Source organism: Prevotella sp. MA2016, assembly GCF_000619825.1.
Taxonomy (GTDB): domain Bacteria; phylum Bacteroidota; class Bacteroidia; order Bacteroidales; family Bacteroidaceae; genus Prevotella.
The window spans coordinates 519,044-576,714 of record NZ_JHUW01000006.1 but is presented as its reverse complement, the minus strand read 5'-3'; the positions used below and the strand labels follow the sequence as shown (position 1 = coordinate 576,714).

The 57,671-nt window shown below is 47.9% G+C and carries 48 protein-coding genes (2 of these 48 running past the window's edge); 25 read left to right on the top strand and 23 right to left on the bottom strand.

The window, feature by feature from the left end:
* The 4 genes from T360_RS0102155 to hpt all read right to left on the bottom strand — a co-directional run.
* Positions 1–2,341 carry the 5' portion of a carboxypeptidase regulatory-like domain-containing protein gene (locus T360_RS0102155; RefSeq protein ID WP_028911335.1) on the bottom strand. Its footprint begins 944 nt before the window's first position, so the window shows 2,341 of its 3,285 coding nt (coding positions 1–2,341); the start codon lies at positions 2,339–2,341; its stop codon lies beyond the left edge, outside the window.
* A gap of 142 nt (positions 2,342–2,483) precedes the next feature.
* On the bottom strand, positions 2,484–3,653 hold the full coding sequence (obgE, locus tag T360_RS0102150; protein ID WP_028911334.1) for a GTPase ObgE: 1,170 nt from the start codon (positions 3,651–3,653) through the stop codon (positions 2,484–2,486).
* Complete coding sequence (locus tag T360_RS0102145; protein ID WP_028911333.1) at positions 3,654–4,226, bottom strand: adenylate kinase; 573 nt, start codon at positions 4,224–4,226, stop codon at positions 3,654–3,656.
* 37 nt (positions 4,227–4,263) lie between these two features.
* A complete protein-coding gene (gene hpt, locus T360_RS0102140) occupies positions 4,264–4,800 on the bottom strand; it encodes a hypoxanthine phosphoribosyltransferase (RefSeq protein ID WP_028911332.1) in 537 nt (178 codons plus the stop codon).
* Positions 4,801–4,891: 91 nt separating this feature from the next.
* Here hpt and T360_RS0102135 point away from each other — a divergent pair, with 91 nt between their 5' ends.
* A complete protein-coding gene (locus T360_RS0102135; protein WP_028911331.1) occupies positions 4,892–6,403 on the top strand; it encodes a bifunctional ADP-dependent NAD(P)H-hydrate dehydratase/NAD(P)H-hydrate epimerase in 1,512 nt (503 codons plus the stop codon).
* Positions 6,400–7,479: a DUF4831 family protein gene (locus T360_RS0102130; protein WP_028911330.1), complete on the top strand. Its 1,080-nt coding sequence runs from the start codon at positions 6,400–6,402 to the stop codon at positions 7,477–7,479. The genes T360_RS0102135 and T360_RS0102130 overlap by 4 nt, the downstream gene beginning before the upstream one ends.
* 8 nt (positions 7,480–7,487) lie before the next feature.
* On the opposite strand, the gene T360_RS0102125 is transcribed toward T360_RS0102130, so the two are convergent.
* The 6 genes from T360_RS0102125 to T360_RS0102100 all read right to left on the bottom strand — a co-directional run bounded on the left by T360_RS0102125 (position 7,488) and on the right by T360_RS0102100 (position 13,262).
* Positions 7,488–8,501, bottom strand: coding sequence for a M28 family peptidase (locus tag T360_RS0102125; RefSeq protein WP_051523289.1), 1,014 nt, complete (start codon positions 8,499–8,501; stop codon positions 7,488–7,490).
* Positions 8,480–10,195: a membrane dipeptidase gene (locus T360_RS0102120; protein WP_028911328.1), complete on the bottom strand. Its 1,716-nt coding sequence runs from the start codon at positions 10,193–10,195 to the stop codon at positions 8,480–8,482. Before T360_RS0102120 ends, T360_RS0102125 begins: the two co-directional genes overlap by 22 nt.
* On the bottom strand, positions 10,192–10,671 hold the full coding sequence (locus T360_RS0102115; protein ID WP_028911327.1) for an Lrp/AsnC family transcriptional regulator: 480 nt from the start codon (positions 10,669–10,671) through the stop codon (positions 10,192–10,194). Before T360_RS0102115 ends, T360_RS0102120 begins: the two co-directional genes overlap by 4 nt.
* A gap of 124 nt (positions 10,672–10,795) precedes the next feature.
* Positions 10,796–11,758, bottom strand: a complete 963-nt coding sequence (locus T360_RS14415) for an FKBP-type peptidyl-prolyl cis-trans isomerase (protein WP_036928483.1) — start codon at positions 11,756–11,758, stop codon at positions 10,796–10,798.
* 3 nt (positions 11,759–11,761) lie between these two features.
* Positions 11,762–12,640, bottom strand: coding sequence for an FKBP-type peptidyl-prolyl cis-trans isomerase N-terminal domain-containing protein (locus T360_RS0102105; RefSeq protein WP_028911326.1), 879 nt, complete (start codon positions 12,638–12,640; stop codon positions 11,762–11,764).
* Positions 12,641–12,656: 16 nt separating this feature from the next.
* Complete coding sequence (locus T360_RS0102100) at positions 12,657–13,262, bottom strand: FKBP-type peptidyl-prolyl cis-trans isomerase (protein ID WP_028911325.1); 606 nt, start codon at positions 13,260–13,262, stop codon at positions 12,657–12,659.
* A gap of 179 nt (positions 13,263–13,441) precedes the next feature.
* On the opposite strand from T360_RS0102100, the gene T360_RS0102095 reads away from it, so the two are divergent.
* Entirely contained in the window at positions 13,442–14,134 is a 693-nt protein-coding gene (locus T360_RS0102095) for a Sir2 family NAD-dependent protein deacetylase (RefSeq protein WP_028911324.1), read from the top strand.
* 117 nt (positions 14,135–14,251) lie between these two features.
* Here the strand turns inward: T360_RS0102095 and ispG are convergent, their stop codons facing one another.
* From ispG to T360_RS0102070, 5 genes are read right to left on the bottom strand one after another with little or no spacing between them, the layout of a single operon-like run.
* Complete coding sequence (gene ispG, locus T360_RS0102090; RefSeq protein ID WP_028911323.1) at positions 14,252–15,634, bottom strand: (E)-4-hydroxy-3-methylbut-2-enyl-diphosphate synthase; 1,383 nt, start codon at positions 15,632–15,634, stop codon at positions 14,252–14,254.
* A 26-nt stretch (positions 15,635–15,660) separates the two neighbouring features.
* Positions 15,661–16,167, bottom strand: a complete 507-nt coding sequence (purE, locus tag T360_RS0102085) for a 5-(carboxyamino)imidazole ribonucleotide mutase (protein ID WP_028911322.1) — start codon at positions 16,165–16,167, stop codon at positions 15,661–15,663.
* A gap of 3 nt (positions 16,168–16,170) precedes the next feature.
* Positions 16,171–16,791 carry a phosphatase PAP2 family protein gene (locus tag T360_RS0102080; RefSeq protein WP_036928474.1) on the bottom strand — a complete coding sequence of 207 codons (621 nt, stop codon included), beginning with the start codon at positions 16,789–16,791 and terminating at the stop codon, positions 16,171–16,173.
* A complete protein-coding gene (gene rpoN / locus T360_RS0102075; RefSeq protein ID WP_028911320.1) occupies positions 16,788–18,299 on the bottom strand; it encodes an RNA polymerase factor sigma-54 in 1,512 nt (503 codons plus the stop codon). Before rpoN ends, T360_RS0102080 begins: the two co-directional genes overlap by 4 nt.
* Positions 18,296–18,943, bottom strand: a complete 648-nt coding sequence (locus T360_RS0102070; protein ID WP_028911319.1) for a hypothetical protein — start codon at positions 18,941–18,943, stop codon at positions 18,296–18,298. The genes rpoN and T360_RS0102070 overlap by 4 nt, the downstream gene beginning before the upstream one ends.
* Before the next feature lie 68 nt (positions 18,944–19,011).
* On the opposite strand from T360_RS0102070, the gene T360_RS0102065 reads away from it, so the two are divergent.
* Positions 19,012–20,298 (top strand): histidine-type phosphatase, encoded by a 1,287-nt coding sequence (locus T360_RS0102065; RefSeq protein WP_028911318.1) that lies wholly within the window; start codon positions 19,012–19,014, stop codon positions 20,296–20,298.
* Positions 20,299–20,301: 3 nt separating this feature from the next.
* Here T360_RS0102065 and nrdG read toward each other — a convergent pair whose 3' ends face one another.
* From nrdG to T360_RS0102030, 7 genes are all read right to left on the bottom strand, one after another.
* Positions 20,302–20,799, bottom strand: a complete 498-nt coding sequence (nrdG, locus tag T360_RS0102060) for an anaerobic ribonucleoside-triphosphate reductase activating protein (RefSeq protein ID WP_028911317.1) — start codon at positions 20,797–20,799, stop codon at positions 20,302–20,304.
* A 31-nt stretch (positions 20,800–20,830) separates the two neighbouring features.
* On the bottom strand, positions 20,831–23,074 hold the full coding sequence (locus T360_RS0102055) for an anaerobic ribonucleoside triphosphate reductase (RefSeq protein ID WP_028911316.1): 2,244 nt from the start codon (positions 23,072–23,074) through the stop codon (positions 20,831–20,833).
* 22 nt (positions 23,075–23,096) lie between these two features.
* Positions 23,097–23,522 carry a SufE family protein gene (locus T360_RS0102050; protein ID WP_028911315.1) on the bottom strand — a complete coding sequence of 142 codons (426 nt, stop codon included), beginning with the start codon at positions 23,520–23,522 and terminating at the stop codon, positions 23,097–23,099.
* A gap of 438 nt (positions 23,523–23,960) precedes the next feature.
* The gene (locus T360_RS0102045) at positions 23,961–25,616 is read right to left on the bottom strand and encodes a BACON domain-containing protein (protein ID WP_028911314.1); all 1,656 of its coding nucleotides are present in this window, start codon (positions 25,614–25,616) and stop codon (positions 23,961–23,963) included.
* Between the two features lie 177 nt (positions 25,617–25,793).
* On the bottom strand, positions 25,794–27,041 hold the full coding sequence (locus tag T360_RS0102040; protein WP_028911313.1) for a peptidase U32 family protein: 1,248 nt from the start codon (positions 27,039–27,041) through the stop codon (positions 25,794–25,796).
* Between the two features lie 30 nt (positions 27,042–27,071).
* Complete coding sequence (locus T360_RS0102035) at positions 27,072–27,692, bottom strand: deoxynucleoside kinase (protein ID WP_028911312.1); 621 nt, start codon at positions 27,690–27,692, stop codon at positions 27,072–27,074.
* Positions 27,693–27,728: 36 nt separating this feature from the next.
* Positions 27,729–28,346: a deoxynucleoside kinase gene (locus T360_RS0102030; RefSeq protein ID WP_028911311.1), complete on the bottom strand. Its 618-nt coding sequence runs from the start codon at positions 28,344–28,346 to the stop codon at positions 27,729–27,731.
* Between the two features lie 90 nt (positions 28,347–28,436).
* Between T360_RS0102030 and T360_RS0102025 the strand changes: the two genes are divergently transcribed.
* Positions 28,437–29,225: a C1 family peptidase gene (locus T360_RS0102025; protein WP_197019249.1), complete on the top strand. Its 789-nt coding sequence runs from the start codon at positions 28,437–28,439 to the stop codon at positions 29,223–29,225.
* A gap of 4 nt (positions 29,226–29,229) precedes the next feature.
* Here T360_RS0102025 and T360_RS0102020 read toward each other — a convergent pair whose 3' ends face one another.
* Positions 29,230–30,087, bottom strand: coding sequence for an AraC family transcriptional regulator (locus T360_RS0102020; protein ID WP_028911309.1), 858 nt, complete (start codon positions 30,085–30,087; stop codon positions 29,230–29,232).
* A gap of 287 nt (positions 30,088–30,374) precedes the next feature.
* On the opposite strand from T360_RS0102020, the gene T360_RS0102015 reads away from it, so the two are divergent.
* The 20 genes from T360_RS0102015 to T360_RS0101920 all read left to right on the top strand — a co-directional run.
* Positions 30,375–33,437: a TonB-dependent receptor gene (locus T360_RS0102015; protein WP_051523288.1), complete on the top strand. Its 3,063-nt coding sequence runs from the start codon at positions 30,375–30,377 to the stop codon at positions 33,435–33,437.
* 34 nt (positions 33,438–33,471) lie between these two features.
* A complete protein-coding gene (locus T360_RS0102010) occupies positions 33,472–35,151 on the top strand; it encodes a RagB/SusD family nutrient uptake outer membrane protein (protein WP_036928468.1) in 1,680 nt (559 codons plus the stop codon).
* Position 35,152: 1 nt separating this feature from the next.
* Entirely contained in the window at positions 35,153–35,551 is a 399-nt protein-coding gene (locus T360_RS0102005) for an L-rhamnose mutarotase (protein WP_028911306.1), read from the top strand.
* Between the two features lie 123 nt (positions 35,552–35,674).
* Entirely contained in the window at positions 35,675–37,294 is a 1,620-nt protein-coding gene (locus T360_RS0102000; RefSeq protein ID WP_051523287.1) for an alpha-L-fucosidase, read from the top strand.
* 41 nt (positions 37,295–37,335) lie between these two features.
* A complete protein-coding gene (locus tag T360_RS0101995; protein ID WP_028911304.1) occupies positions 37,336–38,286 on the top strand; it encodes an aldo/keto reductase in 951 nt (316 codons plus the stop codon).
* Positions 38,271–39,182, top strand: a complete 912-nt coding sequence (locus T360_RS0101990; RefSeq protein ID WP_028911303.1) for an amidohydrolase — start codon at positions 38,271–38,273, stop codon at positions 39,180–39,182. The genes T360_RS0101995 and T360_RS0101990 overlap by 16 nt, the downstream gene beginning before the upstream one ends.
* A 7-nt stretch (positions 39,183–39,189) precedes the next feature.
* Entirely contained in the window at positions 39,190–40,212 is a 1,023-nt protein-coding gene (locus tag T360_RS0101985; protein ID WP_028911302.1) for a zinc-binding alcohol dehydrogenase family protein, read from the top strand.
* Positions 40,213–40,245: 33 nt separating this feature from the next.
* Entirely contained in the window at positions 40,246–41,559 is a 1,314-nt protein-coding gene (fucP, locus tag T360_RS0101980) for an L-fucose:H+ symporter permease (protein WP_036928465.1), read from the top strand.
* A gap of 2 nt (positions 41,560–41,561) precedes the next feature.
* A complete protein-coding gene (locus T360_RS0101975; RefSeq protein ID WP_028911300.1) occupies positions 41,562–43,421 on the top strand; it encodes a glycoside hydrolase family 97 protein in 1,860 nt (619 codons plus the stop codon).
* A 164-nt stretch (positions 43,422–43,585) separates the two neighbouring features.
* Positions 43,586–44,770, top strand: a complete 1,185-nt coding sequence (locus T360_RS0101970) for an iron-containing alcohol dehydrogenase (protein WP_028911299.1) — start codon at positions 43,586–43,588, stop codon at positions 44,768–44,770.
* Positions 44,767–45,783 carry an SDR family oxidoreductase gene (locus T360_RS0101965; protein ID WP_028911298.1) on the top strand — a complete coding sequence of 339 codons (1,017 nt, stop codon included), beginning with the start codon at positions 44,767–44,769 and terminating at the stop codon, positions 45,781–45,783. Before T360_RS0101970 ends, T360_RS0101965 begins: the two co-directional genes overlap by 4 nt.
* Positions 45,784–45,854: 71 nt before the next feature.
* The gene (gene cysS, locus T360_RS0101960; protein WP_028911297.1) at positions 45,855–47,345 is read left to right on the top strand and encodes a cysteine--tRNA ligase; all 1,491 of its coding nucleotides are present in this window, start codon (positions 45,855–45,857) and stop codon (positions 47,343–47,345) included.
* A gap of 174 nt (positions 47,346–47,519) precedes the next feature.
* A complete protein-coding gene (locus T360_RS0101955) occupies positions 47,520–48,446 on the top strand; it encodes a hypothetical protein (protein ID WP_155949353.1) in 927 nt (308 codons plus the stop codon).
* A 28-nt stretch (positions 48,447–48,474) separates the two neighbouring features.
* Positions 48,475–51,543 (top strand): TonB-dependent receptor, encoded by a 3,069-nt coding sequence (locus T360_RS0101950; protein WP_028911295.1) that lies wholly within the window; start codon positions 48,475–48,477, stop codon positions 51,541–51,543.
* A gap of 20 nt (positions 51,544–51,563) precedes the next feature.
* The gene (locus T360_RS0101945; protein ID WP_028911294.1) at positions 51,564–53,195 is read left to right on the top strand and encodes a RagB/SusD family nutrient uptake outer membrane protein; all 1,632 of its coding nucleotides are present in this window, start codon (positions 51,564–51,566) and stop codon (positions 53,193–53,195) included.
* Between the two features lie 21 nt (positions 53,196–53,216).
* Positions 53,217–54,485: an OsmC family protein gene (locus T360_RS15620; RefSeq protein WP_081772651.1), complete on the top strand. Its 1,269-nt coding sequence runs from the start codon at positions 53,217–53,219 to the stop codon at positions 54,483–54,485.
* A gap of 25 nt (positions 54,486–54,510) precedes the next feature.
* Positions 54,511–55,740: an OsmC family protein gene (locus T360_RS15615; RefSeq protein ID WP_051523285.1), complete on the top strand. Its 1,230-nt coding sequence runs from the start codon at positions 54,511–54,513 to the stop codon at positions 55,738–55,740.
* A gap of 9 nt (positions 55,741–55,749) precedes the next feature.
* On the top strand, positions 55,750–56,358 hold the full coding sequence (locus tag T360_RS15610; protein WP_051523284.1) for a C-GCAxxG-C-C family protein: 609 nt from the start codon (positions 55,750–55,752) through the stop codon (positions 56,356–56,358).
* Positions 56,355–57,314, top strand: a complete 960-nt coding sequence (locus T360_RS0101925; protein ID WP_028911293.1) for a FixH family protein — start codon at positions 56,355–56,357, stop codon at positions 57,312–57,314. Before T360_RS15610 ends, T360_RS0101925 begins: the two co-directional genes overlap by 4 nt.
* A gap of 17 nt (positions 57,315–57,331) precedes the next feature.
* On the top strand, positions 57,332–57,671 hold the start of the coding sequence (locus tag T360_RS0101920) for a TonB-dependent receptor (protein WP_155949352.1). The gene runs 1,691 nt beyond the window's last position; only the first 340 of its 2,031 coding nucleotides appear in the window; its start codon is at positions 57,332–57,334; its stop codon lies beyond the right edge, outside the window.

Genomic DNA, 57,671 nt, shown 5'->3' with positions numbered 1-57,671 from the left:
CATTGATAGTCTTATTGTAGATACCCTCAACAGTTACTGTGAATGGGAAATCAACAGGCAGCTGATAGTCAACAGCGATAGAAGACTTCCATACCTGTGGCATCTTGAACTTAGGATCCACACCGTTTACAGCAGAAGGAACAGTTCCGTCCTCAGGCTTAACAGTAGTAGGATAGCCCAGACTCTGCAGCTTAGTAATCATATCGCTCACCTTAGTCATTGGACCGTTAGCGAATGTATCCATAGAGAAGCCCTTTTTTGCAGCTTCCTTAGCATTGATCTGTGCCTGATACTGCACCATACCACCGTTGGTAGGCATGTTGGTGAAGAATACCAGAGGCAGACGACCAGAGAAGAGACCCGTACCACCACGTACCTTCAGGCTCTTGTCACCGAATACGTCGTAGGTGAAGCCGAAACGTGGAGAGAAGGTAATGCTGTTCTTAGGCCACTTACCGGTATCGATATGACGACCGTTATAGTCGAGATCGTAGATAGCCTTGTTGGTCATCAGATCGTCGTTATTGAAGAACAGACCATCAACACGCAGACCGTAAGTGATCTTCAGCTTATCGTTAATGTTCCACTCATCCTGAGCGTAGATACCAGGACGGTTGAACTGTACACGTGCAGCAGGAGCACTCTCACCATCGTAACCATAGGTCAAGCAGAATACCTCAGGTGTGCTGTTGAACAGCATATCTGGCTGAAGCACGCCACCTACGTACATGTCGTCGGTGAGGTTGTAACGATAGTAACCAGAACCGTTACGCATATACATGTTGTCGGCCATCTGATGCTCGAAGCTGATACCAGCCATAATCTTGTGAGCGCCAGCATAGTAAGTTACATCGTCCTTAATGTTCCAGATAGTGTTGTGAACGGCGTTGTTCCATGTGAACAGCTCATAACCCAGAGCCATGTAGTTATCGCCGTCGCGAGTGATATCGATATGTGGGAACTCAGCAGAGTTAGTGCCACGAACGTCGTCGAGCTTAGAGATAGTAGCCAGCAACTGGTTAGACAGGTTGTCTGTCAGGCGGCTATTGAAGTCGAGTGACCAAGAGTGAACCTTGTTCTCCATAGAGTACATGGTGTTGGCAAACGACATTGAAGTCTGTGAGATACGGGCACTGGCCATACGTGTACCACCGTCCATAGAGGTAGCGTTAGGCGAGTTCCATACATTGTTCTTTGTGAAGTTATAGCGCAAAGCCAAGTGATGACGATCGGTGATGTTCCAGTCCAAGCGAGCCAACAGTTTGTAGTTGCTCTCATCGGCAGGGAAGCTGGTCCATGAACCGGTGTCATAGCCATACTTGCTGGCCATATATTTAGAAACAGCCTCAAGATCCTTGTTGGTAGTACGAGAGACGTAGTTGTCGGCATCAGCCTTACCATTCTCAGAACCACGCCAGCGGTTAACCACTGTAGGAATCTTAATCATTTCACCGTTTACGAAGAAGAACAGCTTGTTCTTAATGATTGGGCCACCCAAGGTGAAACCATAAGTAGTGGTCTGACTCTTCTCACGAGCACCCTGAATCTGCTGACGCTTTACAGCATCTCCCTGCATATTCTCGTTCTTGTGATAAACATAAGCGCTACCCTTGAAGGTGTTTGTACCCGACTTGGTAATAGCGTTAACACCACCACCAATGAAGTTAGTCTGACGAACATCGAATGGAGAGATAACCACCTGCAACTCCTCGATAGCATCGATAGAGATTGGGTTACCACCACCAGGCAGATTTGCGCTCAAACCAAAGTTGTTGTTAAAGTTAGCACCATCCACAGTGAAGTTGGCTGTACGGCCATCAGCACCTGCGAAGCTCATGCCATTACCACCGTAAGGCGACAGACGAGTAACATCTGTGATAGAGCGGCTAACAGTTGGCAAGTTAGTAATCTGTGTGCTGTTGATGTTGGTAGCAGCACCTGTCTTCTCGGCAGCAAACTTAGAAGCTTTACCGCTTACTACAACCTCGGCAAGCTCAGTAGCATCCTCAGTAAGGAAGACATTCAAGTTGTAAGTTTCAGCCAACTGAAGGGTAATACCCTTAATTGTTCGAGGCTGGAAACCAATGTAAGAGATGGTCACAGCGTAAGGACCACCAGTACGCATACCATTGATCGAGAAACGACCTGTGGTATTAGTCACCGCTGTGTAACGAGTACCTGAAGGCTCGTGTACAGCCACAACTGTAGCACCAATGACTTCCTCTCCATTCGCATTGTCGAGGGTCACCTTTCCAGCCATACTTGAAGTTGTGATTTGTGCCATCAATGTTAGCGAAAACGTTAACATCATAGCAACCAGAAAGAGCAATCTTTTCTGCATAAATCTAGAACTGTTTTAATTAAATAAATAGCGGATAAAAATCCGGATTGTTTAAATTTCGGTGCAAAGATATAAAAAAAATCCGATTTAAAAATATAAATCGGTAATTTTTTAAAAAAATGATAAAATTAGTTGAGGAATGTTATGCCTCGTCATCAAAATCCTCGTACTCGAAGTCCTCGATATCTTCGATATCATCCTCGTCGAGATACTCAATTTCCTCGTCTTCGCCCTCGTCGGCAAGCTCCTGAGCAAATCGGCTCATATCCTTGTCGCGATGTACCAGCGAATCCTCTGAGGTGATGACGCTGAGCTTGTTGCTCTCGGCATTCAACTCATTCCAAAGCACATCTTTCAGTTCATCAAGACCATAACCAGTTACAGCCGAGATAAACACTACCGGGAGATCCTGAGGCAGGGTCTCCTTCAGCATCTCAATCAACTCATCATCAAGCAGGTCGCACTTGGTAACAGCCAGCACACGATGCTTGTCGAGCATCTCTGGATTGAACTGCTGCAGCTCGTTGAGCAGAATCTCATACTCACGCTTGATATCATCGGTATCGCCAGGTACCATAAACAGCAAGAGCGAGTTGCGCTCGATATGGCGTAAGAATCTAAGTCCCAAGCCCTTACCTTCAGAAGCACCCTCGATAATACCAGGGATATCGGCCATCACAAACGACTTGTTATCGCGATAGCCTACGATACCCAGCGAAGGTTCCATCGTAGTAAAGGGGTAGTTGGCAATCTTAGGCTTAGCATTCGACAACGATGAGACCAAGGTAGATTTTCCTGCATTAGGAAAACCTACCAAGCCTACATCAGCTAAGAGTTTCAATTCTAAGATGATGGTCATCTCCTGCATGGGCTCACCAGGCTGCGCATAGCGGGGCGCCTGATTAGTAGCTGTGCGGAACTGGAAATTACCCAGTCCACCACGACCACCCTTCAGCAGCATCACTTCCTGACCATCGTATGTAACATCGCAGACGTACTTACCAGTCTCGGCATTATACACCACAGTACCACAAGGCACATCGATGTAAACATCTTTACCATCGGTACCATGACACTTGTCGCGACCACCATTTCCGCCATGTTCGGCAAAGATATGGCGCTCGTATTTCAAGTGAAGCAGCGTCCAGTAATTATGGTTGCCACGCAGAATAATGCTTCCGCCCTTGCCACCATCGCCACCGTCGGGACCACCATTGGGATTATACTTCACATGGCGCAGATGCATACTACCCTTACCACCCTTACCAGAGCGGCACATAATCTTTACGTAGTCTACGAAGTTACTCTCCATTTAGATATTGTCAATTACATTGCAAATGTCTGCAAAGATGCGGTCGAGCTCACCCAGACCGTCAATGTGATAGTGAACACCCTCGTTCTTATACCACTCGATGAGAGGCATTGTCTGAGAGTGGTAAACCACGAGGCGTTTCTTGATGGTCTCCTCATTATCATCAGCACGGCCACTCTGCTGACCACGCAGGATGAGACGCTTCATCAGCTCGTCCTCTGGAACGTCGAGCTCAATCATAGCAGCAACCTTGTCGCCACGCTCGTCGAGCATCTTTTTCAGAGCCTCAGCCTGTGGGATAGTACGGGGAAAGCCATCAAAGATAACGCCCTTGCTATCACGACCGAAGCTATCGTAAACAGATGCAAGAATATTTACCATCAGCTCGTCAGGAATCAGCTGACCCTTCTCAATGTAAGCGGCAGCTGTCTTACCAAGCTCGGTACCATTCTTGATTTCACCACGAAGCACGTCACCAGTTGAGATATGGTTCAAACCGTACTTCTCAATCATCTTATCACTCTGTGTTCCCTTGCCTGAGCCAGGAGCACCAAAAATAACGATATTCTTCATTATCCTGATTTAGTTTGATTAAGTATTTAAATTTATTTTACTCTACAATGGTATAAACATCCTTCAAGCCTCTACCCTGCTGATCGTAATCGAGACCATAGCCAACGATAAAATCGTCAGGAATACTGAAAGCCACATACTCCGGATGAATATCTTCCTTCAGCTTGCAAGGTTTGAAGAAAAGCGTACAGATATGAATAGAGGCTGGATTACGAGTGCCCAGCGATTCAATCATCTGCTTCATGGTGAGACCGCTCTCCACAATATCCTCAACAATCACAATCGTACGGTTAGTTAAGTCTTCATTGATACCAAAAACCTCCTTAATCTTTCCTGTAGAAGTGGTTCCCTGATAAGAAGCCAACTTAACAAACGAAATCTCACAAGGGATGGTCATTTCACGCATCAGATCGGCAGCAAAAATAAACGAGCCATTGAGTACACCCAACAAAAGCGGATTCTTACCCTCAAGATCCTTGCTCATCTGCTGAGCCACAGCCTTAATTCGCTCTTTTATCTCGGCTTCTGTAATGGAGATTTTAAATGTCTTATCCTTTAACTTAACGATGCTCATATGCTGAAAGAATTAAAAATTTGTGCAAAATTACAAAAAATCTGCCAAACTCCGTCATTCATTAGCTTTTTTTTCGTATTTTTGCACCATTATGAAGATATTTACGAGCGCACAAGTCCATGAATTGGACAAATTCACCATAGAGAACGAACCCATTAAGTCTATCGACCTGATGGAACGAGCAGCAAAAGCCCTGACCCAAGCTATCTCCAATAGCTGGGGCTATACTACGCCCGTTATCGTATTTGCCGGACCAGGCAATAACGGTGGCGACGCACTGGCTGTAGCCCGCATGCTGATAGACATGAACTACGAGGTGGTGGTTTACCTTTTTAATATTACCGGGCATCTCTCAGAAGACTGTTTGATAAACAAAAGGCGCCTGATTGAGAAACGCTCAAGAGCTCTCATAGAGGTCACTCAGGAATTTGAACCTCCACATCTGGAAGAAGGCATGCTCGTGGTAGATGGTCTGTTTGGCTCAGGACTCAACAAGCCATTAGCTGGTGGTTTTTCGTCGCTCGTAAAATACATCAATGCCTCGCCAGCCCAGGTTGTCAGCTTAGATGTACCATCTGGATTGATGACGGAGGACAACACCTATAATGTGAGAGCCAACATCATCCGTGCCAACATGACGCTCACGCTACAGCTGCCTAAGTTGTCATTCCTTTTCCCTGAAAACCAGATATTCATCGGCAAGTTAAAGGTGCTCGACATCCGCCTAAGCAAAGAAGGCATGAACAAGATTGATGCCAACTACACACTGCTAGAGGAGAGTGATATCCGCCAGCGAATGCTAAAGCGCGACCCGTTTGTACACAAAGGAACCATGGGCAGTGCGCTCATCATTGCTGGCAGCTATGGCATGTGCGGCGCATCGGTCTTAGCCACCAAAGCCTGTCTAAGAGCAGGAGCCGGCAAAGTATATGCTCACACACCAAAGCGAAACAGCAGCATCCTGCAGATCAGCGTACCAGAAGCCATCATCCAGTTTGACAGGGAGGAGACTTCGTTCTCTGAAGCTGTGGACACAGAGGAATTCAAGGCGCTTGGTATCGGTCCTGGCTTAGGCACCAGCGAACAGACGGCTATCGCCATCATCGCTCAACTTCGACGCACCCAATGCCCCATAGTGGCCGATGCTGATGCGATAAACATTCTGGCCAATCATCGTGCATGGCTGCAACAACTGCCCAAGGGCATCATCATGACACCACACATCAAGGAGTTCGACCGCTTGGAAGGACACTCAAACGACAGTTTTGAACGACTGATGAAAGCACGCGACCTGGCAGAGCGCATCCAGGGCTACGTGCTACTAAAAGGGCATCACAGTTCACTCTGTCTGCCTGATGGACATATCATCTTTAACTCTACTGGCAATGCCGGCATGGCTACTGCTGGTAGTGGCGACGTGCTGACAGGCATCATCACAGGCTTGCTGGCTCGTGGCTATAATCAAGAAAACGCATGTATCGTGGGAATGTACTTGCACGGACTGGCTGGCGACATTGCTGCTCGCGAACTTGGCGAGGAGAGCGTTATCGCCAGCGATCTGATTCAGTACTTACCATATGCTTTTAAACGACTTACTGAATGAAAAGATTTAGCACTTTTATCATAGCCTTAGTATTAGGCACTGCCAGCTCGCTGGCTCAGACTGTTATCAGTACATACAAACCAGGCGTCACCAGTGAGGGCGCAGTTTATTATCTGCCCAAAACAGCTATCCGCATCACGCTGCAGATAGAGAAGACAAGTTATACACCTGGAGAGTTCTGCAAGTATTCCGAGAAATACTTGCGTATCAAGGATGTATCAGCCAAGCCATCTGTCAAGTATCGCATCATATCAGTAAAGCAAGAGCCATTTGCTATGGCTGACACTTCGAAATGCTATGCAGTAAAGTTCGATGCTAAGACATCGGCCTGCAATGTCCGTATTTCGGACGAAGGCATACTGCTGGCCATCAATACCGACGTAAAGCCGCAAACAGCTAACAAACCTCTCGCCACACTTCCCACTCTACGCTCTACAAGATCGCCAAAATCTTATCTGAACGAAGAGATTCTATCGGCAGGCAGCACAGCTAAAATGGCCGAACTGACCGCTCAAGAGATCTACGAGATACGCGAAAGCAGGAGTATGCTGGCTAAAGGACAGGCAGACTTTATGCCTAAAGACGGCGAACAGCTCAAACTGATGCTACAGGAGCTGAACACGCAGAACGAAGCGCTGACAAGTCTGTTTACCGGCGTTACTCTGTGCGACACCACCACCCATAGCATCACCTACATGGTTGACAAGCCCACAAAACGTGATGTACTGTTCCGCTTCTCTTATGACCTGGGACTGGTGGATAGTGATGATCTTTCAGGCACACCTTACTATATTAATATAGAAGACTTGAAGACTGTTGATGAGCCAGCTCCTGTCGATCCTAAGAAGGCTGCCAAGCCACAGCAGTCGGGCATCTATGTAAATGTGCCAGGTAAGATGCGCTCCACCATCTTCGATGCAAAGAACCAGATACTGGTCAACGAGTTTGCTGCTGGCCAGTTTGGAAATGTAGAGTTGCTGAGTGGTGCACTGTTCAATAAGAGATACACCACTCGTCTGCTTCTCAACCCGCTGACAGGAGCGGTTGAGAAACTAGAAGCAGAGCAACCCAAATAAGAGCAAGGTTACTTTTCAGAGAAAAGCACTTGGATAAGCGTCTGCCCTACAGCCTGTAGGGTATTCTTATCGATATGGTCCATATCGTCGTTGATGGTATGCCAAGTAGGTCCGAAGCTACTCTGCTCGCAATTCGGATAATACGGAATAATATCGATAGTAGGGATCTTCGCTTTGGTGTTTACAGCGATATGATCATCGGTTACACCTGTGCCAAGCTGTGAGGGGAAGAAACTACCATAGCCCACCACCTGAGCAGCACGCCACACCTTATCAACAATACTGCTGGCATACTGAACAGACATGGCCTCCTTATAGAACTGAGCTCCCTGCCCGCCTACCATATCAAGCAGAATACCAAAGCGCGCCTTGTAGCCCTTCTGATGCAGATTGGCCGACCAATACTGTGCACCAAGCGCCCACGAATCGCCATCATAATTGTCATCACTCCACTGTGGCACACCCCAGTCTTCAGCATCGAAACAGATAAAATCAACACCAAGATTCAAGGTATCGCCAGCAAGCAGTCTTGCTACCTCTAGCATAACAGCCACACCAGAAGCACCATCATTAGCTGCCAGCACAGGCGTTTTCCAATTAGCCTCATCGGGGTCATTATCGGCCCAAGGACGACTATCCCAATGGGCGCACAGCAAAACGCGCTCCTTCAAATCGGGGCGATAGCTGGCAATGATATTGGTACTGTTAAGCGCGGTGCCATCATAGCCTTTCAGCACAGCTTTCTGGGCCATCACCTCCATACCATAACTCTTGAACTTAGATATAATCCACTTCTCACATTCGTCGTGTGCCTTACTGTTCATGGTTCTTGGACCAAAATCACACTGAGCCTGACAGTACTGGAAAGCACTATCAGCACAAAATGCAGGACCAACAGGCTGCAAGGTTGCAGTGTCGTCAGATGTCTGCTTACGAAGATTTCCACAACTCACCACAAAAAGCACAAGTGTTAGAAGTGCAAAGATATTCTTGTTCATCATTATTTTCTTACCTTTTGGCATTCGGCCATCACGCGCAAGAAGTTGCCACCCCAAATCTTCTGGATGTCCTGCTCGCTGAAACGGCGCGCCAGCAATCTACGTGTAAAATTAATCAACTCCGACGAATCGGCTAAGCCTCTCACGCCGCCATCACCATCAAAATCTGTTCCCAAGCCTACATGGTCGATACCCATCACATCGATGGCATGCTCCAAGTGAGCTATCACATCGTTGATGGTAGCCTCGCCATCCTTCTTCAGAAAGCCATGATAGATGGTGGTTTGCGCCACACCACCCTTCTTGGCAAGGGCACGCATCTGCTCGTCGGTCAGATTGCGTGGATGATCACAAAGTGCACGCGCTGAAGAGTGACTGCATACAATAGGCATGCTACTTATCTCCAATGCCTGGTAGAAGCTTTCCTCGCCAGCATGACTCATATCCACCAGTACACCCAGACGATTCATCTCCTTGATGACCTGCTCACCAAACGAGCTCACACCATGATGCGTGTGCTGCGTCTTAGATGCTGAGTCGCAAATATCATTATCGCCATTATGGCAAAGCGTCATATACACAATGCCGCGGTCCACAAAATGCTGCAGATTTTCGAGTTTTCCATCTATAGCAATACCATTCTCGATACCCAGCATGATGCTCTTCAGACCCAGATGCTTATTCATCCAAAGATCCTGCGGTGTGCTGGCAATACGAATATGATCACTATTCTGACTAACAATCACCTCTATCTGGTCGAAAATACTATCAGCAAAAGCCGTAGGATTCTCAGTAGGCTGAGGCAGATAGGCCACCATGATGGTTGCATCCTGGTGACCTTCAGTCATCTTATGCAAGTCAACCAGAATCTTAGGGTCACGATGATTGAAATGGATACCTTGAGGGAAAAACATAGGGGTATCACAATGAGTATCGAGTGTAAGTACACGCTCATGCGTTTTGCGAGCGGCATGGAAACTCTTGGCTTCAGCAACAAGCCACTGGAACAGAGGCAAACCCTCTGCCATGCACTCAGGATGCCACTGTACACCCAATATCGACTTAAACTCGCTACTCTCCATCGCTTCGATGATACCATCTGGCGACAGAGCGACTACTCTGAACTTTTCGCCAGGTTCAACCACTGCTTGATGATGGAACGAATTCACCATTATTTTCGCAGACTGGCAAATCCCGAATAAGACAGAGTCTTCGTTAATATTCACGCTATGCGTAGGCTCAGAGCGATCAGCATCTTGCGAATGCTTAATGGTTGCCACATCACCAATATCCTGTTTGACCTTACCTCCCAAAGCGGTAGCCAATGTCTGAATACCACGACAGATACCCAACATAGGTATCTGACGATTGTAAGCTAATCGGGCTATCAACAATTCCGGCAGATCACGTGTCTGATTGATACCATGCAGTTGGGGTGAAGGCTCTTCACCAGCCCATAGAGGGTTGATATCAGCGCCACCACTCAGAATAAGGGCATCGATATGCTCCAGAGTATTGATAATAACATGCTTGTCAGCTACAGGCGGAATGACAACCGGCACACCACCTGCCTCGACTACAGACTGATAATATCCCTGACCTAACTTACAAGTCAGGTCCTCGTAATTACCAGTAATGCCGATAACAGGTCTGTTTTCTGCCTCAGGAAAATGAGCATACACATCGTTCAGATGCGACTGAAGGTCAAATCTGCTCATAGCTTCTTCTCATCTTCGTCAAGTACGATAGGAATCTCACGCTTCAGACTCTGTTCCAATGAGATCAGCGTCTCAGTGGCCACAACACCTGGAATACCCTGCAATTTTCCATTCAGCAGGTCCATCAGTTGCTCATTATCTTTAGCATAGAGCTTAACCATCATCGTATAAGGACCTGTGGTAAAGTGACACTCTACCACCTCGGGGATGTGCTGTAAGCGCTCAACTACTTCTTTGTACATCGAACCTCTCTCAAGGTTGATACCTACATAGGTACAGGTAGAATAGCCTAGGCTTTTAGGATTCACATCAAAACCACTACCGGTTATCACATCAGCATCAATCAAATGCTGAACACGCTGATGAATAGCAGCACGGGACACATTACACTCTGCGGCTACATCCTTAAAAGGAATGCGCGCATTCTTAGAAAGAATACTAAGAATCTTCTTGTCCAAAAAGTCAATTTTTTCCATTTTAACTCCCTCTTGGTTACATTTTGTTAGCAAAAGTAAGCAAATTAATCGAATAATGCAACTTTTTTGAAGAAAAAATGAAAAAAGTGTGCCACTTTCGTGACACACTTACTTATTTCTCAGCTTATTTCTTAGCTTTTTTCTTTGTTTTCGTATTCTTAGCAGCTTCAGGTTTATCACCTACAATTCCTACCAATTCAATATCGAAAATCAATGCACTGTAAGGCTTGATCTGACCAGCTTCGCGCTTGCCGTAAGCCAATTCAAAGGGGATATAAACCTGCCACTTCGAACCTACTGGCATCATGGTAAGTGCCTCGGTCCAACCTTTGATAACGTCAGTAGGACGGAACTCGGTTGGCTCGTCGCCATGATTCTTCGAGGCGTCAAACACTGTACCATCAATCAGTCGACCTTCATAATGCACCTGTACCTTATCGCTAGTGGTTGGCACAGCACCATTGCCCTGGGTCAGCACCTTGTACTGCAGTCCGCTGGGCAGTGTGATCACACCATCCTTCTTAGCATTCTCTGCCAGAAAATTTCTTCCAGCTTCACGATTGGCACCATAAAGACGCTCTTCCTTTTCAGCCTGATTGGCCTGAAGCTTGGCTCTGAAATACATCTCTGCATCATTCACCTTATAGAAAGTTGTGTCCTGCATCAAAGCATCAACAAAACCCTTATAGAAAGTGTTATCAATCACAGAGTCTGCACTTCCTTCCAGTTCCTTCTTAAGACCAGGCAACATACGCTCGCGCAGCTGCTGAGCGATGGTTGTACCCATCAGATAAGCTTTCACCTTAGGATCATCGGTATTCTGTGTTACCGTCTCCTGGAAGCCACGCACAAAATCAGCCATATAGGCAGTATCAACTTTCTGTTCGAGCAGATAGTTGATTAGACCCATGGTGCTACCCATACCAGCAGTATAGCTAAGAGAATCTGAACTAGACAACAACTGGAAAGGTGCCACTACAGGCTGCTCCTTCTCTATCTTTACCACCTTCTTTTTCTTGGCGGCATCTACTGTAGATAAAGAAGCACCCGCCACGAGGGCGAGTGCAAGTATCAATGATTTTTTCATTTTTTACTTCTTAGGATTAACCTCAATCAGCTCAATCTTGAAAATCAGGGCTGAGAAAGGATCGATGTTACGCTGAGCACGCTCGCCATAAGCCAGGTTCTGAGGAATGTAAACCTCCCAAACTGAACCAGCAGGCATGTGTGTAAGAGCCTCGGTCCACCCCTTGATAACCTGGTTGGCACGGAATGTAGTAGGCTCACCACGCTTGTATGAGCTATCAAAGATTGTATCGTTGATAAGACGACCCTCGTAGTGCACCTTTACAAGTGATGTATCGGCAGGAATGGCACCAGTACCCTCCTTGATAACCTTATACTGAACACCGCTAGGCAGAGTCTTCACACCATCTTTCTTAGCGTTGGCTGCGAGGAACTTCTCACCAGCTTCCTTGTTAGGACCGTAAGTCTTTGAAAGTTCCTTTGCCTTGATCTCCTGAATCAGGCGCTGAGCAACCTCCTGAGCTGAGTCGGGAGACATCAGACCATTTTTGCCAGTAGTACCACTGATGAAACCAGCCATAAAGTTCTTCAGCGAGATAGTCTTTGTAGAGTCATCGCCAAACACTTCGTGGTTGATACCCTTAATCATACGGTTTGCAATCTGCTGACCAATCTGAATACCTGCATAGTAGGCAGCCTTCTTCTTGTTGTCACCAGCGTTAGCACCTTCCTGCAAACCCTTGATGAACTCAGCCATGTAGGCTGTATCAACATCAAGACTACCAACGAGATACTCCTTCAAACCCTGAGTCTGTGCCATACCAATGGCGTAGCTCATGGTATCAACGTCTGATTTCAGACTTGCTTTAGGAGTAGAGTTGCCACATGCTGTAAAACCAGCAGCAGCGATAGCCAAAGCGGCTACAATTGAAATCTTTTTCATTGCTTTCTTTAATATTTTAAACTACTTGTATTAACTCAACATCAAAGATGAGCGCTGCGAATGGAGGAATAGATGCACCAGCACCACCCTCGCCATAAGCCAGACGATAAGGGATGAAGAAACGATACTTAGCACCCTCCTGCATGAGCTGCAGGCCCTCTGTCCAACCAGCAATCACCTGCTGAAGTGGAAATGTAGCTGGCTCGCCACGCTGATAAGAGCTGTCAAATACGGTACCGTCGATAAGTGTACCCTCATAGTGGCACTGAACAGTATCCTTAGCCGATGGCTTCTTACCATTACCCTCCTTCAGTACCTGATACTGCAGACCGCTAGGAAGTGTTACGATACCATCCTTCTTACTATTCTCAGCGAGGAACTTCTCGCCAGCCTCCTTATGTACCTTTCCCTTCTCGGCACGCTCAGCCTGGAGCTTCTGCTCCTGCTTCTGGAAATAGTCCTGTACGATTGTCTGTGCCTCACGATGTGAAACCTTCAGCTCGTTGCCCTTCAGCACATCGTTGATGGCCTGTGCAAAATCCTCGGCACTGATGTTGTCAGCACCCATCTGAGCCAACTGCTGACCGATGCCCAGACCTAAAGCATAACTTAATTTATCCATTGTCTATTTATTAATAATGTATAACCTTCTAAAAAATCGAATGCAAAGATATATAAAATATGGAACACAGAGGTACAGAGTTACATAGATTTTCATTTTTTTAATATAATTCTTTGCATCACTGTTGCTCGTGTTTTAAAAAAACACTATATTTGCAGCAGCTTAAATAAAAATTGCTTATGAAAAAGATTGTTGTCTTAACTGGTGCAGGCATGTCGGTGGAGAGTGGACTGAAGACTTTCCGCGATGCCGATGGTTTATGGGAGAATTACCCTGTTCAGAAAGTTGCCACCCACGAAGGGTGGTTGGCCGACCCTACACTTGTTACCAATTTTTACAATATGCTCCGTAAGAAGTGCTGGGGAGTAAAGCCTAACGATGGTCATCGTCTGGTGGCAGAACTGGAAAAGGATTATGATGTGACAGTTGTCACTCAGAATGTAGATAATCTTCACGAAATGGCTGGTTCATCCAAAGTTATTCACCTGCATGGTGAACTGATGAAGGTATGCTCAAGCCGCGATGTTGACGACCCGCGCTACCAGATTCAGCTCACCCCCGAAAACTGCGAGATAGAGCCTGGCACAAAGGCTGGAGACGGTTCGTTACTGCGTCCTTTTATCGTGTTCTTTGGCGAAGCAGTTCCTAACATCACCATTGCTGCTGAGGAAGTACAAGAGGCCGACATTCTGATTGTCATCGGCACCTCTCTAGTGGTCTACCCGGCAGCCGGTCTGCTGCATTATGCCCGTCCGGATGCCCCCATCTATCTGATCGACCCCAATCCTATCAATGCCGGCAGTCGTGTCACACAAATCCAGAAAGGCGCCAGCGAAGGCATGAAGGAACTCATGGAAATCTTAAACAAATAATTTTTATTAGGCACAGATTTACACGGCTCTTTTTATAAAGAAACACGGCTTTAGTTCACAATACCAAAGCCGTGTCTTTTAATTTATTAAAACCGTGTAAATCCGTGCTTAAAGGAACTACTCTCCACGATCCTTGCGGATGAATTCAATAAGACGCTCTACAGCTTCTTCTTCAGGGATATTCTTTTCAATACACTCCTTAGCCTTATAGAGCGAAATTTTTCCTCTACCGGCGCCAACGTATCCATAGTCGGCATCAGCCATCTCACCAGGACCATTAACGATGCATCCCATGATACCAATCTTCAAGCCCACCATATCCTTGGTGGCAGCCTTAATCTTGGCGATGGTTTCCTGCAGGTTATAAAGTGTACGTCCGCAGCCAGGACATGAGATATACTCGGTCTTGGTGAATTTGATGCGGGCTGCCTGCAGAATCGCATCGGCCAGAGAAACTAAACTATCAGAGTTGACATAACTAGCAGGACTGGTAATAACCAACTTCGTTGCTTTTCTATCGATCAGCAAAGCACCTACAGCCATGGCAGCTTTCAACTGGAGAGTTTCCCAGTCAGGAGCATCTACATCAAGCGTAATAGTATCGTCTTTAATGCTAGCCTCGGCCTGTTCGCGCAAAGCAGAGCACTCTGGTATCATATCCACCAATTTACGAGCTACAGGGATTTCGCATTCAGGTTCCTCAGAGAGCGACACGCGAATGGTATCACCAATACCCTCTGTCAACAAGGCGCCAATGCCAACCGCACTCTTGATACGACCGTCTTCACCCTCACCAGCCTCAGTCACACCAAGATGCAAGGGGTAGTGCATATCTTCCTGTTCCATGGTCTGCACCAACAGGCGCATGGTGGTCACCATCACAACAGTATTCGAAGCTTTGATACTGATAACTACATCATTGAAGTTCTCACGCTTAAAAATGCGCAGAAACTCCATACAGCTCTCCACGATACCAGCGGGTGTATCGCCATAGCGACTCATGATACGATCGGACAGCGAACCGTGGTTCACACCGATGCGTACAGCCGTGTGGTGCTCCTTACAGATATTGAGGAAAGGCACCAGCTGTTTCTCTATCTTCTGCAACTCGGCAGCATACTCCTCATCGGTATATTCAAGATGCTTGAACGTACGACCAGGGTCAACATAGTTGCCGGGATTGATGCGTACTTTCTCACAATACAGAGCTGCCACATCAGCCGTATGGGCAGTAAAATGCACATCGGCCACCAATGGTGTGTTATAGCCATCGGCCTTAAGCTGAGCCGAGATATTCTTCATATTCTCAGCCTCGCGAGTACCTTGAGTGGTAAAGCGAACCAACTCGCCACCTGCATCAATAATACGCTTGGCCTGAGCCACACAACCCTCAGTATTATTTGTATCAACCGTACCCATCGACTGGATACGAATGGGGTTTTGCCCGCCAATGCCGATACTTCCGACACGGGCCTCGGACGATTGTCTTCTTTTGTACATTAAACTCTAATCTTTGAACTTTTACATTAGTTTGTTTTGAACTGGTACTTAATTGCAGCCAGTTCTTCGTTAGCTTTTTCAATCTTAATACGCAGATTGCCTTTATAGACGGCTAAGCGTTGTGCCAGGTCCTGATCGGCCAGGGCCATCATCTCTACAGCCAGGATGGCAGCATTCTGAGCACCATTCACACCAACTGTTGCCACGGGGATGCCTGGAGGCATCTGGATAATAGACAACATTGCATCCAGACCATCAAGCATACCTTTGATGGGGACACCAATAACGGGCAATGTGGTTGAAGCTGCTATAACACCTGGCAGTGCAGCTGCCATACCTGCACCTGCAATAATAACCTTGATGCCACGCTCCTTAGCGGTACGTGCAAACTCCTCAACTGCATCGGGAGTGCGATGAGCCGAAAGAGCGTTAACCTCGAAAGGTACCTGCATCTCTTCGAGCAATTTGAAAGCTTTCTCCATAACGGGCAGATCGCTTGTGCTGCCCATGATAATACTTACTAATGGTTTCATATTTTACAAATAAATTAATCCTAATACTGAACATACAAGTCCTACCAAGAAACCAGCCACGACTTGAGCTAATGAATGCTGACGCAAGATCATCCTGCTAGTGCCCAGCAAACCTGCCAAAACAAATACCAGGCAGAGCCACCAGATAGGATTGAATGCAAACAGTTCGCCAAACACGAACAACGCGCCAGCCACGCCACCGATAGCTGATGTATGCGTAGAGATCTTCCACCACACATTGATGAGCGCACACACAATCTGAATGGCCAAAGCCGTAGAGACGATGGTACCCATGAAGTGTGGGATATGAAGTGCATCCATGATATACACACAGAAGAAGTAGCAGAGGATAGAGATGACATAAGGCACCATACGACGCTCCTTATGTCCCAGCTCTATCAAGTTCCAACCATTGTACTTACGATAGAGATGTATGAGTACCGTTGGCAGTAGGATAGTAAAGAAATAAACAAGTGCCAATACTTGCAGTTTGTACCCCAATGGCATCAGACTCAGGTAACTCAAGAAGAAGAGCGACAATAGTCCCACCATGGGCAGGTAGAACGGGGTGAACACCATGCTCACCACCCTTGCCGTCAATATGATATTCTTTTCTCTGCTCATTTTCTTAATCTTGCTATAGGAATTCCCAGTTGTTCGCGGTACTTGGCTACAGTGCGTCGAGCGATAGGAAATCCCTCCTCAGCCAAACGGTCTTTCAGTTGGTCGTCGCTCAGCGGCTTACGTTTGTCTTCAGCCTCAACCAAGTCACGCAAGGCGGCCTTAATCTGTCGGGTACTAAGTTCCTCACCACTCTCAGTCACGTAACCATCGCTGAAAAAATGGCGCAGGGGGAAGGTTCCCCAACGGGTTTGGGCATATTTCGAGTTGCTAACACGAGAGATGGTAGAAATATCGAGTCCGGCCATTTCTGCCACATCTTTCAGAATCATAGGACGCAACGAGGCTTCATCGCCATCCAGGAAGAACTGTCGTTGCAACTGGATAATGGCACGCATAGTGACGCTGAGTGTATGACGGCGCACCTTGATGGCCTCGATGAATCCCTGGGCAGCATCCACTTTCTTCTTGATATACAGCAGTGCTTCTTTGGTCTGCTTACTCAGATTGTCCTTGTTTTGCTGATATTCCTTCATCGAATCGACAAACGACTGCGACACTTTCAGTTCGGGCACTTCTCCATTGTTCAGCGTAAAAGTGATAGTACCATCGTCTTGAGTATCTACGATAAAGTCTGGCGTTATCTGTTGCATACTGCGCCCCACAGTCTCACCCAGCGAAGCTCCTGGACGCGGATTCAACTTGCGCAGTTCGCGAAACAGCGCCTCGGCCTGTGTGTCATTCAACTGCAGGTCGGCTTGTATCTTATCCCAGTGTTTTCGTGTAAAAGCCTCAAAATAATGCTCAATCACGCGTTCCATCAGGTCGCGCAGTTTGGAAGGTTCCTTGCGTTCTATCTGCAATAACAGGCACTCCTGAAGCGAGCGACCGCCAATACCAGCAGGGTCGAAAGCCTGAAGTCTAATAAGCACGTGCTCTATCTCCTGCACGCTAACATCGATATTATGATAGATAGCCAACTCGTCGCTCACGATGGAGAGGTCCTTACGCAGTAGTCCGTCATCATCAAGCGAGCCTATCAGATAATCCATGATATCACGCTCTTTATCCGTAAGCTCCATCTCACCCACCTGCTCTTTCAGTTGGTCGTAGAAAGATGTTGCCTCACCATACACAATCTCCTCACGCTCCTCATTATACGAACTGCCACTCTGATACACTGGCAGATCTTCGTCATCACGCCCGATACCGCTCAGCGCCTCGTCTAGAGCACTTTGTCGCTCCTCACGCTCATTGGCAGTCTCGAAATCGTCGACACCTTCGGGAGCATCAGCTCCATAGTCCGGCTCATCGACACCAATATTATCATCGTCATAGGTCGATTCCGACTCCAGCGCGGGATTATCGTTCATTTCAGTGTTGATACGGTCAACCAACTGCGTCACTGGTAGTTCAATCAGCGACGATTGCAACAACTGCTGCTGAGAGAAAGTCTGCCCCAGCTTTTGTTGTTGTAGTTGTTCCTGTATCTGTATATTATCGTTTTTCACTTAAAATACTCTTTTAATTGGTCGGCATACGACTCCAAATCCTGCGGCTCAGCATTGCCAAATCTGCGCCAAACCTTCTGACAAGCCTGCGCTAGGGCCCCATCTGCCACATCTTTCCTGTTCAAATAAGGATCGCAGTGCTGAAATGCTTCCATCGCCTCTACCACCTCTTGTGGCTGCAGTTTCATCATCTTAGCAAGTTCCTGTACCTCAGGCGTCTCAGCTACCATCGTAATGGGAGTCAGACGGAAGTACACGTCGAGTATCAGCACCAGCATCATAGGTGTAAGCGTAGTGTCATCAGCGATGGGCTTAAAATCTTTCTCAAAACTCTCTATCGTCTCCACGCCCTCATAAAACTCCAAGGCATTATTAAATCCCCACATCTCACGCAATAGGTTGACAGCCCGTTTCAACTTACGCGGATTCTGTCCATACACCTCCCAGATGTGTTCGATGCGTGGTGTTTCAAGGTTGGCTATCTGACATAACTTGTTAAAAATCTGCTGGGGTTCGATGTGCAACTCCATACTCAAATCGATGAGCGGCTTGCTGTACATCGGCTTGACGCCAGTGGGTTTTTGTAGGTATAACTGCAAGAGCAGTAGCCAGTATTCATCCTGCCATTTTGAGTTTTTTGCCATATTATGTGCTATTTTTTTGCAAAAATAGTGATTTTTTTGTATATTTGCCCCGAAAAAAGGAAAAATCTATGCGAAAAGTGATATTATTTGCCCTTTTGGCACTGTCGGCAGTCTCAGTCTTCGCTCAAAACGTACGCGAACAGTTGAAACGGGATTTCCTGAAAGCAGGAAGCAACTACTATGCTTACCAGGGACCCACACGCGAACTCACCCCAGCTCCGTCAGGCTACCATCCATTCTACATCAGCACCTATGCCCGTCATGGCTCCCGCTATCTCATCAAAGCTGAGGAGTACGATAAGCCTTATCAGGTATTGCTCAAAGCCAGCGAAGCAGGCAAACTCACGGAATTAGGCGAAAAAGCATTGCGGTTGTTGGGATATTTGCACGAGGACGCCAAGGGCCGTTATGGCGACCTGACACCCTTGGGTGCTGCCCAGCACCGCCAGATAGCTCAGCGCATGTACGATCGTTTCCCAGAGGTATTTCAAGGACATTCTGTGGTAGAGGCCAAGAGTACTGTAGTGATACGCTGCATACTGTCGATGCAGAACGAGTTGCTGCAATTAGCAAAAAATAATCATCACCTGGTGTTCAATGCCGATGCCTCGCAGCACGATATGTATTACATGAATCTGCAAGACTCTGCACTCTACCGTCAGCGCTACTCCAAGAAGACGCAGGAAGTGTATAATGAGTTCTGTAGTCATTATGCCATCGACAAGCCTGCCATGAGCAAGCTATTCAACGACACTGCCTACTTCAATCACGAGATAGATGCCTTTGAACTCAATAAGTCGATTTTTAAGATAGCATCTAGTGTACAGGGAACAGAGATGCGCGATCTCTTTAATCTCTTCGACATCTACAGCCCAGACGAGCTTTATAACAATTGGCTACAGGCCAATGCTTTCTGGTACCTCAGTTTTGGCTGCAACCCTCATAATGGTGGGCATCAGCCTTTCACTCAACGTAAATTGCTGCGACGCATCATCGCCGATGCCGACAGTTGTCTCACCTTGCCTCACCCTGGTGCCACCCTGCGATTTGGTCACGAAACCATCATCCTTCCACTGGCCTGCTTGCTCGACCTGAACGGCTATGGACGCGAAATCCATGACCTGGAACAGCTCGACTTGGAAGGTTGGATAAACTTCGAAGTGTTCCCAATGGCAGCCAATATACAATTTGTATTCTATCGCAGAAACATGCACGACCATAACATCCTCTTCAAAGTGCTGCTCAACGAGAATGAGGCCATGCTGCCTCTGCCTACGCACATGGCACCTTACTATCACTGGAATGACTTCCGTGACTACTACCTCAAAAAGCTGGATTCTTATAAGGAAGAATAAGACTTACACACTGATATCAGGCGTCCAAAGCACCACTCTACCCTCATAGAGTGAAGCTGGCACGTCGATAAGTCGCTGGTTCGATGAGCCTCGGAACAGCAGGTCGGGGTTTTTCAGACGCTCCACAAAGGGGCCGTCAACCAACACGTCAATTTGTCGTAACAATTCACGCTGATCATCCTGTATCAGGCTTTCGAATGTAAAGCCTGTAAAACACCAGATATCTTTATTTGTTTGCTCATGAATAGCATGTGCTAACTCTGCAAAGCCAGCAGCTTGATACATCGGGTCTCCCCCAGAGAAAGTCACGTTGGCAAATGGGTCGGCTGTAATAATCTTCATGAGCTGCTGCGTAGTCATCTCGCGCCCACCGTCAAAAGCCCACGACTGCGGGTTATGACAGCCAGGACACTGATGACCACACCCAGCACAATAGATGGACGTCCGGAAGCCCGGGCCGTCCACCATCGTATCTTCTATGATATCGAGAACTCGAATCACTTCAACTTCAATTCTTCAATTGTTGAACTTTTCAATCCTCAAAAAGTGCCTGATCCTGAGCTGCGTGATCAATATGGGTCACGCGGTCGTTCAGTTCAGCTAGCTTACCACTATTCCAACGATCTGTGGTACCAACCAGATAGCCTGTAATACGCTGCAGTTTATCGATGTTGGTAGAGCCACACTTAGGACACTTCTCCAGGTGGTCATCAGCATTCTCATAACCACATTCCATACAGCGGTTGCGGTTATGATTTACGCTGCCATAACCCATATCCAACTGGTCCATCATGTCAACAACACTCATAATCACCTGTGGATTGTGTGTTGCATCGCCATCGATTTCCACATAGAAGATATGTCCGCCACGTGTCAGATTGTGATAAGGTGCCTCAACCTCAGCCTTATGGCGTGCGCTGCACTTGAAATATACGGGCACATGGTTAGAGTTAGTATAGTAGTCACGATCGGTTACACCAGGAATCACGCCAAACTCCTTTCGATCCTTCTTTGTAAACTTACCACTCAGGCCCTCGGCAGGTGTAGCTAATATGCTATAATTATGGTGATAGCGGTCGCAGAACTCATTAGCACGGTCACGCATGTAGGTCACAATTCTGACACCCAGTTCCTGACTCTTCTCGCTCTCACCGTGGTGTTTACCCGTCAGAGCTACTAATGCCTCGGCCAGTCCGATAAATCCAATACCAAGTGTTCCTTGATTGATTACACTTTCAATGCTATCCATTGGTTTCAGCTTATCGGCTCCAACCCACAAGCACTGCATCAGCAGGGGGAACTGCTTGGCAAAAGCGGTTTTCTGGAATTGGAAACGGTCATCCAGCTGCTTAGCAGTAATCTCCAGCATCTGATCGAGTTTGGCAAAGAACATGTCGATACGCTTCTGCTCATCCTGTTCCTCACGGCACTCCAAGGCCAGTTTGACGATATTGATAGTTGAGAACGAAAGGTTTCCACGTCCAATACTGGTCTTAGGTCCGAAACGGTTCTCAAACACACGTGTACGACAGCCCATCGTAGCTACCTCATGCATATAGCGCTTGGGATCGTCGGCACGCCACTCACTTGCCTGATTGAAGCTGGCATCCAGATTCAGGAAGTTAGGGAAGAAACGGCGGGCCGTCACTTTACAAGCCAGTTGATAGAGGTCGAAGTTACGATCCTCTGGCAGGTAGTTCACACCACGTTTCTTTTTCCATATCTGAATTGGGAAGATAGCCGTCTCTCCGTTACCTACGCCTTCATAGGTAGAAAGCAATATCTCGCGCATCACACAACGTCCCTCGGCACTGGTATCGGTACCATAGTTAATGCTCGAGAACACCACCTGGTTACCTCCACGCGAGTGAATGGTATTCATATTATGAATGAAAGCCTCCATGGCCTGGTGCACACGGCTCACTGTCTTGTTCATAGCATGCTGGCGTGCACGATCCTTACCTTCCAACCCATCGAGCGGTGCCTTCAGATAGTCCATCAAAGGTTCGTCATACAGTTCCTTAAGGCTCTCGCCATACAGGTCTTCGAGCGCTTTCAGTTCTTCGATATAACTCATGCGCACATAAGGTGCCAGATAGAAATCGAAGGCTGGTATAGCCTGTCCACCATGCATCTCATTCTGAGCGCACTCCATTGAAATGCAGGCCAGCACGCTGGCAGTCTCGATGCGCTTTGCAGCACGCGAAGCGCCGTGTCCGGCTGTAAATCCGTTTTGCAGGATATTATCCAATGGGTGCTGCACACAAGTGAGACTCTTGGTTGGATAGTAATCCTTATCATGGATATGCAGATAGTTATGTTCTACTGCGTTACGACTCTCCTCGCTCAACAGATAATCATCTACGAAAGGTTTTGTCGTTTCGCTAGCAAACTTCATCATCATACCCGCTGGGGTATCAGCGTTCATATTGGCATTTTCGCGCGTCACATCATTGTTCTTGATATTCACGATATCAAGGAACACCTCGCGAGTCTTAGCCTTTCGGGCTATTGAGCGCTGGTTGCGATAGGCAATATATTTCTGAGCCACGTCCTTACGACTTGACTTCATCAATTCCATCTCCACCAGGTCTTGAATTTCCTCTACCGTCATCTGACTCTCGCCGCGCTGCGCGATACGGTCAGTAATCTGGTAAAGCAGTCGCTCATCCTCGCCTTTATCAGTGTGCAACATGGCCTTACGTATGGCGGCCATCACCTTCTGTTCGTTAAATCCAACGATGCGCCCGTCGCGCTTTTTTACAGTCTGTATCATAGTGGGTTATTTAGTTATTTTTTTAAGAGTTACTCTTTCCATTATACGCAAGCGCGTACATTTTTATTTGCTTCACCATCGCCAACAGTCCGTTACTACGGGTTGGTGAGAGATGCTCCTTCAGACCAATCTCCTCGATGAAGTAGAGGTCGGCATCCAGAATCTCCTGTGGTGTATGGTCAGAAAGCACACGTATCAGCAAGGCCACAATACCCTTCACGATGAGTGCATCGCTCTCGGCAGAAAAATGAATTTTGCCATCCACAAGGTCGGCCTGCAACCACACACGACTCTGACAACCGTCTATCAGGTTCTGCTCAGTCTTATACTTATCGTCCAATGACTCCTGCTCATTACCTAAGTCGATGAGCAACTGGTATTTATCCATCCAGTCGTCAAAACCACCGAACTCCTCTATAATTTCGTCTTGTATCTCGTTTATTGTCATAGCTTATATAATTTGCCTGCAAAGTTACTAAAAATCCCCTACCTCACCAAACATATTTCAATTAAAAAAGAGTTAATATTTTGGGGCTATTCTCATTATGTATTGATAAACAACACCTTGCACAATTCCTCTTAGGTTTCACTGCTAAGAAAATATAAATTGAGCGATTGGCTGAAGATAAAAGGCAGTTGGTTGAAGATATTTTTGAGAATGTGCATAAATGCCTACCTTTGCAGCAGAAAATCAGTAGTACCAGAAACACGGATTAGTTTTTTCATACATTTATAGTTTTTGTTAGTATAATGGTTAGTAATTATTAGTTAATTGGTAAAAAGTGAATCAGGGGTGCAGTGATGCACCCCTGATTTGTTATTGTGAAACGCCTTCAAGTTTGAAAAGTTTATCGCTCTGGCGAATTTTTCCGCTCACAGCATAGTGTCATTTGTCATGGTTGAGCGAGAGCAGATACACCCCATCTAATGAGGTAATCAAAACCTGATTGGTTGTAGCCAGATGATCGATGGTGCATATATCATCTGACCCCCAAATACATTCTTGATAATACACGCAGTCGGGCTTGTCCATATCAAGCACCAGGAAAAGGCTGCCTATGCCGCCTGCAAAATAGATTATGTTACGCGAAGGGTCGGTATAGTCCCATGCAGCTTTTGCACCGCGAGACTCTGCATTGAACACCTCAGAATAACTGTCATTATCGAGGTTTACCACACACTGGCAATATGGTGCTGTAGAGACAAACAGGCGATTGCGCGAACGGTGGAAAACCATGTTGGTCATATTGCCACCAGCCCAATAGTTTGTGTTTTTAAAATGAGTATCGAGCGTATGCGGCTGGGGGACAGGCTGCTGGCGCGTTATCTGATACAGATCAGAGAACACTGCGCAATATCCGTTAGCGTATATGGATTTCTGATTGCAACCCTGATACACATGTTCTACCCAAAAAGTAGTCCAGTCATAATCTGTTGCAGTTATCTTATTGTCATTGGCGCTATCGATATAGCGCCACTCCAGCTGCGTTGTTTCCCTGGAACGCAGCATTAATACGCCGAAGCCATCGCTTGTAAACTCCACCTCGTAGGGATAGATGACAGGATACTGCGGATGAGTTTTGGCCGAAGGTTCTATAGTATAAGTAGCAGTGATGCTGCCTTTTTTGGGGTTGACAGTGCAGAAGCTATTGGCAAATCCCTTGTCTTCGAACATGTTATAAGGCATAACATAGAGTAGGCCATTATAGGGATTAATGCTGATTTTTGCTGGTGTAAAGGGCATATCTATCTCATGAAGAACGCTACCGTCTACGAGCGACAACTCTATAAGTTTAGAGGGATGACTAGTGGATAGCCACACGCTCTGCTCGTCTGATGAAACAATAGCACCACGCACTTGGCCTTCTACCTTATAGTGTTTGTCGTAAAAATCAAGTCGGAATGAGGTTGTAGTCTCAGCACCATCGCCGTTGACAACAGTAACAGTACCTTCAGACTCCAAGCCTAGAGTAACAACCGGCATTCCAAAGCGCACAGAGCAATGATCTTCACTATACTCTGGAGTAATATCGCTAAGGTAATAACGAGACGAAGATATAGCCTCGACCGTGATGGGCATATCGAAAGTCAATTCAATGTAAGTTTTCTCTCCAGTCTGTGCATTGCCCACAACAACCCTATTGCTAACTAACCCGGCTTTGCCACGAGGCCTACCTGTCTGACAGACCAGCACCTTGGCCGATTTACCGGTGAATGTATTAGTGATGTATATCTCAGCCTCACGTTGCTTTACCGTAAGATTCTTGGAGCATTTAAACTTCACTGTTTCGTTGCCTCTACCACTCATTTTATTGGCAGAAACCCAACTTGAATCAATCTTTATTGTCCAGTCGGCAGAGCAGACGATGTTGACGGAGAAGGTATCCTCGTGGCAGTCAAAGCGAACAATGCTTTTGTCGAGAATTGGTGGGGTGGTATGCCCAGAAGCCTGACCAGGATTCCAGTCTCCAACACTTTCATCATGACTACATGCCAGCATCAGCAGCATGCACATTACAATCCAAATACATTTGTTATTCATAGGTTGATAATCTTAATATTGGCGGCAAAGGTAAATAATTTATGTGAATCGACCAAACATTCACATAAAAAAATATAAATTGAGCTGTTGACTGAAAATATAGGGAACTTGGTTGATTAGTAATTGGTTAGTAGGTTAACAGATCAGGGTCGCAGTGATGCGACCCTGATCTATCAGTTATTCTGCTGGTTCCACCTGCTCAAGCTTAAAAAGTTTATCGCTCTGGCGAATTTTTCCGCTCACAGTAATAGAAACCCGTGTACCTTTCTCGGCCACCTCCACAGGACCGTTGTCGCCATGGATTTCGTCGGCCGTAACATACATCACACCTGTGGTAGGACCTGTAATGAGCATCTTATCGCCAACCTTGAATGTGTTGGCTTCAACAGAGAACTCGGCCACACCTAACTTAGAGAAATACTTGACGCCCCTACCAATATATACCTTACGCTCGGTGGCGCAAGAGCCGTAGTGCTTATTCCACTCACCCATGGTCTGTCCCTGGTAGTAGCCATCCCAGAAGCCACGATTGAACACAGTGGCCAAGCGGGCATCCCACTCATCCTTCTTTTCTTCGGTAAACGTGCCGTCGAGCACTGCCTGGATAGCCTCCTTGTAAGCAGTAACCACCGTATAGACGTATTCGGGACCACGTGCACGTCCCTCTATCTTAAACACTCGCACGCCGCTCTTCATCATGCGGTCAATAAAACGTACGGTCTTAAGATCTTTAGGACTCATGATGTATTTATTGTCGATATCAAGCTGATAGCCTGTCTCGTTGTCGGTAGCTGTATAAGAGCGACGACATATCTGAATGCACTCACCACGGTTGGCTGAGCGGTTAGCTGCATGAAGACTCATGTAGCACTTACCACTGATGGCCATACAAAGGGCTCCATGGCAGAACATCTCGATACGTATCTGCTTACCGCTAGGACCGCATATATTCTCCTCTTCTACCTGACGGAAGATTTCTGCCACCTGATCCATATTGAGTTCGCGCGCCAGCACCACTACATCTGCAAACTGAGCGTAGAACTTGAGGGCCTCGATATTCGAGATATTAAGTTGAGTAGAGAGATGCACCTCCTGTCCTACCTTTCGGCAGTAGGTCATCACAGCCACATCGCTGGCGATAACAGCAGAAATACCTGCTTCGTGAGCCGCATCAATAATCTCATGCATCAGGGGAATATCCTCACCATATATAATGGTATTGACAGTGAGATAACTCTTAATACCATGCGCATCGCAGGTCTGAGCAATCTCTCGCAAATCGTCAATGGTGAACGTGGTGGCCGAGTGAGCACGCATGTTCAGTTTTTCAATACCAAAATAAATACTATCGGCACCAGCTTGTATAGCCGCAGCAAGTGATTCGCGCGAACCCACAGGCGCCATTATTTCAAAATCCTGTATCATCTAACTTCAATTTTTCAATTCTTCAACCTTTCAATCCAAGGGAAAAAGTCCAAAGAGTTTGGCATCAATCATATCGCACACCTGCTGAAAATCCTCAGAACGATCGCCAAACTTACAGTGATCGCCATCGATAATGATGAGCGGGCCCTTGTAGCCAGCAATCCAGTCGTCATAGCGTTTTTCCAGTCCCTGCAGATAGTCGAGTCGCATAGTCTGCTCATACTCACGGCCTCGCTTCTGTATCTGAGCCACCAGTGTGGGGATGCTAGATCGAATATAGATCATGAGATCGGGGAGTTTGACAAGTGACATCATCAGATTAAACAAGTCGGTATAATTAGCAAAATCACGATCGCTCATCATGCCCTGTCCATGCAGGTTGGGTGCAAAGATGCAAGCATCCTCAAAGATAGTACGATCCTGGATGATGGTCTCACTAGACTGCGAAATCTCTACCACCTCCTTGAATCGTTTATTGAGGAAATAAATCTGGAGATTGAACGACCAGCGTGGCATATCTGCGTAGAAATCAGCCAGATATGGATTATTATCGACCGGTTCGAAACGTGGAATCCATCCATAACGATGGGCCAACAACTTCGTAAGAGTGGTCTTACCACTGCCTATGTTTCCTGCTACTGCAATGTGCATATTTCCAATTGATTATTAATAATTGACAATTGATTATTAAGAGAAGAGGCCGAAAAGTTCGGCATCAATTTTGTCGATAATGCCAGAGAGGTCCTTGGGGACATTAAGAAAGTCGAGTTCGTCTTTCTCGATGGTAATCACGCGACCGGGGTACTTGTGCTGAATGAAATCGTCGTAACGATTATTCAGGTTCTGCAGATACTCCAGCTGCATCGTCTGCTCATAGTCACGTCCACGTTTCTGGATATTACTTACCAGATGGGGCACCGAGGCACGCAGATAAATCATCAGATCAGGCACTTTCACCACTGTCATCATCTGCTCGAATAACTCCATGTAGGTCTCAAAATCACGCTCCGACAGGTTGCCCATATCGCGATTGTTAGCCATAAACACATACACGCCCTCGTAGATGGTGCGATCTTGAATAATCGTATGGTCGGCTTGCGAGATAGCGATAAGATCACGAAAACGCTCTTTGAGGAAATACACCTCCATATTGAACGACCAGCGATGGATATCGCGATAGTAATCTTCGAGATAGGGGTTATGCTCCACAGCCTCGAAGCGCGCCTCCCAGCCGTAATGACGGGCCAGGAGTCGTGTAAGTGTGGACTTACCACTGCCTATATTTCCTGCTACTGCGATATGCATATTTTCTGAATGAGGTTGCAAAGGTACAAACTTATTCTGAAATTACCAAATTTATTTGGTATTATGCGCATTAATTATTATCTTTGCGGCGTGAAACTAAAAAAGATAGCATACAGCACATGTTTGGCTATACTGGTGAGTGGATGCGCGCACCAGACAAGCAATTATACCCCTGAGGGCAAGCACTTCACCACCGATGTGCTGAACCGTATGACACCTATCAAAAATCAGGGACAGAGCCAGACATGCTGGATATACGCCATGCTGGCAGCTATCGAGACAGAACATCTCAGATGGGGTGACTCAGTCAACCTTTCACCTTATTATATAGAGCAGATGATAGCCCAGGAGAAAGACTGCCCTGCATCGAAGCGTGGCGAGCCCACCACCCTGATTACGATGTTAGAGAAATACGGCATCTGCGGCTACGATGCTATGCGCAAGTCAGATGCGCCAGCACCAAAATGGGTGTTTATGTTGGGGGCACAATACACCCCACAGGAGTTTGCTCGCAGCGTGTGCAAGCCTGGCGAATACATTGCACTGATGAGCAACGATGCACTACCCTACAACCAGGAAACCGAGCTGGATATCCCCGACAACTGGACCCACGAACGCTATCTGAACATACCGATGGACTCGCTACTGGTCAAGACCGAACGCGCTGTGCGTAACCACCATGGCGTGTGCTGGGAGGATGAGAGCCATGCCATGACCATCGTTGGTCTGGCTCACGATGAGGATGGCGAGCGCTACTTTATCATGAAAAACTCGTGGGGTGATCAAGGGCCGCACAACGGCCTGGAGTATTACCCCTTCAGCCGTTTCAACCAAGAAACCATCGCTGTAGAAATGACACGCGAAGCTTACGAACCGTAATGTTCTAAGAGTGATTCATCCGATATTGCTGGGGCGTTACACCAGCATTCTTCTTAAACAACTTGTTGAAATACGAATAATCTTCATACCCCAAAGAATCAGCCACCTGCTTAACAGACAAATCGGAGGTGACCAACAGAAGTTCGGCTTTCTCCATTTTCTTCTTCGTGACATACACATTGGGGGTTTCACCCATCTCTCTCTTGAACACACGGATAAAATGATCTTTCGACATGCAAGCCTTATCAGCTAACACATCTATATCCAAACGAAGATGAATATTCTTTCTAATATAAGCCAACATCTGATGGATACGGCTATCTTTCACCTCTGTCTTTGGAGTGGCATACTTCATAAAGTGAGATAACAGAATATAAAGAATACCACATGACTCTAACTTGTCACAAAACGGACGGCGCTGGTTTAACTGAATATTGCCGATGAGCGATTGGTGATTGTCATAAGAGTCAGGATTAGACTCAGGCAACTTGAGAAATGGATTAATATAACATAACCTCTTAAAAAGATCCAAATCATAAGCAGCAGCCTCAACCTCAACAGGAAAGTCGTATTCTTCCAGCCCCCCCGAGTCTCCCTGCATCTCTTCGTAAATATGAATATAATAGTGTTTAAACACAGAATTGCAAATACAATTATGCTCAGTGAAAGCAGGAATCAGATACAAGCGGTGGGGTAAAAGGGTATAGATACCCGATGCCATCTCTATCTGCGCCACACCATCAGTGACATAATAGAGCCGTGCGAAGGGGCTTCGTACTCTTTTCCAATTCCAATCTCCCAAATGCTGGGCATACCCTACATGAAGGGTAAGGAGATGCAGTTTATCAACAGTTATATACATAGTTTATTCCTTTTGACTGCAAAGAAACACATTTATTTTCAACCAACCAACTAAAAATCGATTTTTTATGAAACCAACAGCCAAAATGCACACCATTCTCACACGTCACATCGATAAAATACCATTCAAAACACATTTAAAACAATAACAGATAGCAAAATATCGACTATTTATTGTAGGCATCGATATTTTACCATTTTCTATCGATAAAACATAGCCACAATCCGAACAAAGCACACTATTTTTGCGCTAAGTTTTTACCAAATTCTATAAATAACTTTTTTATTATGACAAAGAAACTAAAAGAATTTACTGAGCATTTGGCCAGAACAATGCTGGTTTTGCTCCTACTCACCCTGAGCAATATGGGTATGGCTCAGACTGGGACAACTATTAACGGCTTAGTGACCGACCACCAAGGGAATCCTCTGATTGGTGTATCGATCCAAAAAAGTGGTAGTAGAAACGGCACAGTTTCCGACCTGAACGGACGTTTTAGTATCACGGCAGGTAGTAACGACTATCTGGACTTCTCCTACATCGGCTATAAGTCACAGCGCATAGCCGTGAAAGGCAAGACCATCATCAACGTGACCATGACCGAAGACGCCAGTCTGCTGGAAGAACTCGTAGTAGTAGGCTATGGTACACAGAAGAAGGTGAACCTGACAGGTTCTGTGTCGAGTGTATCGGCAGAAGACTTGGCCAATAAGCCTGTGATGAGTACTGCACAAGCACTGGCCGGACTGGCTCCAGGTCTAAGTGTTCTGCAAAACTCAGGTCGTCCTGGCGCTGGCGCCACTGTAAAGATTCGCGGTACTGGAACTTTCTCGAGCGCCGGCAACGACCCTTTAGTGCTCATCGATGGACTATCGGGCAATATCGATGATGTAGATCCTAGCGACATCCAGAGCATCTCATTCCTGAAAGATGCCGCATCGGCCTCTATCTATGGCAACCGTGCTGCCAACGGTGTGATACTGATTGAGACAAAGAAAGGTACTGAAGGTAAAATCACCGTTTCATACAACAACAACTTCGGTTGGCAAAGCGCTACTGAACTGCCTGAATTCCTTTCATCAGCAGAGTATGCCACCTATTATAATATGGCCATGCGTAACATGGGGCGTCAGGAGGCTTACAGCCAAGATCAAATCGAAAAATTCAAAAATGGCACCGATCCCGACAATTATCCCAATGTAAACCATCTGAAGTGGTTATTGGAATCGGGTTCTGGATTCCAGCACCAGCACAATATCAGCGTTCAAGGTGGCAATGCCAGCACAAAGTACAACTTGTCTGTGGGTTACCGCCATCAGGACGGTTTGACAGCAGAGACTTCCAACGAACGTGTCACAGCATTGTTTTCACTTAACAGCAACCTGTCCAAGCGCCTCACTATGAACATCAACTTCAACTCGTATTGGAATAAATACAAAGCCCCTACCGGAGACCCATCAAGCATCGATGGCATCATCGGCTATGCCGTGCGAGAAGGCGCCATCTATGCAGGACAGAAATCAGATGGCAGCTTTGGCTATCAAGACAACTACAGCCCCGAGGCCTGGCTGGCCAGTGAATCGTTTGTAAACAATATAAGTAAGAATATGAGTGCATCAGGGCAGCTGATATGGGACACCCCCATCAAAGGTCTGAAACTGACAAGTAAGGCTGGTGTCACTTTCTATAACAGCAGCGACAAGTCATTCCGTGCCAACACCTATTTCTCGGACACGAAAACTGTTGGTCCAGCATCACTCTCCATGGGAAGTGCCGACAACACCTACACCACACTCGAAGGACTGATTACCTACGAACGCAATATTAAAGGACACGACTTTAAAATCCTAGCCGGTTCGTCACTTGAAAATGCTGTAAACAAATACTTGAGCGGCAGTCGAAACACATTCCCCAACAACAACCTCTACGAACTCTCAGCAGGCAGCAGTGCTACAGCCAACAACAACAGTTCGCTCTCAGAGTGGGCACTAATGTCGTTCTTTGGCCGTATCAACTACGCATTCAAGGACCGCTATCTTTTGGAAGCTAATCTACGCTACGATGGTTCGTCGCGTTTTGCCAACAATAAGCGCTGGGGCCTGTTCCCATCTGTTTCAGCAGGTTGGCGCGTCACAGAAGAGGAATTCTGGAAGAGCTCGTCTATCAGCGAGATAGTAAACAACCTCAAGTTGCGCCTCTCATACGGTGTATTGGGCAACCAAAACATTGGTGTATATCCCTATCAACAGACTTATTCATTAGGTCATGATGCACCTTTGGGCAATCCTACCAACTATCAGTCGGGTGTCTATATGGCTTCCTACAACAATCCAGATATTACATGGGAGAAGACAACCATCACCGATTTCGGTATCGACTTCGCTCTTTGGAACAGTTCTCTCACAGGTACCATCGACTATTTCAACAAATACACCTCTGACATTCTGGCACCTGTCGAAGTGACCAGTCTGATAGGTCGAAGTGTAGGACAGTCGAACGTAGGAGCCGTATCAAATAAAGGTATCGAGATTACGCTGACCTACAATGGTAAGATTGGCAACGACTTCCGATTCAGCATCTCCCCCAACTTCACATGGGTGAAGAATGCCGTAGAGAAACTGTCGAACGGCGCCACCGAGGAAATCAACAACAACCGCATCGTAGGCCAGCCTCTTGGCATCATCTATGGCTATGAAACCGATGGTCTTTTCGTAGATCAAAACGAGATAGAAAAGGCCCCAGAGCAACTCGTTGGAAAGTCAGATATCAAGCCTGGTTACGTGAAATACAAAGATCAGAACGGAGACAATAAAGTTGACGCCAACAACGATCGTAAGGTTCTGGGTAGTACAACCCCAAAATTCTACTATGGTATGACAGTTACAGCCAACTACAAAGGCTTTGACTTTTCGATGCTGATGCAGGGATTAGGCGGTCACAAGCGACTGATTGGTTCGTATATGGCCTACGCATTCTACAATGGTGGCCAGATTCAGCGTTGGCAAGCCGACAACTGCTGGACAGAGGAGACCCCTGACAAGTGGGCAGAATATCCAAGACTGGAGACACTGAACATGAACAATACCAACCTACAGGTTTCCGACTATTGGGTGCGCGATGCCAGTTTCTTACGTCTGAAGAATCTGCAATTGGGTTACACGCTACCTAAAGAAGTTGTTAGCAAACTAGGCATCCAGAACCTGCGTGTGTTCGTAAGCGGTCAGAATCTTATCACCTTCAACAGTTTCTACAAAGGCTGGGATCCTGAGAACGAAATCGGGACTGGTGATTCACCATCATATTACCCAGTAAACAGAATATATTCATTTGGTGTGAACGTAAAATTCTAATTTTCCATAGTATCATATAATAAACGCAAATAATATGAAAACGAATAATATATCAACATGGTGCACAGCATTGGCCATCAGCCTCCTGACACCTACACTAAGCAGCTGCTCGGATAAGCTCGACAAAGCCCCTACAGCAGCTATCTCGGATGCCACTTTTTGGACAGACGAGAACGATGCAAAACTTGCATTGGTGGGTTGCTACAGATTCCAGACCGGTTGGAGTCACGACAACTTCGACTCGCCACAGGGACTGCTATACCTGGATTTTGCCGGAGGCAATGGCACTGAAAAAGAGAACTTCACCTCGCTCATGGCCAGCAGCAACACCGTGGCCACCAACAGCAATATCTATTGGTACTGGGCCAACGCCTACACGCAGATAGCCAAATACAACACATTCCTCGACAATGTAGCGAACTGTAACATGGACGAAAACAAAAAACGTGCATGGAGTTCAGAAATCAAGAGCCTACGCGCCTATTTTCTCTATAATCTGGCCTTCTATTTTAAGGACGTACCCATGCCGCTGAAAACTCTCAATATCGACGAAGCCAACAATATTGCCCAAAGTTCGCAGGGAGAGGTGTATGCACAAGTTGAGAAAGACCTGACTGAAGCCATCAGCATTCTGCCAGAGGCTTATACCGGTGATGACTATGGACGCTTCACAAAAGGAGCAGCTATGGCTCTGCTAGGTCGTGTGTATCTGGCTCAAAGCAAATATGCCGAGGCTGCAGATATCTATCAGCGCCTCATTACAGCCAATATCTACCAGTTAGATCGTCGCAACGGTGCTGAGAGCTATGAAAGGTTGTTCTACGCTGGCGGCGAATATAGCCCTGAAAACATTTTCTGTATCATGGGAATCAAAGACAAGTTCACCAACTCACGCTATATCTACCTATTCCCAGAGATTCTAGGTGGATGGCATCAGTTTGCTCCCTATAATGAACTGGTGAGAGACTACTTCTGCAACGATGGAAAGAGTATCGAGGAATCACCTCTGTATGACGAAAACGACCCTTATCAAAACCGTGATCCACGTCTCTATGCCACCATCTATCTGCCCCCACTAGGCACTTATCAAGGAACCCAGTTCAAGGGAGTGATCTATAACTGCTATCAAGGAGCGAATACGGCCGACAGTTATAACAAATTCACCCTGTTTAATGGCTACTGCCCCAAGAAAGGCGCCGACCCTGACAATAGCGACAACCTGTGGGACAACTATGTATATACACCTATCATACGCTATGCAGAGGTATTGCTCAGCTATGTGGAGGCCCTCAACGAGTCGCAGCCTTCAGCCGTAACACAAGACGTGCTCGACAAGACTATCAACGACATACGCAGTCGTGTGCAACTGCCAGCAATCAAGAAGGAAGACGTAGCCAGTCAAGAAGAACTTAGACAGGCCATCCGCAAAGAACGCCGCGTAGAGTTGGCCTTCGAGGGACTCAGATATTTCGATGTTCTGCGCTGGGGAATTGCCGCCGAAGTGCTGAATCACACCTTTACAGGTGTCAAACTGTCCGACGATCCCAGTGCGCCCAACTACCGAGGTAGTGGCAGCACAGCCTCACCTGTTGATAAAAACGGGTATTATCAGTTTGAACCTCGCACCTGGTCGGCTCATAACCGTTACTGGCCCATCCCACAAAATGACTTGAACATCAACAAGAATCTAAAGCAGAACGAAGGTTACAACTGATATGAAAGAAACAGAAGAAGAATATTCAGGCTATGAACGAAAGGAATTCGGGATACCTGTTAAACGTTATTGTCAAACTATGGATTTGAAAGACGATCCAAAATTGATAAACAGTTATATCGAAGCGCACAACAGATACAACTCGTGGCCAGAAGTCAGAGCAGGCATACGTGCCATCGGCATTTTAGAGATGGAACTCTACATACTCAACAACAAGTTGTTCATGATTGTCGAGACACCACATGACTTTGAATGGAAAAGTGCGATGGCGAAACTGGGCACCCTTCCGAAACAGGCTGAATGGGAAGACTTCACTTCCATGTTTCAAGAATGTCAGAAAGGTGCTACTTCTGCACAAAAATGGAGAATGATGAAAAGAATATTTTATTTATATGACTAAGATTTAGTAAGACGTAGCATAATTTGATTAGTTAGTCGTGCCCTCGGGCTATTGTCATAGTTGCGAGGGCATTTTTTTTGTTTTATTATTGGTTATTTTCATTTAATTTAGTATTTTTGCAGCATGAAAAAATTTTTAGCTATCGCAGTAGCCTGCGCCTGGTTCACAAATGCGACCGCGCAAGAGGCTTATCAGATAACGGTATCAGAAGATCAAGAGAAAATGCAAGTGGGCAAGTACGAGCCTACCTGGCAGTCGCTTGAGCAGCATCAGACACCCGAATGGTTCCGCGATGCCAAATTCGGTATCTGGGCTCACTGGGGACCTCAGTGCGTGGAAGGATCTGGCGACTGGATGGCTCGCGAGATGTATATGGAGGGCACCAAGGCTTATGAATATCATAAGGCACATTATGGGCACCCCTCCGAAGTGGGATTCAAAGACATTCTGCCTCTCTTCAAGGCTGAGAAATGGAATCCCGAGGCATTAGTAGAGAAATACAAACGTTGCGGGGCACAGTATTTCTTTGTGCTTGGAAACCACCACGACAACTACGACTTGTGGGACTCGAAATACCAACCATGGAACTCGATGAACATCGGCCCCAAGAAGGATATCCTTGAGGGATGGGCGCGCGCAGCCAAGAAAGCAGGATTACCCCTTGGTATATCGTTTCACGCCGACCATGCATGGACATGGTATGAACCTGCCCAGCGTTACGACCTTCATGGTTCCAAGACTGCTGTGTACTACGATGGCAAACTGACCAAAGCTGATGGAAAGGGAAAATGGTGGGAAGGCTACGACCCACAAGATCTGTACGCACAGAACCATGAACCAAGCGAATTCACATGGAATAACGGACAGATACATCGCCAGTGGGACTGGACACACGGTGCAGCCATCCCCAGCAAGGCTTTTGTAACCAATTTCTACAATCGAACACTCGATGCTATCAACCGCTATCAGCCCGATCTCATCTATTTCGACGTAACGGTATTACCCTTCTACAACATCAGTGATGCAGGTATGAAAATTGCTACCCACCTATATAACAAGAACCCAAGAGGTGTGGTGTTTGGCAAGATTCTGAGCGACGAGCAGCGCAAAGCCCTGACATGGGACGTAGAGCGTGGTGCACCCAACGAAATCATAGAAGAGCCTTGGCAAACATGCAACTGTATAGGCGGGTGGCACTATAACACCGAGATCTACGAGAAAGGTCAGTACAAGTCGGCAGAGACAGTGGTAAAGCAGCTCATCGACATTGTATCTAAGAACGGTAATCTGCTGCTGAGCATTCCACTGAAAGCCGACGGTACCTATGACGAAAAAGAAGCAAAGATACTGGATGACCTTGAGCTCTGGATGACCGTCAATAAAGAGAGTATCTTTGGCACACGTCCTTGGACTATATTTGGCGAAGGCCCTATTGCCGAAAAAGTCATCAAACTGAATGCCCAGGGATTCAACGACGGCCAATACGATGGTATGGACTATCGCGATGTGCGATTCAATCAAACCAAGAAATATCTCTATGCCACTCCGATGGGATGGTCTCAAGATGGAAAAATCATTATCAAGAGCCTGGCAAAGGGCAATCCATACTTTAAGAAGCGCATAAATAGCGTATGGTTATTAGGTTATGGACGATTAAAGGTGACCCAAACAGCAGAAGGGCTCACAGTAAATCTGCCCAAGCCAACCAATGCTATTGCACCAGTTCTCAGAATCACCAAATAACAACAATATCAACAATTACCACTAACAGATAATATCAACTTATGATTTACAACGAAATCGGACATACAGGGATGCGGGTATCGAACTTAGGGTTCGGTGCCTCATCGCTGGGTGGCGTATTCCACAGCATTCGTGAAGAAGAAGGTATCGAAGCTGTGCACACTGCCGTGGACAACGGTATTAACTTTATCGACGTGTCGCCCTACTACGGGCACCTGAAGGCCGAAACCGTACTTGGCAAGGCACTCAAGGACATCAAGCACGACAAGTTCTTCATCTCAACCAAGGTGGGCCGCTACGGGCATGGCGGTGTGAACACCTGGGACTATAGTGCCAAGCGCGCACAAGAGAGCGTGTATGAGAGTATGGAGCGACTGAACGTGGATTACATCGACCTGATTAACGTGCACGACATCGAGTTTCAGGGCGACATGGAAGGCGGATTGCAGCGCATCGTAGATGAAACGCTGCCTGCATTGGTGGAACTGCGCGACAAAGGTATAGTGAAGCACGTGGGTATCACCGACCTGCAGCCCGAAAACCTGAAATGGGTGGTAGAGCATGCCCCCGCTGGTACAGTGGAGAGTATCTTGAACTTCTGCCACTACTCACTGAACGACACGCTGCTGACCGACTATTTGGACTTTTTCGAGCAGTACGGCGTGGGTGTTATCAACGCATCGCCTTTCTCAATGGGGCTACTGTCACAGCGAGGTGCACCAGCTTGGCACCCAGCAACCCAAGACCTGCAGCAGGCATGTGCCAAGGCAGCAGCCTACTGCGAGAGTCAGGGCTACCCCATCGATAAGTTGGCCATACAGTTCTCAACCAGTCTGAACCCACGTATAGCTACTACCCTCTTCAGCAGTGCTAACCCCAAAAACGTACTCAAGAACATACAGTACGTGAACGAGCCACTCGACATGGAACTGGTGAAGAAAGTACAAGCAATTATTGGCGACCAAATGTTTGTGAGATGGAAAAACTCATAATCGATGCCCATAGTCATCTGTGGCTGAATCAGGACACGGTAGTAGGCAACCAGCGCATCTGTCAGCTGGAGCCCAACCGCAGTCGCTCGCTCTTCTTTGGTGAGGAGCGCCAGATGCTACCTCCATTTATGACCGATGGACAGAACACAGCTGAACGTTTCCTGAGCAACATGGACTATGCCCAGGTGGCAGCAGCCGTGGTGACACAGGAGTTTATCGACGGTATACAGAACAGTTACCTCATCCAGGTAGAGAACCGCTATCCCAACCGCTTCTTCACTTTCGGCATGCTAGACTATCGCCATCCAGGCTTCATGGAGGTTGCCCCGGCTGTAGTAGATTCGTTCAAGGGCATCAAGGTGCCTGCAGCCCGACTGCCACAACAGTTTCTGACTGACGAGATGATGCAGCTGATGCACCTATTGGAAGATAAAGGTAAGATCTTAGGCATCGAACTGCAGGATGGCGATGCACAGGTAGGACAGATGGAGGAAATCATCCAAGAGTGCCCTCACTTAAAAATTGCCATCGGCCATTTCGGCATGGTGACGCGCCCCGGTTGGCTTAGTCAGATCGAGCTGGCACGCCACACCAATGTGTATGTGGAGAGTGGTGGCATCACTTGGCTCTTCAACGACGAGTTCTATCCCTTCCCTTCAGCCATCAGGGCCATCAAAGAGGCTGCCGATCTGGTGGGTATGGAAAAACTGATGTGGGGTAGCGACTACCCCCGTACTATCACAGCCATCACCTATAAGATGAGCTACGATTTTATCGAGAAGACACCTGAACTCACTACCGACGAGAAGCGTCTCTTCCTAGGCGAGAACGCCAAGCAATTCTTCGGCTTTGGCTGTCTGCCTCAATTACCATATATTAAAAACATGAGCGAATAAAACTATTATGAAAGCAATACAGATTTCTGGTCTGCGCCAGATGGATATAGTAGATGTGGCCGAACAAGAGATGAAGGCCGATGAGGTGCTGCTGCGCCTGGAGTATGTAGGTTTCTGTGGTTCCGACCTGAGCACCTATCTTGGTAAGAACCCGATGGTGAAGATGCCTGTGATACCAGGTCATGAGGTGGGTGCCGTAATAGAAAAGGTAGGTGCCAACGTGCCCGAAGGACTGAAACCAGGCATGGTGGTGACGTGCAATCCCTATACCAACTGCGGTAAATGCGCCTCATGCCGCAACCAGCGCGTTAATGCCTGTCAGCACAACGAGACACTAGGTGTACAGCGTAATGGTGCTATGCGTGAGTATATCGTGCTGCCCTGGGAGAAGGTGATACCTGCAGGACTCCTTGACACGCGCACCTGTGCGCTGATAGAGCCAATGAGTGTGGGTTTCCACGCCGTGAACCGTGCACAGGTTACTGATATCGACGTGGTAGTGGTAATAGGTTGCGGCATGGTGGGTATGGGAGCCATCGTACGTTCAGCCCTGCGCGGTGCCACCGTAGTAGCTGCCGACATCGACGACGAGAAGTTGACTCTGGCACGCGAGATGGGAGCCAGCTACACCATCAACACCAAGACCGACGACGTACATGCCCGACTCCTAGAGATGACTTCGGGCTTTGGCCCTGATGTAATCATCGAGGCTGTAGGCTGCGCACAGACCTACCAGATGGCTGTTAATGAGGTAGCCTTCACGGGGCGCGTGGTATGTATCGGCTATGCCAAGACCGATGTATCGTTCCAAACCAAGTTCTTTGTTCAGAAAGAGCTCGACATCCGCGGCTCACGCAATGCACAGCCACAGGATTTCCGTGCTGTCATCCACTATCTGGAGCGTGGCACTTGTCCGGTTGACCGTCTGATATCGCGCGTGGTTACACCCGAGCAGGCTCCCCAGGCCATGCATCAGTGGGAAGAGAATCCAGGCAAAGTATTCCGCATACTTGTAAAGTTGAAGAATTAAAGAATTGAAGAATTCAAGTATTAAGAATTGAAAATGAGCAAGCAACAATCTCTGATAAAAAAAGATGGGGTGAACTACTTAGTGCCGTTCATCCTTGTCACCTTCTGCTTTGCCCTCTGGGGATTTGCCAACGATATCACCAACCCTATGGTAAAAGCATTCTCAAAAATATTCCGCATGAGCGTAACTGATGGCACGCTAGTACAATTGGCCTTCTATGGCGGCTATTTCTGTATGGCCTTTCCGGCAGCCATTTTTATACGTAAGTTCTCCTACAAGGCAGGCGTACTGATGGGGTTAGGTCTCTATGCCACAGGTGCCCTACTCTTCTTCCCAGCCAAGGCCATCGGCATCTTTGGTTGTTTCCTGATAGCCTACTTCATCATGACATGCGGACTGTCGTTTCTCGAAACCAGCTGCAACCCATACATCCTGACTATGGGTCCCAATGACACAGCCACCCGCCGACTGAACATGGCGCAATGTTTCAACCCTTGCGGCAGCATCATCGGCATGTTTGTAGCTATGAATTACATCCAGGCAAAGCTCAATCCCCTGAGCAGCAGCGAGCGTGCTTTGTTGAGCGACAGTGAGTTTGAGGCGCTGAAAGATGCCGACCTGAGTATTCTCATCTCACCATACCTCATCATCGGACTGGTGATTGTGATTATGCTGCTGATACTGCGCTTCACCAAGATGCCAAAGATAGGCGATACCAACCACGGCATCAACTTCCTTACTACCATACGTCGCATCTTCGCACTCAAGTACTATCGTGAGGGTGTGATAGCCCAGTTCTTCTACGTGGGTGCACAGATTATGTGCTGGACATTTATTATACAATATGGTACGCGCGTGTTTATGAACGAGGGTATGGACGAACAGGCAGCTGAAGTACTGTCGCAACGGTACAACATCTACGCCATGCTATTCTTTATCTGTTCACGCTTCATCGCAACCTTCCTCATGAAGTACATCAAACCAGCCATGCTGCTTGCCATCTTTGGACTGCTGGCCATGATACTCACGCTGGGTGTCATTGCCTTCCAAGATCGCACGGGCATCTACTGTCTGGTGTGCGTCAGTGGTTGTATGTCACTTATGTTTCCCACCATCTATGGCATTGCCCTCGATGGTCTAGGCGATGATGCCAAATTTGGTGCAGCCGGTTTGATTATGGCCATCTTAGGCGGTTCGGTGCTACCCATGCTTCAGGCCACCATCATTGACAGAGGAACAGTACTGGGCAACTTCCCCGCCACCAACGCCTCGTTTATTTTGCCGTTCATCTGCTTCCTGATAGTAACGGCTTACGGTTATCGTATTCATATCCAAAAACATCTATAATTATGACAAAGAAGCTATTCGTATTATTATCATTATGCCTGAGTGTAGCTTGTGTTTGGGCACAACCCGTATCACCCAACAGTCGCTTATCGATTACACCTAGCGGACGAGGCTTTACCATCAGCTACTTGAAAAAACCAGTACTCAACGTACCCGTAGTGGGCTATGATGGCATGAAAAACAACCGTCCAAAATGGAAATTTGAGGGATTGAAACTCAGCGATTACCACATGAAGACTGGTAAGAAAGAGTATTGTTCTAACGATGCCAATGAATACAGAGCCACACTTAACAGTGATGTTCAACTGGTGGTACGCCTCTATAACGACGGTGTGGCCTTCCGTTACGAGCTAAGTAACGTAAACGGTCAACTGCCCAAGGAAATCACTGCCTACAAGATTCCTGAAGGTGTGAAGCGCTGGATGCAACAATGGACCGACAGCTACGAGGGTTTCTATCCCATGAGCATAACTGGCAAGATTAAGCCTATCGGTCGTATGGCTGGCGTAGAGAAATCACCAGAAGGGTATAATCTGCGTTGGGGATTTCCCACACTTATTGAGCCACAGGAAGGCATCTTCGTACTTCTTTCTGAGGCCAACATAGAGCGTCGCCAGAGTGCAGCCTGTCTCTATACCGATAACGATCTGCTGCGCGTAACACCCGATGTGAACAACCTAAAGATTCGTGGCAAGTGGCACTCACCCTGGCGTGTAGCCATCATCGGCGACATGCAGGACCTGATTCAGAGCACATTGGTGAACGACGTGAGCGAACCATGCAAACTGAAGGATACAACCTGGATCAAGCCAGGCGTAGTGTCATGGATTTACTGGGCCAACAATCACGGATCTAACGACTATAACATCATCAAGAAATATGTGGATATGGCCGTAACGCTGAAGCTGCCCTATGTGCTCATCGATGCAGAATGGGACCAGATGAAGGACGGTAAGACCATCGAGGATGCTGTGGCCTATGCCAACCAGCAGGGCATCAAGCCCATGATATGGTACAACTCATCGGTAGGTTGGATAGATGGAGCACCCACCCCCAAATTCCGTCTGAACAAGCCCGAGGACAGAGAGAAGGAGTTTGCCTGGTGCGAAAAGATTGGTGTAGCAGGTGTGAAAATCGACTTTTTCTCAGGCGACTCACAGCGCGACATGACTTACTGTATCGACCTGCTGGAGAGTGCTGCCAAGCACCATCTGTTAGTCAACTTCCATGGTGCCACCATACCTCGTGGATGGCAGCGCACCTATCCTAACCTTATGTCAACAGAGGGTGTGTATGGTGCTGAGTGGTACAATAACGTGCCCACCTTTACCAACGTAGCTGCCAGCCATAATGCCACCCTGCCTTTTACACGCAACATCATCGGTCCGATGGACTACACCCCATGTGCCTTCAGCGACTCGCAGCATCCACACATCACCAGTGATGCACACGAGTTGGCACTCACCGTACTCTACGAGAGTGCACTGCAGCACCTTGCCGACAGGCCTGAGAGTTATCTCGCACAGCCACAGGAAGTGCAGAATTTCTTTGGTCAGTTGCCCACAGTATGGGACGAGACACGCTACGTGTCGGGTTATCCCGGCGAGAGTGTGGTACTGGCACGCCGCAGCGGTAGCACCTGGTATGTGGCAGGAATCAACGGCACCAATGAAACCAAGACACTATCCACCGACCTGAGCTTCATCGATGCCGGTCCGCACAGTGTGCAGACCTTCGCCGATGCCGACCCTGCTCAGTGGCAGTTGGACGGACAGAAAGACTGGCTCATCAGCAACAGCAATCAGTTGCCCAAGCAAATCACCTGTCTCCCCCGCGGTGGCTTTGTGCTGGTCATCAAATAGATAAGCGATTACACACTAGCATGCTGCTGGCATCCACGCAAAAAAGGGTGCCAGCAGCTGTATTTTGATGCGCAACAAAACTGCTAAAAAAAATCAAAAGCCTCCCCATATATCAACTTTTATTCTTATCTTTGCCCAAACATAACAATCACAAAGATAATCATATGAAGGATTTTAATTTCTATGCCCCGACCGAGGTGGTTTTTGGAGAGCAGAGTGAAGAACAAGTAGCTAAACTGGTAAAAAAGTATGGTGGCACAAAAGTGCTGGTTCATTATGGTGGTCAAAGTGCAAAACGCTCTGGCCTGCTCGACAAGATTTGCGATTTGCTGAGCGCTGACGGTATTGAGTATGTAACGCTGGGAGGCGTAGTGCCCAACCCCCGCTTGTCGCTGGCTCAGCAGGGTATCGAGCTCTGCCGTAAGGAGGGTATCGACTTTATCCTGGCCGTAGGTGGCGGTAGTGTTATCGACTCAGCAAAGTGCATCGGTTACGGTGTACCTTTCGAGGGTAACGTATGGGATATCTACATGGGCAAGGCCGCACCTAAGACCATGCTGCCTGTAGCAGCCGTGCTTACTATCCCTGCCGCTGGTAGCGAGATGAGCGAGAGCTCGGTGATTACCAACGAGGATGGCGATGTAAAGGTTGGCTATAGTAACAATCTGAGTCGTCCCAAGTTTGCCATTCTGAATCCTCGTCGCACCATGACACTGCCTCCTTATCAGACAGCCGCTGGTGTTACCGATATGATGATGCACACCATGGAGCGTTACTTTACCAAGGATGATGATATGGACTTCACCACCGACCTTGCTGAGGCTGCGTTGCGCTCTATCAAGAACGCCGTATTCCCTGTGCTGAAGAATCCCGACGACTATCGCTACCGTGCCCAGATTATGTGGGGTGGTTCGCTGATGCATAACGATCTCACCGGCTGCGGTGCTACAGGCGACTGGGCTACTCACCAGCTGGAGCACGAGTTGAGCGGCATGTTCGACGTAACCCATGGTGCCGGTCTGGCAGCCATCTGGCCAAGCTGGGCACGCTATACCATGCACGAGAATCTGAGTCGTTTTGTACGCTTTGCTGTTAACGTAATGGATGTGCCCAACGACTTTACCGATCCCGAAGGCACTGCCGAGAAGGGTGTTCAGGCCATGGAGCGTTTCTATCATGCCATCGGTATGCCTATCAACATCAAGGAACTTATCGGTAAGGACATCACCGACGAGGAGATTAAGGAGATGGTACGTAAATGCAGTCGTAACAATACGATTACCTGCGGCAACCTGAAGGTGCTGAAGGCCGAGGATATGGAAGCAATCTATAAAATGGCACGCGGATGAAGATATTAATAATAGGTGGCACGGGCACTATCAGCTCGGCCATCACCCGACAACTGGCAGCTGCAGGTCACGACCTGTGGCTGCTCAATCGCGGTACTCGCAAAAACGAGGTGCCCGCAGCTATCACACAGGTTATTGCCGATATCAACGACGAGCAGAAGGTGCTCGACATTCTTGGCGATAACACCTTCGATACCGTTTGCGAGTTTATTGGCTTTCTGCCCTCACAGGTAGAGCGCGACATCAAGTTGTTTAAAGGTCGTACCCGTCAGTATGTCTATATATCATCGGCCTCGGCTTACAACAAGCCCGCTGCCAGCCACATCATCACCGAGGGTACCACACTGGCCAACCCCTATTGGGAGTACTCACGTAATAAGATAGCCTGCGAAGAGTTACTGCTTAAAGCCTATCGCAAAGAGGGATTCCCCATCACCATCGTGCGCCCCAGCCACACCTATTGTGAGCGCAGCATACCCGTGAGCGTGCATGGTCCGAAAGGTTCATGGCAGGTCATCAAGCGTATGATGGAGGGCAAACAGGTGATTATCAATGGCGACGGTTCATCACTCTGGACCGTAACTTGGAACGAGGACTTTGCCCGTGGCTTTATCGGCTTGTTGGGCAACCCCAAGGCTATTGGCGAGGCTTTTCAGATTATGAGCGACGAGCAACTGTCGTGGAACCAGATATACCAGTGCATAGCCAACGCGCTGCAGGTAGAGCTGAAGCCCTACTATGTAGCCTCAGAATTCCTGGCAGCCACCTCGCCTAAGGCATGGGACTTCACAGGCAATCTTCTGGGTGACAAGAGTGTGACGGTGATGTTCGACTGCACCAAACTGAAGCGTGCCGTGCCCGGATTCCAGGCCACAACCCGTTTCGACGAGGGTGTACGCAAATGTCTGACACATATCCTGGCCCATCCCGAGCTACAGGTAGAAGACCCAGAGTTCGATCAGTGGTGCGATCGCGTCATCGCTGCCCAGGAGCAGGCCCGCAGCCAGTTCTAAGGATTTTTTATTCTATTTTTTTGGTTATACAAAATAAATGATGTAACTTTGCAACCAAAAATTTTAGGAATATGGATTCTAAGTTGGTAATTTACAATACGTTGACGCGACAGAAAGAACGTTTCGAGCCGCTTCACGCCCCCAACGTGGGCATGTATGTGTGTGGACCTACAGTGTATGGCGATCCTCATCTGGGGCACGCCCGCCCTGCCATCACTTTCGACCTGGTGTTCCGTTATCTGAAGCACCTGGGTTATAAAGTAAGGTACGTGCGTAATATCACCGATGTGGGTCATCTGGAGCATGATGCCGATGAAGGAGAGGACAAGATTGCCAAGAAGGCACGCCTGGAGCAGCTGGAGCCCATGGAGATAGCTCAGTACTACACCAACCGCTATCATGCCGCTATGGATGCCCTCAACGTGCTGCGCCCGTCTATCGAGCCCCACGCCACTGGTCATATCATTGAGCAGCAGCAGTTGGTGCAGCAGATTATCGACAACGGCTTTGCCTATGAAAGCAATGGCTCTATCTATTTCGATATCGAGGCCTACAACAAGAAGTTTAAGTATGGCATCCTGTCGGGCCGTTCGCTGGAGAACGTGAAAGACGCCAGCCGCGAACTCGATGGTGTTGGCGAGAAGCGCAACCAGGCCGACTTTGCCCTGTGGAAGAAGGCTCAGCCCGAGCACATCATGCGCTGGCCTAGTCCTTGGAGCGACGGATTCCCCGGTTGGCACTGCGAGTGCACAGCCATGGGCCGCAAGTACTTAGGCGAAGAGTTCGACATCCATGGTGGTGGTATGGACCTGGTATTCCCTCACCACGAGTGTGAGATTGCTCAGGCACAGGCTTCAATGGGTCATCCTGCCGTGAAATACTGGATGCACAACAATATGCTGACTATCAATGGTCAGAAGATGGGTAAGTCGTACAACAACTTCATCACCCTTGAGCAGTTCTTCACTGGCAATCATCCATTGCTGAAGAAGGCTTACAGTCCGATGACCATCCGTTTCTTCGTGCTCAGCGCTCACTACCGTGGCACCGTTGACTTCTCGAACGAGGCTTTGGAGGCCGCCGAGAAGGGACTGGAGAAGCTGATGAACGCCATTGCCGATCTGGATCGTGTACAGGTAGCCGACAAGTGCGATGCCGAGACCGAGAAGGTGGTAAAGGCCCTGCGCCAGAAGTGCTACGACGCCATGAACGACGATTTGGCTACACCACAGGTAATCAGTCATCTGTTTGAGGCTTGCACCGTAGTGAACAAGTTGACCGACCACAAGGCCACTATCTGTGCCGACTGCCTGAAGGAGCTCTCAGAGACCATGCACCTCTTTGCAGAGGATATCCTGGGGCTGAAGGCTGAGAAGAGCGGTACCAACGATGAGCGTGAGGCAGCTTTCGGTAAGGTGATGGACATGGTACTGGAGCTGCGCGCCAAAGCCAAGGCCGACAAGGACTGGGCTACCAGCGACAAGATCCGCGACGAACTGGCAGCAGCCGGTTTCGAAGTGAAGGACACCAAGGACGGTGTGACCTGGAAATTGAACAAATAAACTTGCATAAATACTGTATAAAGTCCCTGCTCAACGGCTGTTGAGTGGGGATTTTTGTTAATATACCATACATGTGGTATGCGATATCACGTGATGGGGGGATTGTGTGTAATGCAAAAACACCGTACCTTTGCACCCAGAAACATTAATTATCACATAAAAAGAAGAAAAGGTATGAAAAAGGTAGTATTAGCAATAGCAGTTTTATTGAGCCTCAGCATCAGCAATATTTACGGAGAAAAGACATCTACCAACGCCAGTAGCGTGCGCTACGTGAAGGCACCACGATTTGCTCGTCCATTGGTTGAGAAATGGATAACCGAATATGCCAAAACACAGCCAAACGTAGAATTTCAATTGGCCAAAGGCAGCCAAAATCAAACAGATATGAATGTAGTCTTCGACAATCAGGATAAAGAAACTGAAAAGATTAACCACGTTGTTTATTTTGGGGAGTTCGCAGTGCTGCCTATCACAGCCAGTGGCAGTGAGGCTGCCAAAGTGCTGGAAGGCAAGCACCTGAACTCTAAGAAGCTAAAGCAGCTGTTCTTCCTGAACGATGACTTCGACGAGGACGTAAAGAAAATCAAGCAGTTTGAGAAGTTGGTCATCTACAGCGGCAGCAATGCATCATCGGTAGCCTCATCCTTTGCCCACAACTTTGGCGAAGAGAGCAGCAACTTCCGTGGCAAGCGCATCTCTGGCGACGATCTATTCCTTAACACCGCACTGGCAAAAGACCCTCTGGGGGTATCTTTCAACGCACTGCCTAATATCTTCGACCTGAAGAGCCGTCATATCAAGAACGACCTAACCATTATTGGTCTCGATGTTAAGAAGAGTCTGGAAGAGACACTGAGCGACAAAGTAACACTCGACGAGCTGCTGCTGACACTTGAGAACGGTAAGGTGCAGGAGGTGGCTGTAGAGAAGCTGGGTCTGCTGTACAACGGCAGCGACGATGCCACCGCTCAGTTCCTGCAGTGGGTGCTCACCAATGGCGTGAAATACAACCATGAATTTGGTTTGTTGAACCTCGACAACAAACTCACAGAAGCTCAGATAGAAAAGGTAAAGACAGAATTTACTGCACAGAAGTAACTTAAAAAAACAAAACAATAGTATTTTTATGGGAAAAAGATTGTTAATTGCAACGCTCGTTGCAATAGGGCCACTGTTGGCCTTTGCTCAGAATGTGATAACGGGTCACATCACAGACGTTCGCACCGGCGAGCCACTGATTGGTGCTTCGGTGATTGTGAAAACAGATAAAGGACAAGGTGTGGTGACCGATATTGACGGAAACTTCAGTCTCCAAACCAAGGTAGAAGCCCCCTTAACCCTCCGCGTGGAATACGTAGGCTATCGTGCCCTCGATGTGGATGTGTACGATTTCGAGGAGCCCGTTGAGATTGCACTGATCGATAATTCAAACCGTCTGGATGAGGTAGTGGTAGTAGGCTATGGTGTACAGAAGCGTAAAGCTCTCACCGGTTCGGTTACCACGGTTAAGAACGATGAACTGCTTAACACCTCAACCTCGTTTGATAACATCCTTGGTGGTGCAGTTGCTGGTCTTGATGCCACAGCATCTTCTGGTCAGCCCGGAGCAGCCATCAACATCCGTATCCGTGGTGGTAACTCTATCAATGCCGGTAATGAGCCACTTTATGTTATCGATGGTGTTCTGTTGTATAACAGTAGCTCAGCAACCAATGCAGGCAACAGTGTGGCAGGTACAAATTTCAATCCCCTGGCCTCTATCAATCCATCCGACATCGAGTCGATCGAGGTGCTTAAGGATGTATCAGCTTCGGCTATCTATGGTTCGCGTGGTGCTAATGGTGTAATAATCGTAACCACCAAGAGTGGTAAACATGGTAAGGTGAAGGTGGATTACGGTTATTCTATCGGTGTATCGTCTGTACGCAAACGTTTGGATGTGCTCAATGCCGAGCAATGGGGTGACCTGTATCTTGAGTTGGCAACCGATGCACAGAAAAAGGCTTCTGGTGTTACTCCAGAGTTGGTAAAGACCTGGGGCAATGGTACTGATTGGCAGGATGCCCTGTTCCGTTCGGCTACCACCCAGCAGCACCAGTTGTCAGTGAGCGGTGGTTCGGACAACGAGCGCTTCCATATCTCGGGTAACTATACCAATCAGGATGGTGTGATTCGCGGCACTGGCTTTACCCGCTTAGGTGCACGATTAAACTACGAGCGCGATATCCTGAAGAATATAACTGTAGGTCTGAAGGCAAGTTTTTCAAAGAGTACTCAGACCGGATCTCAGTCATTCCGTGGCCAGTCGAATGGTGTGAGCGGACTACTGGAGTTGGCCTTGCGCACATCACCTGCTGTACCTATTTATAATACCGATGGTACCTACAACTATGCAAATCCTTTTGAGGCAGGCGACTTTGTGCGCAATGGTCTGACTCCAAATGCCATTGCCGACTTGAGCGAAGTAGATGCCCAGACACGTGTTGACAATACGCTGGTTAGCGCTTTTGCTCAGTGGGAAATCATCAAAGGTTTGAAATTGCGCACCCAGGGATCGGTAAACATCCTTAATACACGCCAGAGTGTGTTCGGTCCTGCCACCTCACAGATTGGTTTCAACTCTGATGGTTATGGCGCAGTAGGTTCAAAGCGCTGGGAGAGCGATCAGGTTGAGGTTACACTGACTTGGAACAAGAAGATTGGCAATATCCATGAGTTCGAGGTGCTAGGTGGTTATACCTATCAGCAAGAGAAGAGTGAGCGGCTGCTTGGCAGTACGGCGGATTATGCCAACGAGAATCTGAGCTACCGTAGTCTTCAGTCGGGTTCTCAGCTTATCGCTACCGAGACCGATTTTGTAACATCGGTTCTTTACTCAGGTATCGGTCGTATCAACTACTCACTGCTGGACCGCTACCATCTTACAGCCACCCTGCGTGCCGATGGTTCGAGCCGTTTTGCCAAGAACAAGAAATGGGGTTGGTTCCCCTCACTTGGATTTGCTTGGAATGTGAATGAAGAGAAATTCTTGAAGAATACTAAGTGGATTGAGGATTTGAAACTGCGTGCCAGCATAGGTACTGTGGGTAACCAGGAGATTGGCGACTATACCTTCCTCTCAACTTATGCTGCCACCCATTATTTCCTTGGCGGTATTAAGAATATAGCCTATTATCGTTCGGCTTTGGGTAACGACGACCTGAAGTGGGAAACTACCACCTCGTATGATTTAGGTTTCGACCTGAATATCCTGAAGGGCAAACTGGGTTTCGTTTTCGATGTATATCACAAGAAGACTTCCGACCTGCTGCTGAATATCCCTGTGGAGCAGACTACAGGTTTCGACCGCCAACTTACAAACGTGGGCAACGTCACCAATACCGGTGTGGAGTTTGCCGTTAATGCCACCCTGTGGCAGGCTAAGGACCTGACATGGCAGGCCTGTGCCAATATTGCACACAACCACAATGAGGTGACAAGCATCGGTACCGGACAGAGTGAGATTATCAACGGTAATCAGACCATTATCCGTCCAGGCGAAGCACTCGGTACTTACTATGGCTGGCAGTTTGATGGCATCGTGCAGACATCCGAGGATTTGAAGTCGGTTCCTTCACCATCCAACAAACCGGTCGTAGAATATGGCGACGTGAAGTATGTCGATCAGAATGGTGATGGTGTGGTAGATCAGGAGAACGACCGTGTGGTTCTTGGTTCGGCACAACCCGATTTCACTTATGGATTTGCCACACAGCTGCGTTATAAGAACTGGAACTTGAGTCTGAATTTCCAGGGTTCATACGGCAATAAGCTTTATAACCAGATGGAACAGGCACTCGAGTCACCCAATGCCAGCTACAATGCTTCCACCAAACTGCTGCGCCGTTGGACAGCCGAGAATCCTAGCACAACCATTCCACGTGCCGTAGCTCAGAATAACTACAGTGCTTATCTTGATAGCCGTTTTGTTGAAGACGCCAGCTACCTGCGCCTGAAGAACATCCAGATAGGCTACAATTTCCAGCCACGCATTAGCAACAATCAGAAACTGGGCATCTATCTCTACGCTTCGGCTCAGAACCTGCTCACGATAACCAGCTACAGTGGTTTCGATCCTGAGTATAGTGGCTATGTAGATCGTGGAACCTACCCTGCATCTCGCACATTTACATTTGGTGTTAAACTGTCGTATTAATTAATAAAGGTAATCAGAAAATGAAAAAAAATCAGATATTTCATACAGCCCAGTCGCTGTTGGCAGGCGCAGTTCTCAGCTTTTCGTTCGCATCATGCGAATCGTTGGATCAGGGTAACCTGAGCGAGCTGGCCGAAAGCAACCTTCCTCAGAGCGATGCCGATGCCAAGGCACTTGTTAATTCCGTTTATGCTTCGGATATAGAACTGGCCACAACCTACATGTATCTTATCGACCTTACCACCGAGACAACGGTGAGCGGTGAGAACCCTAATGGTGGCGGTGGTATGCTAGGTCTGCTCTCATGGGATGGTACCAACTCCTATCTGGTACGTCTATGGCAGGCCGTATATGCCTCGCTGGCACGTGCTAACGATGCCATCGAGAAGTTGGAAGCCAATCCTGCAGGTGTATCACCAGAGATTGCATCACAGGTGATAGGTGAAGCCAAATTTCTCCGTGCCTACTATCTGAACTACGCTGTGCAACTGTGGGGGCCGGTGCCTGTCATCACCAGCAGCACTGGTGGCACAAATGCAGTAAGAAGCTCAGAGACAGAGGTTTACCAGCAGGTAGTGGCCGACCTTGAGGATGCAGCAGCCCGCCTGCCAGAACGCAGTAAGCAGGGACTGAATGATATTGGTCGTGCTTCGCGTGGTGCTGCTTTGGCAGCCTTGGCTAAGGTTTACCTTACCTGGGCTCAGGTAGATGACGACCTGACCGACGCGCAACGCAAGGAGTATTTCGGCAAGTCGGCTCAATATGCACAGCAGGTTATCGATTCTAATGAATATAGTCTTGAAGAGGATTTCTACGACAACTGGAACAACCAGAACCGTAATGGTAAGGAAAGCATATTTGCCATCCAGTTCTATTTAGGATCAAGCACCCGCGATGGCGATGCTTCAGGTAATAACCACCTGTGCCACTGCTCGTTCTCAACCAGCTACAGCGTATCCCTGCCACATATCGCACCTGGTCCGGATAACACCGTAGAGAATTCTTATCTTCCAGGTGACCAGCGCAAGGAGGTGTCGTTTGCCGATTCACTTTGGCGCCCCTCTACACAGAACTATTTCCACTTCTACTTCGATGCCGATGGTGATGGCATCCGTGAGTCAGGCTTCTCACGCTATAACAAGTACATCGACCATGATAGTCCTGAAACGAGTGCTGCCGATCGCGCTATGAACCGTCAGGTGATCCGTCTGGCAGAGGTCTATCTGGTACTGGCCGAGGCTATCAACGAGCGTGACAGGCAACCTAATCAGCAGGCCTACGATGCCTTCAATAAAGTACGTCGCCGTGCATTCCGTGAAGCCGTTAACAGCGCCACAGCACAGGCACACGACCTGCAGTCAGGGCTTGATTACGAGGGTTTCAAGAATGCCATTATTCAAGAGCGTTCATGGGAGTTCACCCTGGAGCAGAAACACCTGCTCGACCTGAAGCGCTGGAAGATTTTGGTAAAGACCATTAAAAACAGTGCTTTAGCAAAGAACTACCCAGAGTATAACAAGCAGACGATTGATTTCAAGCATTATCGTTTCCCTATCCCACAGGCACAGCGAGTAGTTAATCCAAATCTCTGGCAGAACTATGGCTATGACGGTTCCGATATCACCAGTAACCCCTATGTAGGCAGAGAGTAAAAAAACAAGAGAGAGAATCATATGAAAAGATTAATTTTGTCAGCCGTAATTGCAAGTGCTACCCTCACGGGGGCACTTGCTCAACAGAACGATCAGCGTCTGAATAAGGCCATCACTGATAAGGTCTATTTTCAGAAAGCCTGGAAGAGTGCACCATCATTCCGTGACCTACTTAAGCGTCGCAAGGCAGCAGTCGATCTGTTCAGGTCTATTCCTACTGCAGCACTGCAACCCATCACTATCAGAGCTTTTGCCACAGCAGAGCAACGTGCCGGTACACGTCATGTGATCATACGTGAGCATGAGTATCTGAATGACAGTGGCTACAACAATGGAGGTTTTGATTTTGGTATTGGTACTCCCGACCATGTGATTGCAGCTATTGCCGGTGACATTATCGACAGTTACGTAACACAGGCTGCTATCAAGGGAGTAGCAATCGACTCACTTGCCATCAATATCAAACAGACAGGTCATTCGCTGCAGAACTGGGGATTGGACTACACGATTTATATTGATTCGCCAGCTTCTGACCAGCAGCTTGAAGAGTTGCGCTTACTGGCCGAGAAGCACTCACCACTATATCAGTTCTCTATACGTGCTCACAAGGTAAACACAACCATTGAACTGCATAAGAGTGCCGAAGAATTGGTGATTCCACCAACCTATCAGCCAGGTTTGCGCGAGTTCATAGAATGGGAGACACGTAAAGGTGAGGCCAACAGAGAACTCCGCAAAAGCGGTCAGCGCCCCGATAAGTCGAAGTTTGGTGGTTATGCCTACGACTATCCTTACTCTCGTAAGAATGAGTTCACACCCGCTCAGAGTGAGAGTTATCTTAACCCTGACGGACCTAGTGCATTCATCAATCCCTCATCAGGTGTAACAGTACTTCAAGTGCGCCATCACAGAGTTCTGCAGGATCATCCACAGATCTTCGGCGGAAACGACCTTGGTCCTACAGCTGTTGAGAGTCATATCGGATTGCTTGGTTCATGCTTTACCCATGTGGCAGAGGGAACAGCAGCACGCAATAAGATTCCACTTGATACCCTTAACGTAGCACTTACTGCCCAATTCGATCCACGCAGTGGTCGCAAAGGATACGAGCAAACCCCACTTTATCCTACAGACATACAGATGCGTGTGGTGATAAGCAGCCCGCGCAGTGAAGCTGAGATCCGTCAGTTGGTTGCCGATACCGAGCGTGGATGTCCTATCTACAATCTGGTAACCAACGCGCAGGAAATCAAAGGAAGTATAAAAAGAGTAATAGCAAAAAATAAGTAATCACATAAAAAAAGGAGAAGAAATTATGAAAAAGAATCAGATTGTTATCATTACAGCAGCCCTTGCTTTGCAGGTTAGTAGTGCTTTTGCACAAGGTCCTCTTAACATCTTTAAGTCGGCTCAACAGAAAGCCAAGTTGGAACAGAATGCCCCTTCGTTGCGTAACCACCTGAAGGAGCGTAAGGTGGCCCTCGAAGCCTGGAAGGCTATTCCTGCCAGCGACCTGCAGCCTGTGACGCTGACTGCTAACGTCACCGCCAAGAACCGCTCGGGCGTGCGTGAACTCCGAATCAGAGAGTTTCATTATATTGGCGACTGTGGTTATGCACATGGTGGACAGGATTCGGGTGTTGACACACCAACAACAGCTCAGGCCGTATTTGCTTCCGACCTTGCCGACAGCTATCTGAATCAGGCTGCTCTGCTAGGTATCGATATCGACTCGTTGACTATCGAGATCCACGGTCAGCCCGACAAGGTGAAAACCAATCGTGTGTGGTATCCCCGCAACTTCCTCTACACCATCTATATCGATTCTCCTGCATCCGATGCCGAACTCGAGAAATTGGCTGTTTTGGCAGAGCAGAATTCGGCTGTAGCCACACTGGTAAAGGCTGCCGTTGTGCCACAGCTCACCATCGATCGCAAGGAGTCGCCCCGCGAGAAGAAGATTGAAGGTGCTACTTTGGCAGGCCTTCGCGAGTATATCTGGGGCAAGCGCCAGGCACTGCAGGCCAGTAAGGCAAAGGCAGAGGCCGCAAGGGCTCAGCAAGCGGATAAAAAAGCAGTACGTCAGGTGGTTGCTCCCAAACAGGGTCCATGGGTAAAGGTATTCCCCAATGGCGTGCGCCAGTTGACAGTAAACGACAAGTATCTGATTCTGCATGACAATCCCGCTTATCTGGGTGGCACCGATATCGGCATGACCTCTATCGAAGGCGTGCTTGGCATCCTGGGCACCTGTATCACCCACATCTCATTGGGACAGGCAGCAGAGCGCGCACTCGACGTGGATTCAATCTCTCTGACCGTACAGGCAGAATGGGATCCCCGTGCCGGCAGAAAGGGTTATGAGAATCTGTCTATCGCTCCCCAGAACGTGCGCTACACACTCCATGTATTGACTCCCGAGAGCGAACAAGCAGTAAAAGAATGGATTGAGGCTGTAGAGAAAATCTGTCCGATGTATAACCTCTTCAAGGATACACAGACATTCGAGCACCGCATCGTAAGAGGCAGTTTTAAAAGACAATAACAGACATTTATGGGATATCAGAAACTGACCATACTCACCGCTTTGGCATCGGTACCGGCAGCTATGACAGCTGCTACAGATGCCGATTCGCTGCGCAAGGCATTCCCGCCCGTATTTCTGGCCACCAGTCAGCATCAGTCGCTCGACTCGCTGGTTGGAGAGGCCAAACGCCAGATAGCCCTCCGTGGAGGTAAGCACTATGGTTGCTCAGCCATCTCGCTGACGGCCATTGCTGCCACCTTGGGAACGGTATTCAGTGAGCAACAGCTAAGGAGTATGTCCGACAGTTTCTCAGGAGGCATTGGTCACGAATTCTCGCAAGGCACATGTGGAGCCTTGTCTGGTGCGATTATCGCTCTGGGATTCTATGCCAGCGGTGATAAGGAGAAACATCTGCGTCTGGCACGCGAGGTGTATGATGAGTTCAAGCAGCAGCAAGGCTCCATCTCTTGCGGGGATATCTACGGACGATATCACTTCGACCACTGCGACGGTTGCAATCTCTGCGCCGTACAGAAGGTGATAGAAGTTCTATTCCGAGAAGGCGACATCATGACAGGAACAATCGCTCCATGGCAACAAACATTAGTTGAACAAATTCAAAAAGAAGAGAGATGATGAAAAAACAATTATTTAATCTATTTATCAGCGCCGTTACCGTTACATTGCTCCTCACTGCTTGCGGAGGCAGTTCAGACAATGGCACACCCGACATTATTATCCCAGGAGAGGAAGACAGCGAGTGCTGCAATGCAGAAGAGACATTCCTGGCTTATGCTTTCCTGAACAACGGATTCGTGAAAGAGATAACAGAACTGCGCGACACGATTGCCGACAAATACGAACTGAGGGCATACTCGGCAGGCGGAAAGTTGCACGTAGGCTACAACGACCTATACTTCGCACTCATCAAGATTTCAACACAGGGCTATGTGCGCGACTTTGAAGTCAGCGACATCACACCTGTGATGACCATGACGATGAAGAACATGCAGCACTCCACCCCAACGGCAACAGAGGCCGTGCTCTACGATCAGACCTTCCCTGCCGTTCGCCGTGCCTGGGTGTCGTTTCTCATGAGTAGCAGTGATGGTGGTTTCTGGGAACTGTCGTACAAGGCCTCAACGCAGAAACAGAGCATCACCCACGATGCCACAGTCATCAATGTGGATGCACTGGCCAGCGGACTGGCTTGGCTCAAGTCGTTCAAAGCAGGCGACACCACCTACTATCTCTCGCTGGTTAATCCCAACAATTTCCAAACCGGCATCAACACCATTCAGGCTTACGTGTCGAAGCAGAGCACCGACAAGACCAAGCCTTATCTGGCTGCCGAAGAAACCTTCACCATCGAGATGACTCCCACCATGCCCGATATGGGTGATCATAGCTCTCCTAACAACGAACCACTCGTGAAACAGGAGTCTGGGGTGTATGAGGGCAAGCTCAACCTCTCTATGACAGGCTTGTGGAATATCCATCTGGTGGTGAAAGACAAGGATGGAAACATCGTGGCCGGAGGCGATAACGACAGTAGCGGATACAGCAGTCTCTACTGGACTATCACAATATAAACATAAGATATGGTTGTATGAACAGAAAATATAGCTTCATTCATAGGTTTGGTTTGTGTTTGGTTCTTGTTTCAGGGCAGTCGTTCATGGCTGCCCCTACTTATTCACAAACACCCAGCACCGACAGCATACATCGCGAGGCATCGCTCTCAGAGGTAACCGTCACTTCTGTCGTAGGTGCCAAGCGCAAGGTGGCAGGCAAAGGGCGCTCAGCCTCAATCGAAGAGCATCTGCTGCAGTTGGGGCATGTTGACATGGTGCGCCGTGGCAATTATGCTTGGGAACCCGTTGTAAACAGCATGGCCACCGAGCGCGTATCCACCACCATCGATGGCATGAAGATATTCTATGCCTGCA

Excerpts from the sequence above, each read along its gene's own strand:
- fucP (WP_036928465.1), top strand. The coding sequence starts at position 40,246 with ATGAGCAAGCAACAATCTCTGATAAAAAAAGATGGGGTGAACTACTTA.
- purE (WP_028911322.1), bottom strand. The coding sequence starts at position 16,167 with ATGAAACCATTAGTAAGTATTATCATGGGCAGCACAAGCGATCTGCCC.
- T360_RS0101925 (WP_028911293.1), top strand. The coding sequence starts at position 56,355 with ATGATGAAAAAACAATTATTTAATCTATTTATCAGCGCCGTTACCGTT.
- T360_RS0102065 (WP_028911318.1), top strand. The coding sequence starts at position 19,012 with ATGCGAAAAGTGATATTATTTGCCCTTTTGGCACTGTCGGCAGTCTCA.
- T360_RS0102100 (WP_028911325.1), bottom strand. The coding sequence starts at position 13,262 with ATGGATAAATTAAGTTATGCTTTAGGTCTGGGCATCGGTCAGCAGTTG.
- T360_RS0101945 (WP_028911294.1), top strand. The coding sequence starts at position 51,564 with ATGAAAAAAAATCAGATATTTCATACAGCCCAGTCGCTGTTGGCAGGC.
- T360_RS0101995 (WP_028911304.1), top strand. The coding sequence starts at position 37,336 with ATGATTTACAACGAAATCGGACATACAGGGATGCGGGTATCGAACTTA.
- T360_RS0102040 (WP_028911313.1), bottom strand. The coding sequence starts at position 27,041 with ATGATACAGGATTTTGAAATAATGGCGCCTGTGGGTTCGCGCGAATCA.
- T360_RS0102130 (WP_028911330.1), top strand. The coding sequence starts at position 6,400 with ATGAAAAGATTTAGCACTTTTATCATAGCCTTAGTATTAGGCACTGCC.
- T360_RS0102115 (WP_028911327.1), bottom strand. The coding sequence starts at position 10,671 with ATGGAAAAAATTGACTTTTTGGACAAGAAGATTCTTAGTATTCTTTCT.
- T360_RS0102030 (WP_028911311.1), bottom strand. The coding sequence starts at position 28,346 with ATGCATATCGCAGTAGCAGGAAATATAGGCAGTGGTAAGTCCACACTT.
- T360_RS0102050 (WP_028911315.1), bottom strand. The coding sequence starts at position 23,522 with ATGACAATAAACGAGATACAAGACGAAATTATAGAGGAGTTCGGTGGT.
- T360_RS0101985 (WP_028911302.1), top strand. The coding sequence starts at position 39,190 with ATGAAAGCAATACAGATTTCTGGTCTGCGCCAGATGGATATAGTAGAT.
- T360_RS0101965 (WP_028911298.1), top strand. The coding sequence starts at position 44,767 with ATGAAGATATTAATAATAGGTGGCACGGGCACTATCAGCTCGGCCATC.
- T360_RS0102045 (WP_028911314.1), bottom strand. The coding sequence starts at position 25,616 with ATGAATAACAAATGTATTTGGATTGTAATGTGCATGCTGCTGATGCTG.
- ispG (WP_028911323.1), bottom strand. The coding sequence starts at position 15,634 with ATGTACAAAAGAAGACAATCGTCCGAGGCCCGTGTCGGAAGTATCGGC.
- T360_RS0101955 (WP_155949353.1), top strand. The coding sequence starts at position 47,520 with ATGAAAAAGGTAGTATTAGCAATAGCAGTTTTATTGAGCCTCAGCATC.
- T360_RS0102005 (WP_028911306.1), top strand. The coding sequence starts at position 35,153 with ATGAAAGAAACAGAAGAAGAATATTCAGGCTATGAACGAAAGGAATTC.
- hpt (WP_028911332.1), bottom strand. The coding sequence starts at position 4,800 with ATGAGCATCGTTAAGTTAAAGGATAAGACATTTAAAATCTCCATTACA.
- T360_RS15615 (WP_051523285.1), top strand. The coding sequence starts at position 54,511 with ATGAAAAAGAATCAGATTGTTATCATTACAGCAGCCCTTGCTTTGCAG.
- T360_RS0102145 (WP_028911333.1), bottom strand. The coding sequence starts at position 4,226 with ATGAAGAATATCGTTATTTTTGGTGCTCCTGGCTCAGGCAAGGGAACA.
- T360_RS0102105 (WP_028911326.1), bottom strand. The coding sequence starts at position 12,640 with ATGAAAAAGATTTCAATTGTAGCCGCTTTGGCTATCGCTGCTGCTGGT.
- T360_RS0102000 (WP_051523287.1), top strand. The coding sequence starts at position 35,675 with ATGAAAAAATTTTTAGCTATCGCAGTAGCCTGCGCCTGGTTCACAAAT.
- T360_RS0101950 (WP_028911295.1), top strand. The coding sequence starts at position 48,475 with ATGGGAAAAAGATTGTTAATTGCAACGCTCGTTGCAATAGGGCCACTG.
- T360_RS0102020 (WP_028911309.1), bottom strand. The coding sequence starts at position 30,087 with ATGTATATAACTGTTGATAAACTGCATCTCCTTACCCTTCATGTAGGG.
- T360_RS0102080 (WP_036928474.1), bottom strand. The coding sequence starts at position 16,791 with ATGAGCAGAGAAAAGAATATCATATTGACGGCAAGGGTGGTGAGCATG.
- T360_RS0102120 (WP_028911328.1), bottom strand. The coding sequence starts at position 10,195 with ATGAGCAGATTTGACCTTCAGTCGCATCTGAACGATGTGTATGCTCAT.
- T360_RS0102035 (WP_028911312.1), bottom strand. The coding sequence starts at position 27,692 with ATGCACATTGCAGTAGCAGGAAACATAGGCAGTGGTAAGACCACTCTT.
- T360_RS0102135 (WP_028911331.1), top strand. The coding sequence starts at position 4,892 with ATGAAGATATTTACGAGCGCACAAGTCCATGAATTGGACAAATTCACC.
- T360_RS0101975 (WP_028911300.1), top strand. The coding sequence starts at position 41,562 with ATGACAAAGAAGCTATTCGTATTATTATCATTATGCCTGAGTGTAGCT.
- T360_RS0102010 (WP_036928468.1), top strand. The coding sequence starts at position 33,472 with ATGAAAACGAATAATATATCAACATGGTGCACAGCATTGGCCATCAGC.
- T360_RS0102015 (WP_051523288.1), top strand. The coding sequence starts at position 30,375 with ATGACAAAGAAACTAAAAGAATTTACTGAGCATTTGGCCAGAACAATG.
- T360_RS0102125 (WP_051523289.1), bottom strand. The coding sequence starts at position 8,501 with ATGCCAAAAGGTAAGAAAATAATGATGAACAAGAATATCTTTGCACTT.
- T360_RS0101970 (WP_028911299.1), top strand. The coding sequence starts at position 43,586 with ATGAAGGATTTTAATTTCTATGCCCCGACCGAGGTGGTTTTTGGAGAG.
- T360_RS0102055 (WP_028911316.1), bottom strand. The coding sequence starts at position 23,074 with ATGATACAGACTGTAAAAAAGCGCGACGGGCGCATCGTTGGATTTAAC.
- T360_RS15620 (WP_081772651.1), top strand. The coding sequence starts at position 53,217 with ATGAAAAGATTAATTTTGTCAGCCGTAATTGCAAGTGCTACCCTCACG.
- T360_RS14415 (WP_036928483.1), bottom strand. The coding sequence starts at position 11,758 with ATGAAAAAATCATTGATACTTGCACTCGCCCTCGTGGCGGGTGCTTCT.
- T360_RS0102095 (WP_028911324.1), top strand. The coding sequence starts at position 13,442 with ATGAAAAAGATTGTTGTCTTAACTGGTGCAGGCATGTCGGTGGAGAGT.
- T360_RS0102070 (WP_028911319.1), bottom strand. The coding sequence starts at position 18,943 with ATGGCAAAAAACTCAAAATGGCAGGATGAATACTGGCTACTGCTCTTG.
- cysS (WP_028911297.1), top strand. The coding sequence starts at position 45,855 with ATGGATTCTAAGTTGGTAATTTACAATACGTTGACGCGACAGAAAGAA.
- obgE (WP_028911334.1), bottom strand. The coding sequence starts at position 3,653 with ATGGAGAGTAACTTCGTAGACTACGTAAAGATTATGTGCCGCTCTGGT.
- T360_RS0101990 (WP_028911303.1), top strand. The coding sequence starts at position 38,271 with ATGGAAAAACTCATAATCGATGCCCATAGTCATCTGTGGCTGAATCAG.
- T360_RS15610 (WP_051523284.1), top strand. The coding sequence starts at position 55,750 with ATGGGATATCAGAAACTGACCATACTCACCGCTTTGGCATCGGTACCG.